This window comes from Embleya sp. NPDC056575, from assembly GCF_042793325.1.
Taxonomy (GTDB): domain Bacteria; phylum Actinomycetota; class Actinomycetes; order Streptomycetales; family Streptomycetaceae; genus Embleya.
This window is the reverse complement of record NZ_JBHTVA010000045.1, coordinates 1-57,671: the sequence shown is the minus strand read 5'-3', so window position 1 is coordinate 57,671 and position 57,671 is coordinate 1. Positions and strand designations below refer to the sequence as shown.

40 protein-coding genes and 1 tRNA gene (1 of these 41 running past the window's edge) are annotated in these 57,671 nt (G+C 68.8%); 21 read left to right on the top strand and 20 right to left on the bottom strand.

Annotation, left to right across the window (positions count from 1 at the left end; genetic code table 11):
- From rsmA to rsmI, 6 genes are all read right to left on the bottom strand, one after another.
- Positions 1-853 carry the 5' portion of a 16S rRNA (adenine(1518)-N(6)/adenine(1519)-N(6))-dimethyltransferase RsmA gene (rsmA, locus tag ACFRCG_RS30960; RefSeq protein ID WP_380014085.1) on the bottom strand. It extends 59 nt beyond the left edge of the window, so only the first 853 of its 912 coding nucleotides appear in the window; it begins with the start codon at positions 851-853; its stop codon lies off the left edge, out of view.
- Positions 850-2,010, bottom strand: a complete 1,161-nt coding sequence (locus ACFRCG_RS30955; RefSeq protein ID WP_380037517.1) for a ubiquitin-like domain-containing protein — start codon at positions 2,008-2,010, stop codon at positions 850-852. The genes rsmA and ACFRCG_RS30955 overlap by 4 nt, the downstream gene beginning before the upstream one ends.
- Before the next feature lie 178 nt (positions 2,011-2,188).
- On the bottom strand, positions 2,189-3,085 hold the full coding sequence (locus tag ACFRCG_RS30950) for a TatD family hydrolase (RefSeq protein ID WP_380037515.1): 897 nt from the start codon (positions 3,083-3,085) through the stop codon (positions 2,189-2,191).
- Entirely contained in the window at positions 3,086-4,705 is a 1,620-nt protein-coding gene (gene metG, locus ACFRCG_RS30945; protein WP_380037513.1) for a methionine--tRNA ligase, read from the bottom strand. It lies immediately after the preceding gene.
- A gap of 87 nt (positions 4,706-4,792) precedes the next feature.
- Positions 4,793-5,152, bottom strand: a complete 360-nt coding sequence (locus ACFRCG_RS30940) for a hypothetical protein (RefSeq protein ID WP_380037511.1) — start codon at positions 5,150-5,152, stop codon at positions 4,793-4,795.
- Positions 5,153-5,457: 305 nt separating this feature from the next.
- A complete protein-coding gene (gene rsmI / locus ACFRCG_RS30935) occupies positions 5,458-6,336 on the bottom strand; it encodes a 16S rRNA (cytidine(1402)-2'-O)-methyltransferase (RefSeq protein ID WP_380037509.1) in 879 nt (292 codons plus the stop codon).
- A gap of 58 nt (positions 6,337-6,394) precedes the next feature.
- Here rsmI and ACFRCG_RS30930 point away from each other — a divergent pair, with 58 nt between their 5' ends.
- Both ACFRCG_RS30930 and ACFRCG_RS30925 read left to right on the top strand, forming a co-directional pair.
- Positions 6,395-8,119: a dolichyl-phosphate-mannose--protein mannosyltransferase gene (locus ACFRCG_RS30930; RefSeq protein WP_380037507.1), complete on the top strand. Its 1,725-nt coding sequence runs from the start codon at positions 6,395-6,397 to the stop codon at positions 8,117-8,119.
- 40 nt (positions 8,120-8,159) lie between these two features.
- Positions 8,160-8,741: a TetR/AcrR family transcriptional regulator gene (locus ACFRCG_RS30925; RefSeq protein WP_380037505.1), complete on the top strand. Its 582-nt coding sequence runs from the start codon at positions 8,160-8,162 to the stop codon at positions 8,739-8,741.
- Positions 8,742-9,151: 410 nt separating this feature from the next.
- Here the strand turns inward: ACFRCG_RS30925 and ACFRCG_RS30920 are convergent, their stop codons facing one another.
- Complete coding sequence (locus tag ACFRCG_RS30920; protein ID WP_380037503.1) at positions 9,152-9,979, bottom strand: SGNH/GDSL hydrolase family protein; 828 nt, start codon at positions 9,977-9,979, stop codon at positions 9,152-9,154.
- A gap of 294 nt (positions 9,980-10,273) precedes the next feature.
- On the opposite strand from ACFRCG_RS30920, the gene pglW reads away from it, so the two are divergent.
- Together pglW and pglX are read left to right on the top strand one after the other, a co-directional pair.
- The gene (gene pglW / locus ACFRCG_RS30915) at positions 10,274-14,995 is read left to right on the top strand and encodes a BREX system serine/threonine kinase PglW (RefSeq protein WP_380037501.1); all 4,722 of its coding nucleotides are present in this window, start codon (positions 10,274-10,276) and stop codon (positions 14,993-14,995) included.
- A complete protein-coding gene (gene pglX, locus ACFRCG_RS30910) occupies positions 14,992-18,594 on the top strand; it encodes a BREX-2 system adenine-specific DNA-methyltransferase PglX (RefSeq protein ID WP_380037499.1) in 3,603 nt (1,200 codons plus the stop codon). The genes pglW and pglX overlap by 4 nt, the downstream gene beginning before the upstream one ends.
- Before the next feature lie 63 nt (positions 18,595-18,657).
- Here the strand turns inward: pglX and ACFRCG_RS30905 are convergent, their stop codons facing one another.
- Complete coding sequence (locus ACFRCG_RS30905; protein WP_380037497.1) at positions 18,658-18,849, bottom strand: hypothetical protein; 192 nt, start codon at positions 18,847-18,849, stop codon at positions 18,658-18,660.
- Between the two features lie 10 nt (positions 18,850-18,859).
- A complete protein-coding gene (locus ACFRCG_RS30900) occupies positions 18,860-19,711 on the bottom strand; it encodes a helix-turn-helix domain-containing protein (protein ID WP_380037495.1) in 852 nt (283 codons plus the stop codon).
- 287 nt (positions 19,712-19,998) lie between these two features.
- Here ACFRCG_RS30900 and ACFRCG_RS30895 point away from each other — a divergent pair, with 287 nt between their 5' ends.
- The 6 genes from ACFRCG_RS30895 to pglZ all read left to right on the top strand — a co-directional run bounded on the left by ACFRCG_RS30895 (position 19,999) and on the right by pglZ (position 32,391).
- Positions 19,999-20,445, top strand: a complete 447-nt coding sequence (locus tag ACFRCG_RS30895) for an ATP-binding protein (protein ID WP_380037493.1) — start codon at positions 19,999-20,001, stop codon at positions 20,443-20,445.
- A 487-nt stretch (positions 20,446-20,932) separates the two neighbouring features.
- Positions 20,933-22,207 carry a methyltransferase domain-containing protein gene (locus ACFRCG_RS30890; protein ID WP_380037564.1) on the top strand — a complete coding sequence of 425 codons (1,275 nt, stop codon included), beginning with the start codon at positions 20,933-20,935 and terminating at the stop codon, positions 22,205-22,207.
- A gap of 748 nt (positions 22,208-22,955) precedes the next feature.
- Positions 22,956-23,384 (top strand): hypothetical protein, encoded by a 429-nt coding sequence (locus ACFRCG_RS30885; protein WP_380037491.1) that lies wholly within the window; start codon positions 22,956-22,958, stop codon positions 23,382-23,384.
- 674 nt (positions 23,385-24,058) lie between these two features.
- Entirely contained in the window at positions 24,059-25,312 is a 1,254-nt protein-coding gene (locus ACFRCG_RS30880; RefSeq protein ID WP_380037489.1) for an ATP-binding protein, read from the top strand.
- A 207-nt stretch (positions 25,313-25,519) separates the two neighbouring features.
- Positions 25,520-29,515 carry a phage resistance protein gene (locus ACFRCG_RS30875; protein WP_380037487.1) on the top strand — a complete coding sequence of 1,332 codons (3,996 nt, stop codon included), beginning with the start codon at positions 25,520-25,522 and terminating at the stop codon, positions 29,513-29,515.
- Entirely contained in the window at positions 29,512-32,391 is a 2,880-nt protein-coding gene (gene pglZ, locus ACFRCG_RS30870; RefSeq protein ID WP_380037485.1) for a BREX-2 system phosphatase PglZ, read from the top strand. Before ACFRCG_RS30875 ends, pglZ begins: the two co-directional genes overlap by 4 nt.
- On the opposite strand, the gene ACFRCG_RS30865 is transcribed toward pglZ, so the two are convergent.
- Together ACFRCG_RS30865 and ACFRCG_RS30860 are read right to left on the bottom strand one after the other, a co-directional pair.
- Positions 32,384-33,427 carry a CBS domain-containing protein gene (locus tag ACFRCG_RS30865; protein WP_380037483.1) on the bottom strand — a complete coding sequence of 348 codons (1,044 nt, stop codon included), beginning with the start codon at positions 33,425-33,427 and terminating at the stop codon, positions 32,384-32,386. The genes pglZ and ACFRCG_RS30865 overlap by 8 nt on opposite strands.
- 7 nt (positions 33,428-33,434) lie before the next feature.
- On the bottom strand, positions 33,435-35,234 hold the full coding sequence (locus ACFRCG_RS30860) for a DUF262 domain-containing protein (RefSeq protein WP_380037481.1): 1,800 nt from the start codon (positions 35,232-35,234) through the stop codon (positions 33,435-33,437).
- A gap of 138 nt (positions 35,235-35,372) precedes the next feature.
- Between ACFRCG_RS30860 and brxD the strand changes: the two genes are divergently transcribed.
- The 4 genes from brxD to ACFRCG_RS30840 all read left to right on the top strand — a co-directional run bounded on the left by brxD (position 35,373) and on the right by ACFRCG_RS30840 (position 40,656).
- Positions 35,373-36,722 carry a BREX system ATP-binding protein BrxD gene (gene brxD / locus ACFRCG_RS30855; RefSeq protein WP_380037479.1) on the top strand — a complete coding sequence of 450 codons (1,350 nt, stop codon included), beginning with the start codon at positions 35,373-35,375 and terminating at the stop codon, positions 36,720-36,722.
- Entirely contained in the window at positions 36,719-38,854 is a 2,136-nt protein-coding gene (locus ACFRCG_RS30850; RefSeq protein ID WP_380037477.1) for a DEAD/DEAH box helicase, read from the top strand. Before brxD ends, ACFRCG_RS30850 begins: the two co-directional genes overlap by 4 nt.
- Positions 38,855-39,260: 406 nt before the next feature.
- Complete coding sequence (locus ACFRCG_RS30845; protein ID WP_380037475.1) at positions 39,261-40,181, top strand: hypothetical protein; 921 nt, start codon at positions 39,261-39,263, stop codon at positions 40,179-40,181.
- Between the two features lie 16 nt (positions 40,182-40,197).
- Complete coding sequence (locus ACFRCG_RS30840) at positions 40,198-40,656, top strand: hypothetical protein (protein WP_380037473.1); 459 nt, start codon at positions 40,198-40,200, stop codon at positions 40,654-40,656.
- Positions 40,657-40,734: 78 nt separating this feature from the next.
- On the opposite strand, the gene ACFRCG_RS30835 is transcribed toward ACFRCG_RS30840, so the two are convergent.
- The 8 genes from ACFRCG_RS30835 to ACFRCG_RS30800 form a co-directional block, all read right to left on the bottom strand.
- Positions 40,735-40,808: transfer RNA gene (locus ACFRCG_RS30835), tRNA-Ala, on the bottom strand.
- Between the two features lie 49 nt (positions 40,809-40,857).
- Positions 40,858-42,102, bottom strand: coding sequence for a hypothetical protein (locus tag ACFRCG_RS30830; protein ID WP_380037471.1), 1,245 nt, complete (start codon positions 42,100-42,102; stop codon positions 40,858-40,860).
- Between the two features lie 287 nt (positions 42,103-42,389).
- Complete coding sequence (locus ACFRCG_RS30825; RefSeq protein ID WP_380009184.1) at positions 42,390-43,019, bottom strand: GNAT family N-acetyltransferase; 630 nt, start codon at positions 43,017-43,019, stop codon at positions 42,390-42,392.
- Positions 43,004-43,678 (bottom strand): molybdenum cofactor biosynthesis protein B, encoded by a 675-nt coding sequence (locus tag ACFRCG_RS30820; RefSeq protein WP_380037469.1) that lies wholly within the window; start codon positions 43,676-43,678, stop codon positions 43,004-43,006. Before ACFRCG_RS30820 ends, ACFRCG_RS30825 begins: the two co-directional genes overlap by 16 nt.
- Positions 43,679-43,686: 8 nt before the next feature.
- Positions 43,687-44,154, bottom strand: a complete 468-nt coding sequence (gene moaC, locus ACFRCG_RS30815) for a cyclic pyranopterin monophosphate synthase MoaC (protein WP_235618915.1) — start codon at positions 44,152-44,154, stop codon at positions 43,687-43,689.
- A gap of 241 nt (positions 44,155-44,395) precedes the next feature.
- Positions 44,396-45,616, bottom strand: a complete 1,221-nt coding sequence (gene glp, locus ACFRCG_RS30810; protein WP_380037467.1) for a gephyrin-like molybdotransferase Glp — start codon at positions 45,614-45,616, stop codon at positions 44,396-44,398.
- Positions 45,613-46,539 (bottom strand): UTP--glucose-1-phosphate uridylyltransferase, encoded by a 927-nt coding sequence (locus tag ACFRCG_RS30805; protein ID WP_380037465.1) that lies wholly within the window; start codon positions 46,537-46,539, stop codon positions 45,613-45,615. Before ACFRCG_RS30805 ends, glp begins: the two co-directional genes overlap by 4 nt.
- Before the next feature lie 9 nt (positions 46,540-46,548).
- A complete protein-coding gene (locus tag ACFRCG_RS30800; protein WP_380037463.1) occupies positions 46,549-47,292 on the bottom strand; it encodes a GGDEF domain-containing protein in 744 nt (247 codons plus the stop codon).
- Positions 47,293-47,383: 91 nt separating this feature from the next.
- Between ACFRCG_RS30800 and ACFRCG_RS30795 the strand changes: the two genes are divergently transcribed.
- Positions 47,384-47,971 carry a 5-formyltetrahydrofolate cyclo-ligase gene (locus tag ACFRCG_RS30795; protein ID WP_380037461.1) on the top strand — a complete coding sequence of 196 codons (588 nt, stop codon included), beginning with the start codon at positions 47,384-47,386 and terminating at the stop codon, positions 47,969-47,971.
- Positions 47,972-47,989: 18 nt separating this feature from the next.
- On the opposite strand, the gene ACFRCG_RS30790 is transcribed toward ACFRCG_RS30795, so the two are convergent.
- On the bottom strand, positions 47,990-51,301 hold the full coding sequence (locus tag ACFRCG_RS30790; RefSeq protein WP_380037458.1) for a penicillin acylase family protein: 3,312 nt from the start codon (positions 51,299-51,301) through the stop codon (positions 47,990-47,992).
- A 239-nt stretch (positions 51,302-51,540) separates the two neighbouring features.
- Here ACFRCG_RS30790 and ACFRCG_RS30785 point away from each other — a divergent pair, with 239 nt between their 5' ends.
- From ACFRCG_RS30785 to ACFRCG_RS30760, 6 genes are all read left to right on the top strand, one after another.
- On the top strand, positions 51,541-53,100 hold the full coding sequence (locus ACFRCG_RS30785) for a potassium/proton antiporter (protein ID WP_380037456.1): 1,560 nt from the start codon (positions 51,541-51,543) through the stop codon (positions 53,098-53,100).
- A 321-nt stretch (positions 53,101-53,421) separates the two neighbouring features.
- Entirely contained in the window at positions 53,422-54,693 is a 1,272-nt protein-coding gene (locus tag ACFRCG_RS30780; RefSeq protein ID WP_380037454.1) for an MFS transporter, read from the top strand.
- 46 nt (positions 54,694-54,739) lie between these two features.
- Entirely contained in the window at positions 54,740-55,087 is a 348-nt protein-coding gene (locus tag ACFRCG_RS30775) for an FmdB family zinc ribbon protein (RefSeq protein WP_380037452.1), read from the top strand.
- A gap of 3 nt (positions 55,088-55,090) precedes the next feature.
- Complete coding sequence (locus tag ACFRCG_RS30770) at positions 55,091-55,930, top strand: S-methyl-5'-thioadenosine phosphorylase (RefSeq protein WP_380037450.1); 840 nt, start codon at positions 55,091-55,093, stop codon at positions 55,928-55,930.
- A 319-nt stretch (positions 55,931-56,249) separates the two neighbouring features.
- Positions 56,250-56,957 carry an SAF domain-containing protein gene (locus ACFRCG_RS30765; protein WP_380037448.1) on the top strand — a complete coding sequence of 236 codons (708 nt, stop codon included), beginning with the start codon at positions 56,250-56,252 and terminating at the stop codon, positions 56,955-56,957.
- Positions 56,958-57,144: 187 nt separating this feature from the next.
- Positions 57,145-57,627: an MscL family protein gene (locus tag ACFRCG_RS30760; RefSeq protein ID WP_380037446.1), complete on the top strand. Its 483-nt coding sequence runs from the start codon at positions 57,145-57,147 to the stop codon at positions 57,625-57,627.
- The last annotated feature ends 44 nt before the right edge of the window (positions 57,628-57,671 follow it).

The following is a 57,671-nucleotide window of genomic DNA, read 5'->3' as shown; positions in this document are numbered from 1 at the left end:
GGTGCTCGGCGATCCGGGCGAACTCCGCCACCCCCAGCGCCTCGCCGCGCGTGCGCGGATCGATCCCGGCCGCGCGCAGCGCCTCCTCGGCCCCGGCCGCCGAGCCGGCCCAGCCCGCCAGCGCCGCCCGCAGCGTCTTGCGCCGCTGCGCGAAGGCCGCGTCCACCACCGCGAACACCTCCGCGCGGGTCGCGGTGGTCGGCGGCGGATCGCGGCGGACGAACGACACCAGGCCGGAGTCGACGTTGGGCGCGGGCCAGAACACGTTGCGCCCGATCGCGCCCGCGCGTTTGACGTCCGCGTACCAGGCGGCCTTGACCGACGGCACCCCGTACACCTTGCCGCCGGGCGTGGCCGCGAGCCGGTCGGCCACCTCCGACTGCACCATCACCAGGAGTCGATCGAGCGAGGGGAACGTCTGGAGCATGTGCAGCAGCACCGGCACCGAGACGTTGTAGGGCAGGTTCGCCACCAGCGCGGTGGGCGCCGGGCCGGGCAGCTCGGCGACCGTCATGGCGTCGGCGTGCACCAGCGCGAAGTCGGCCGCCCGCTCCGGCATCCGGGCCGCGATCGTGGTCGGCAGGTGCCGGGCCAGGACCGGGTCGATCTCGATCGCGACCACCCGCGCGGCGCTCTCGAGCAGGGCCAGGGTCAACGAGCCGAGGCCGGGGCCGATCTCGACGACCACGTCGTCGGGCCGCACCCCGGCGGTGCGCACGATGCGGCGCACCGTGTTGGCGTCGATCACGAAGTTCTGGCCGAGCTGCTTGGTCGGGCGCACACCCAGGGCCTCGGCGAGCGCACGGATGTCCGCGGCACCGAGGAGTCCCGGTCCCGCGGGAAGATCACTCACGAGAAGAGCCTACTGCCGCACAGCGGCCACGGACTCGCCCCGCGCTGGACATACATGAGCTTTGCCCGATATGTCTGCTCGGACGCGGGTGCCTGACTGGCCACCCCGGTGCCGCCCATCGACTGCCAGGTCTGCGCGTCGAACTGGTAGAGCCCGTGATAGGTCCCCGACCCGTCCACCACGTTCGCCCGGCCGCCCGACTCGCACTGCGCGAGCGCGTTCCAGTTGAGCTGGTCGGCCCCGGCCACCGAGTTCGGCATCTCCTTGGTGCCGACCTTGACGATCTGGGTGACCGGCTCCTTGATCACCTTCTCCGAGACCTTGCGCGGCTCCTGCTTGACGCCGTTGATCGTCTCGTAGGAGTAGGTGATCTGCTTCAGCCCGACCACGCCCTTGGTGGCGACCTCCTCGGTGCCCTTGAACTGGGTCGGGTCGTCCTGCTTGACCGTCTTGAACGGAAGCTTCTCGTCCTTGGTGACCGTGCTGCCGGTGACCCGCAGGATCGAGATGGTCTGCCCCTGCTGCGGGTACGCGTCGGTCGGCACGTCCATCCGGTCCTGCGGCCCTATCGCGATGCCCGCCTGGTCCAGGGCGGCCTGCACGGTGGCCGCGTTGGTCCGCAGCGGGATGGTCCTGCCGTCGACCAGGAAGGTGATCGCGCGTTCGGTGCGCACGTCCAGGTTGAGCCCCTGCCGGCCGATCGGCAGATCGCGCGAGACGGACAGGTAGGCGCCGTCGGCCCGCACCCCGACCTGCTCCAGCGCCTCGGACACCGACTTCGCGGTCACCCAGATCTGCTGCGGCCGGCCGTCGACGGTCAGGGTCAGCAGGCGGCCGTAGCGCACCGCGATGCGGTCGCCGTCCTCGATGCCCGCCTTGCGGCCGGGCGCGACGATGTCGTGCTCGCCGACCTTGACGTCCTGGCGGTCGAGCAGCCCGGAGACGTCGGAGGCGAACGTGTGCACGGTGCGCTCCTCGCCGTCGACGACGAGCTTGACCGTCTTGTCGTAGGCGACGAAGGCGGTGGTGCCGCCGACCAGGACGGCGACCACCAGGGCCTGCGGGACGAGCGAGCGCAGGGACGGGCCGGGGCGGCTGCCGCCCCTCCCCGCCCGGGCGGAGGTACGCCTGCGGGCGGAGCCGGCGGAACGACTCAAGGGTGCTCCTGAGGGGTTTCCGGGGGTCGGGTCCGGGGGTGTGCTCCCGGGTGCGGGCCGAGGTTCCGCCCGACGAGCACCGGACTGTACACCGGCCCGGGACGCGCGCCGGCCGCCGCCCGGTCCTCCGGGTGACGGGCGGCGGCCCGCACCGGCCCGCGGCGGGCCGGCGGGGCAACTACGCGGGCGCGAACGCGCGTTCGGCGTTGGCCGCGAGCGCGGCGGCCAAGTCGTCCTCGGCCAGGCCCTTGACCTCGGCCATCGCCCGCACCGTGATCGGCACGAGGTAGGGCGCGTTGGGGCGACCCCGGTAGGGCACCGGGGTCAGGAACGGCGCGTCGGTCTCGACCAGGATCAGCTCGGTCGGCGCCACCGTCAGCGCGTCGCGCAGCGGCTGTGCGCTGGGGTAGGTCACATTGCCCGCGAAGGACATCACGTAGCCGTGCTCGGCGCAGGTCTTCGCCATCTCGGCGTCACCCGAGAAGCAGTGGAAGACGACCCGTTCCGGGGCGCCCTCCTCGGCCAGGATCCGCAACACGTCGGCGTGCGCCTCGCGGTCGTGGATCACCAGCGGCTTGCGGTGCCGCTTGGCGATCTCGATGTGCCGGCGGAACGACTCCTGCTGGGTCGCCACGCCCTCGTCGCCGGTGCGGAAGTAGTCGAGGCCGGTCTCACCGACCCCGCGCACGTGCGGCAGCGCGGCGAGCCGGTCGATCTCGGCGATCGCCGCGTCCAGAGCGGCCGCCCCGCCGGGCGCGCGCCGCTGCCCGGACCACCCGTCGGGGTCGCCGAGCACGATCCGCGGCGCCTCGTTCGGGTGCAGCGCCACGGTGGCGTGCACCCGCTCGTGCGCGGCGGCCGTGCGCGCCGCCCAGACCGAGGACGGCACGTCGATGCCGACCTGGACGAGGGTGTCCACGCCGACCGCGGCGGCGGCCGACAACGCGTCGGCCGGCGTCGTGTCCTGGAGGTCCAGATGCGTGTGCGCGTCCCAGACCGGCACCCGCAGCGGATCCGGGGCGGGCGGCGGGGTGGTGTCCCGAGGTCCGCCGTCCCGCCGCTTGCGCTTGCTCACCTACGCGTCCGCCTTCTTCTCTTCCAGCCTCGGGAACAACACCGCGCCCTTGGTGACCACGGCCCCTTCGGGCAACTGCCCCCAACGGCCCGCGTCCTGCACGTGCTGCGCGTCGAGCGCGCCCAGGTGGGCCTCGGCGCCGAGCGAGTCCCACAACTTGTGCGCGGTCTCCGGCATCACCGGGTTGAGCAGCACGGCGAGCGCGCGCAGCGACTCGGCCGAGGTGTACAGGATCGTGGCCAGCCGGGCCCGACCCTCGGGGCTGTCGTCCTTGGCCACCTTCCACGGCTCCTGCTCCGTGATGTAGCCGTTGACCAGCTTCACGTAGCCGAACACCGCGTCCAGACCGGCCTGGAAGTCGAGCGCGCGGACCCGGTCGTCGGCGAGCGAGACCGTCTCGATCAGCGCGCTGTGCAGCACACCCTCGGCGTCCCCGTCGGCGGTGGAGGCGGGCAGCGCGCCGTCGAAGTACTTGCCGACCATGGCCGCCACGCGCGAGGCCAGGTTGCCGAAGTCGTTGGCCAGCTCGGAGGTGTACCGCGCGGAGAAGTCCTCCCACGAGAACGACCCGTCCTGGCCGAACTGGATCGCGCGCAGGAAGTAGTAGCGGTAGGCGTCGACGCCGAAGTGGTCGGTGAGCTGCCGCGGCGAGATGCCGGTCAGGTTCGACTTGCTCATCTTCTCGCCGCCGACCATCAGCCAGCCGTTCGCGAACACCCGCCCGGGCACCGGCAGTCCGTTGGCCATCAGCATCGCGGGCCAGATCACCGCGTGGAAGCGCAGGATGTCCTTGCCGACCAGGTGCACGTCGGCCGGGAAGGTCTGCTCGAACTTCGCCTGGTCCGCGCCGTAGCCGACGGCGGTGGCGTAGTTGAGCAGCGCGTCGATCCACACGTAGATGACGTGCTTCGGGTCCCACGGCACCGGGATGCCCCAGTCGAACGTGGACCGCGAGATGGACAGGTCCTGCAGGCCCTGCCGGACGAACTGCAGCACCTCGTTGCGGGCCGAGGCCGGCTGGATGAAGTCGGGGTTGGCCTCGTAGAACTCCAGCAGGCGCGGACCGTACTCGGAGAGCTTGAAGAAGTAGTTCTCCTCCTTGAGCATCTCCACCGGGCGCTTGTGGATGGGGCACAACTTCTGCCCGTCCTCGCCGTCGAGCAGGTCACCCGGCGCCTTGTACTCCTCGCACGCGACGCAGTACGGGCCCTCGTAGCCGCCCTTGTAGATCTCGTCCTTGTCGAACAGGTCCTGGACGAACTCCTGGACCCGGGCGGTGTGTCGCAGCTCGGTGGTGCGGATGAAGTCGTCGTTGGCGATCTCCAGGTGCTCCCACAGCGGCTTCCACGCCTCCGTGACCAGCTTGTCGCACCACTCCTGCGGAGTGACCCCGTTCGCCTCGGCCGTGCGCATGATCTTTTGACCGTGCTCGTCCGTGCCGGTGAGGAACCACACCTTCTCGCCGCGCTGGCGGTGCCAGCGGGTGAGCACGTCGCCTGCGACGGTCGTATAGGCGTGGCCCAGGTGCGGGGCGTCATTTACGTAGTAAATGGGCGTTGTGACATAGAACGCCTTCGTGCGCTCGCCCGCAGTGTGTTCAGTGGTTCCAGTGGCCGCCATACCCGGAATCCTACGGCCGGCGGGACGCCGCCCGCCCCCGAGTATCCCCGGGGGCGGGCGGCGGGGTCCGGGCGGGCCGGACGGGGGTCAGGCGGAGCGGTGCAGCGAGGGCAGGTGCCACCGCGAGGCACCGCGCGGGGCGGGCACCTTGTCCGGCTTCGCGGCCTTGACCGGCTTGGCGGCCTTCACCGGCTTGACCGGCTTGGGGGTGCCGGCGACCGAGGCGACACGTCCGGCGGGCAGGATCCGCAGCCGGGTGCCGTCGCAGTGCTCGCACGCCGGCTTGGTGAACGGGGACGGCACAAGGGTCCCCTCCGAGTAGTAGCGGCACAGCCGCAATCCGTGCAGATCGGTCGCGTGGTGAATCTCGTAGTCGCGTTCCCAGCCTCGACCACACGACATACAGACGAAGGAGTAGGACTCGTGCACCACCGTCGGGTTCTCCATGACGACCTCCTCACACGGGTGGGCCCGCCGACTGGTTCGAGGGCTTCCCGTGACCGGTATCCATGGAATGCCCGAGAGGGCGGCGACGTATCGACCCGAACGGTTCCTTGACGGGGGGCACTACGGAATATTGATATTCCGAAAGACTCATCACCCGATCGAGTGCAGCGCCCTACCTGCCCGTTGCACGCGCTTGACCGTCGCGCCGTGCGCGGGCGCGAGCGACCCGAACACGCCGGGTGGCGAGTGATTCACAGAGCGTTTCGGAAGGGGTGGATCGGGGCGATCCGGACGCCCGGGCCGACCTACTTGCCCGCCTGGGCCGCCTTGGCCGCCACCACCGCGTCGAAGACCGTGCGCTTGGGCACGCCGACCTCCGCGGCCACCGCCGCGATCGCCTCCTTGCGCGGCTGTCCGGCGGCCTCGCGTCCGGCCACCAGCGCGACGAGGTCGGCCGGGCCGAGCTGCGACGGGTCGGCCGGCGGCGCGCCCGCGACCACCACGGTGATCTCGCCGCGCACGCCCGGCTCCGCCCACACCGCGAGTTCGGCCAGGGTGTCCCGGCGGACCTCCTCGTACGTCTTGGTCAATTCGCGACACACCGCGCCGCGCCGTTCGGCGCCCAGCGCCTCGGCCATCGCCGCCAGCGACTCGGCGAGCCGGTGCGGCGCCTCGAAGAACACCATCGTGCGCGGCTCGGCGGCCAACTCGGCAAGGCGTCGGGACCGCTCCCCGGCCTTTCGGGGCAGGAAGCCCTCGAAGCAGAACCGGTCCACCGGCAGACCGGACAGGGCCAGCGCGGTCAGCACCGCCGACGGTCCCGGTACGGCCGTCACCCGGATGTCCTCCGCCACCGCGGCCTCGACCAGGCGATAGCCGGGGTCGGACACCGAGGGCATCCCGGCATCGGTGACCAGGAGCACCCGCTTGCCCTCGCGCAACGCCCGGACCAGGTCCGGGGTGCGCGCCGCCTCGTTGCCCTCGAAGTACGACACCACGCGCCCCGGCACCTCGACGCCGAGCGCGCCGGCCAGTCTGCGCAGCCGGCGGGTGTCCTCGGCGGCCACCACGTCGGCCGTGCCCAGCTCCGCGGCGAGGCGCGCGGGCGCGTCGCCCACGTCGCCGATGGGGGTGCCGGCCAGTACGAGTACGCCGCTCTGAGAGGTGTGCTGTTCGTGTTCCACGCGGCCATCCTCTCCTTTCGCGCGCCCGGTCTCGCCCGCGCGTCAATACGATGCTCCGGTGACGAGTGACGTGGCGACCGATCAGCCGACCCGAAAGCGTGCCCCTCAGGGGGATGCGGAGTCCCCCGGCGACACGGGGACCGCACGTCCCGAGCCGCGCGGATGGGCCTGGTCATTGGCTCGGTTCGGGTTTCGGGATCGGCCGCCGACGTCGCTGCGTGAGCGGTTGGTGCCGTCGTACACCGACAACAGCGCCTACACCGGAGGCGGCTGGCTGCCGTGCATCCTGGTGACACTCCTGGCCGGATTCATCCGGTTCTGGAACCTCGGCAAGCCCAGATCGGTGATATTCGACGAGACGTACTACGCCAAGGACGCCTGGTCGCTCCTGAAACTCGGCTACGAGGGCACCTGGCCCAAGGAGGCCAACGACCAGATCCTCGCCGGCAACACCGACAGCCTCCAGACCCAGGGCTCCTACATCGTCCACCCGCCCATCGGGAAATGGACGATCGCCCTCGGCGAACAAATCTTCGGACTCACCCCGTTCGGATGGCGCTTCGCCCTCGCCGTCCTGGGCACCCTGTCCGTCCTCATGCTCTGCCGCATCGGCCGCCGCCTCTTCCGCTCCACCCTCCTGGGCTGCATCGCCGGACTCCTCATGGCCCTCGACGGCCTCCACTTCGTGATGAGCCGCACCTCCCTGCTCGACCTCGTCCTGATGTTCTGGATCCTCGCCGCCTTCGGCGCCCTGCTCATCGACCGCGACGACACCCGAGCCCTCGCCGCCCGCATGTTCAAGGACGGACCCGACGCCGCCCGCGCCGCCACCGCCCGCTTCGGCCTGCGCCCCTGGCGCATCGTCGCCGGCATCTGCCTCGGACTGGCCTGCGGCACCAAATGGAGCGGCGTCTACGTCCTCGCCGCCTTCGGCATCCTCACCGTCCTGTGGGACGCCGGCACCCGCCGCGCCTGCGGCGCACGCCGCCCCTACCGCGCCACCCTGCGCCACGACGTCCTCTTCGCGTTCCTGTCCACCGTCGCCATCGCCCTCGGCATCTACATCTGGTCCTGGACCGGCTGGTTCCTCACCGACAACGGCTACTTCCGCCACTGGGCCGACGACCGCTCCGGACTGTCCCCCGACCACGTCCTCGGCATCCCACTCCCCCAATTCGGCATGACCTGGGTCCCCGCACCCCTACGCAGCCTCTGGCACTACCACGCCGAAATGTGGTCGTTCCACACCGGCCTGGACAGCCCACACCCCTACCAGTCCAACCCGTGGAGTTGGCTGGTCCTGGGCAGGCCGGTGGCCTACTACTTCGAAACGGTCCACCAGGGCACGGCGGGCTGCACCGAACAGGACTGCTACCAGACGGTCCTGGGCATCGGCACGCCGCTCCTGTGGTGGACCGGGGTGGTCGCGGTCGGCTACCTGCTGTTCCGCTGGGCGGGCCGGCGCGACTGGCGCGCGGGCGCGATCCTGTGCGGCCTGGCCGCCGCCTACCTCCCCTGGATGGCCTACCAGCAACGCACGATCTTCCTCTTCTACGCCGTCGCGTTCGTCCCGTTCCTGTGCCTGGCCGTGACGATGATGCTCGGCGCACTCCTCGGCCCACCCGGAGCCACCGAGCGCCGACGCGCCTGGGGCACCGCGGGGGTGGTCGCGATCATCGCCCTGATCGCCTGGAACTTCCTGTACTTCTACCCGATCTTCACCGGTGAGACGATCACCCGCAGCGGATGGCTGGACCGCATGTGGTTCAGCACCTGGATCTAGCGGCGCGATGTCGCCGTCGATGCCGAGGGAGGCTGCACCGGTGCCCGTCACGCGGGAGCAGGACATACGCAGGCGAGCCATCGACGCGACCCGCGACCTGGCCGCGGAGGGCGGCTACGACAGCGTGCAGATGCGCGACGTGGTCCGCCTGTCCCGGCTCTCCTCGGCGACCATTTACCGGCACTTCTCCTCGAAGGACCACCTGCTCGCGGCCACCCACCTGGAGTGGATCGCGGCTCTGGAACGCAGCGGCGCGGCCCACCCGGACGGCGCGAACGCGGCCGAGCGGGTCTGCGCGATCCTGCGCGACACCTGCCGCACGATGGCCCGCCACCCCCGCCTGACCGCCGCCCTGATCCACGCCCTCGGCTCCTCCGACCCGGGCGTGGGCGACTGCCACCGCGAAATCAACCGCATCATGAACACGATGTTCCGCACGGCCCTGGCCGACGAGGTAACCAACGCCGACGAGTTCGTCCACCTGCTCGGCATCGCCTGGGAAGGCGCGCTCTTCAGCTGGGCCTTCGGCCGAATGACCATGACAGAGGTGGAACACACAGTCTGCCGAGCCACCCACCTACTCCTACTCGGCACCACCACAGAGGCCGGCACACCCCCCTGACGGACCGCCCAAAACCAAGCCACACACCCCAGCCCGTCCAGCGTGGGAGAACACCCACCACAGGCACCACGGTCCGCAGCCTCAGCCTCCGAACCCACCCAATCCCAGCCCGTCCGGCGCTTGAGGACGCTCACCGCAGGCACTCGGGAACCGCCACCCGAACCGGCGAACGCAACCCTACTCAGCCCATCCGGCGCTTGAGGACGCCCACCGCAGGCGCCAAGGGTCCGCAGCCTCGACCGCCGAACCCAACCAATCCCAGCCCGTCCGGCGCTTGAGGACGCCCGCCGCAGGCGCTCGGGAACCGCCGCCCGAACGGGCGAACGCAACTCAACGCAGCCCGTCCGGCGCTTGAGGACAGCCGAGTCGGGCCGACCAATCAGCCGGCCGGACGGGCCCACCCGCACCCACTACGACGCCCGGCTCGCGCGCTCCGCGACAGTCAGGTTCAAGGGCGCCAACTCCGGCCGCTTCGCCGTCACGTGATCCCCCGACGACTGCCCCCGAAGCCGCCGCCCGATCCACGGCACCAGGTGGTCCCGCGCCCAATGCACGTTCTCCAACCGCGCCGCCCCCGCCGTCACCGCGACCTCCTCCGCCGGCCACGGCGCATCCGGGTCACCGTCCACGGCCAGCCCAAGCGCCCGCCCGACCTTGAGCGCGACCCGATCGTGCCCCTCGGGCGACAGGTGCAGCCGATCCTCACTCCAGGCCCGCCGATCGTGCAGCGAGGTGAGCCCCCACATGTCGGCCACCACACAGTCGTACCGATCCGCGACCGCCCGCAACAACTCGTTGTAGGTGGCCACCTTGCCCCGGATCAACTTGAGCACCGGCACCCACCGCGTATCGAACCCGGTGAACACCACCACCCGCGCGCCCGCCGCCGTCAGCGCGGCGACCGCCTCCTCGTACTCCGCGGCAAGCTTGTCCGGATCGCTCCCGGGCCGCAGCACATCGTTGCCCCCCGCGCACAACGTCACCAGGTCGGGTCGCGCCGCGATGGCCAGCGGCACCTGCTCCTCGACGATCTGGTGCAACAACTTCCCACGCACCGCGAGATTCGCGTACCGCAACCCCGGCCGCTCCACCGCCAGTCGAGCCGCGAACCGATCGGCCCACCCGAGATAGTTGCCGTCGGGCCCGGGATCTCCGACGCCCTCCGTAAAGCTGTCACCGATGGCCACATAAGAGTTGATTCCGGACAGATTCCCGTGTGGATTCACAAGCTCGGCCATGTCACCCGATGTTGGCACCGCTCACCTCGCCTACGCGACCGTAATAACCACCCGAACACACTCCGCTACACGCGGCAGCACACCCGCGCACTGCCACCGAGAGCACTCTTTCGAGCAAGGCGCCGGGATCGTCGCGCATTCCCCCTGCGACCGAAAAAGGTCACTGTTCACGCCCCACCCATCCGCTCGTTACTCAAGGCTCCAGGGTCGGGCTCAGCCGTTACGATTCCCCTCTGGGGTTTCAGAATCACAGCGCCCCATTTGACCGAGTTGTCAAGAATCGGGGCGGGGCGTATGCGGGACGGCCGGTGGGAGACGGTCACCGACTCCGAGTTCCAGCACGAGCGGCGCGGCCTGGAGGCCATCCGCGAGAAGCTGCCCGACAGCGAGCCCTGGCGCGCCTGGTCCAACTTCACCTTCACCGCCGGCACCGGTCATGTGCGCGAAGTGGACTTGTTGGTGGTCGCTCCCGGCGGCGTCTACCTGATCGAGCTGAAGGACTGGCACGGTTCGGTCGAGTCCCGCAACGGAAGCTGGCTGCAGACCCAACCCGGCGGCCGGCAGGTCTCGCACGGCAACCCGCTGCACCTCGCCAACAAAAAGGCCAAGGAACTGGGTGACCTGCTCAGGCGCGCCACACCGGCCGGCACCTCCGCGCCGTGGGTATCCGAGGCCGTCTGTTTCACCGACTCCGGGCTTCGGGTGCGCCTGTCCCCCCACGACCAGAACGGTGTCTACACGGTCGACCAACTGGTCGCCATGCTCAAACAACCGCCGCGCGAGGAGCGTCGCCGCTTCGACGCCCCCCGCTCCCGCGCGCTCAAGGCATCGCTCAAGCGGATCGGTATCGCTCGCAGCGACGCCGAGTACAAGGTCGGCCCCTATGTACTGCGTCGCGAGGCATTCGACTCCGGCCCGACCTGGGCCGACCACCTGGGCCGACACAGCGAGTTGCCCGAGACCGCCCGCATCCGCATCTACCTCCGCGAGCGCGGCGCGGACGCAACGCTGCGGGCATCCGTGGAGCGGGCCGCCCGACGCGAGGCGGCCGTGCTCCGGCGCTTCCGGCACCCGGGTGTCGTCCAGCTCAAGCAGTACGACCCTTCCGGTCACACCGCCGGCCCGGCGTTGATCTTCGACTACAACCCGGAGACGCTCCGACTGGACGCATACCTGGCGCAGTACGGCGACAAGCTCGACATCCTCGGCCGGATGGCCCTGGTCCGCCAGATCGCCGAGACCGTCCGGAGCGCACACGGCGCCCGCCTCTTTCACCGCACCCTCTCCGCGCACGCGATCCACGTCCTGCCGCGTCCTCGCGGGCGAGCCGAGGACGCAAGCAGCGAAGAAGCCCGCTGGCTCTCCCCACACCTCCAGATCTCCGACTGGCAGGTCGCCGTCCAACGCCTCGGTGACACCGGACAACCGGGATCGGACCGCTTCGCCCCGACCGCCCTGTCCAACGCCGGTGCACACCTCGCCGACGAGGCCGACCCGTATCTGGCTCCCGATCTGACCGCGCTGCACGCGGATCCCGTAGCCCTCGACGTGTACGGGCTCGGCATGCTCACCTACCTGCTTGCCACCGGCCGGGCGCCGGGCGCAAGCCAGGCCGAGTTGTCGGCACGCCTCGAGGCCGGCGAGGGACTGCGGCCCAGTTCCGTGGTGGACGGACTCTCCGAGGACATCGACGAACTCGTGCAGGCGGCGACGGCCTACCGCCCCCAGCAGCGACTGTCATCGGCCGACGAGTTCCTGGAGATGCTGGAGATCGTCGAGGAGGGGCTGACCAGCCCGGCGGCGGAGGAAACGTCCGCGGCGAATCCCGCCGAGCCGGACAAGGACCCGCTCGAAGCCGTTCCCGGTGATGTGCTGGCAGGCCGCTGGGAGGTGCGGCGTCGACTCGGCACCGGCTCCACCAGCCGTGCGTTCCTGGTCCGGGACCTGACCGCCGACCCCGCGGCACGCAGGGCGAAGGCGTTCGCCGTGTTGAAGGTGGCGATGTCCGACCAGCGCGGCGAAGTGCTGGTCCGCGAGGCCGAGGTGATGGGCCGACTGCGGCCGGACTCGCGGATCATCCGGTTGGTCGAGCCCGAACCGCTTCGGATCGGCGGCCGTACGGTCCTGGTCATCGAGTACGTCGGCGACGAGCGCGACGACGACGCCACCGCCGAAAGCACCGGCCACGGCGGGCGTCGATCGCGCCGGCGCCAGGAAACGGTGGCCCGCCAACTGCGCGACTCCGGTCGGCTCACCCTGGACCAGTTGGAGGCGTACGGCGACTACCTGTTCGGCGCCGTGGACTTCCTGGAGGGCGAGGGCGTCTGGCACCGGGACATCAAGCCCGACAACATCGCGATCCGGGTCCGCCCCAACCGCAGCCGGGAGTTGGTGCTGATCGACTTCTCGCTGGCCGGCTACCCCGTGCAGCAGGTGCACGCCGGCACCGAGGGCTATCTCGACCCGTTCATAGGGACACTGTCCCGATCGGTGTACGACGCGCATGCCGAGCGGTACGCCATCGCCGTCACTCTGCACGAGATGGCGTCGAGCGAACTCCCGGTGTGGGGCGGCGGGAGGGTGTCCGCACGGCAGACCGACGCGGCGGAACAGCCGTACCCGACGATCGCCGCGGAGGCGTTCGACGCCTCCGCACGGGAGGGACTGGTCGCGTTCTTCGAGAAGGCACTGCACCGGGACGCGAGCAAACGCTTCCCCGAGCTCAAGCCGATGCGGGATGCCTGGAAGAAGATCTTCCTGGACCTGGCCGAGGCCCGGCCCTCCTCGCATCGCTCGAGCCGGTCCCGGCAGGAGGTGGCGCCCGCTGCAGTAGCCGCTCCGGCGGGAGAGGTAACCGCCGATGGCCCCGGCATCGACGCCGCCGAACCGGAATCCGCCGATCTGGCGCGGGATCGTCTCGCGGAGGTCGCGGTACGCGCGACCCCGATCGAGACGTCCGGGCTGGGGCCGGCTGCGATCTCGTTCGTCTACGGGCTCGGCGTTCACACGGTCGGGCAACTGCTCGATCTGAGTCAGCGTCAACTCGTCAACGCGCCAGGGCTGGGCTCCAAGACACGTCGTGAGGTGCTGGGGCGAATCCGGCAGTGGCGGGAGAAGCTCGCCGAGGAGCCCGCGGCGGCCTTGCTCACCCCGGAGAGTCGCAAGGAGGGCAAGGCAGAGCTGTCCGCCGCCGAGGCCGTGCTCAGGGACGCGGTCGGTGTGGTCGATGGCCCCGCTGCTGCGACGCTCGGCGAACGGGCCTTGCGCACGGTGAGCTTGGATGCCTTGGCCACACTCTTCGTCCCGGAGTTGCGCAAGAAGGGCGGCAAGGACAGCAACGCCAACGAGGTGGAGATGGTGCGGCTGCTGCTGCGGCTGCCCGACGAGCAGGGGAAGCTGCCCGAAATCGGCGTCTGGCCCAAGCAGAAGGACGTCGCCGAGGCGCTGGGCCTGAGCACGGGCCGGATTCCGCAGATGCTCAAGACCCAGCGCACCCGCTGGAGGCGCCACGACGCGGTACAGGCGCTGCGCCGCGAGGTCCTCGAACTGCTGAGCGGCAATGGGCGGATCGCTGCCGCTGCCGAAATCGCCGATGCCCTCACGATCCGGCGCGGCACTCGGCTCCAGAACCGCGAACAGCGTCGTGCGCTCGCCTTGGCGGCGGTGCGGGTGGTGGTCGAGGTGGAGCAACTCGACCCGGAGAACGAACAGTTCCAGCACGCGGCCAACCGTGAGGCGGTCGACGAGGGCATGGGCGCCGGGCTGTTGGCCTTGGAGGTCGACGAGGACGACGCCCCGAACACCCCCTCCGGCCCGGGACTACTCGACTACGCCCAGCGGTTGGGACGAGTCGCCGACAGGTTGGCCAAGGCCGAGACGCTGCCCACATCGGCGACGGTCTTGGCCGAGCTGGGCGCCGTCACGCCGCCGAGCGACGGGGTGACGTGGGACGAGCGCCGCATCGTGGAGTTGGCGGCGGCGGCGTCCCGAAACGCGGCGGCGACGCCTCGACTGGAGATCTACCCGCGCAATCTGCCGCTGGTGCGGGCACTGCGTCTGACGCAGGCCGGGTTGGTTCGCCTGGTGCCGGGATTGGCCGAGGCACAGCAGCCGGGGTTGCGGGTGGAGGAGATCCACGAGCGAGTGACCACACGCTTCCCGGAGATCCTGGACGCGAAGGGCAGCCACCGTCTGCCGGAGGGCGGGCGGTTGACCAAGGCGTTGCAGGATGCCGGGTTCGACCTGGTGCTGAGCACTCGGGCAGACACCCGGACACAGCGCTATCTGCCTCGGCACACGGACAACATGTCCAGCTACCTGACGTCGGAGCCCAAGGGCAAGTCGTTCAACGCCCATGCGGCCACGCGCTATGACGACAATCCGGAACTGGCCGCGGTCGTCCGCACCGGTGAGCGGCTGTCGGCATCGGCGCGGCGGGACGGCTTCCGGGCGCTGACGGTGCGGACCGGGTTGATGCGCGATGCGATCCGGCGACTGGGCGCGGTGGAGGCCGAGCGGCCAGCCGCCGAGGTGGTGTCGGTGGCGGAGTGCCTGTTGACCGCGCTGCACGAGCAGGTGGACGCGCGCCCGAAGCCGACGTGGGAGACCATCCTCAAGGCCGACGTCGCCGAGCCCGGTTCGCGGGCGGCGATGAAGTTCGCCGAGTACGCCCGGACCGCGTGGGGCCTGATCGAGCCGCGGATTGGCGGGCGACTCGATGTCGGGGCGGGTGTGGGGCCGGTGCTGTTGGTGGACGCTGGCGTACTCGCTCGCTATGACGCGATGGGTGTGCTGGACCGACTGGCGACCCGGGCCCGGCAGGGCGGGCGGGCGCTGTGGCTGCTGTGCCCACAACCGGACTCGGCGCGGGCGCCGCGGCTGGGCACGACGGCTGTGCCGTATCAGTCGGGGTTGGGCGAATGGATCGAACTCCCGGATGCCTGGGTCAAGAACGCCGGGCGCGGGACCAGTACTGCACGGACCGATGTCACCGCTACGAACGGGAGCACGACGTGATCGACCGCAAAGCACTGCTGGATGACCTGAAGCAGCAGGTGAAGGCGGTCGAGATCGATCTCGGTAAGCAGGTGAAGGCGCTGCCGGACGTGAAGGCACGCCTGGACAAGGAGTATCGGCGGGCCCGGGAGGTCGGCCGCACGGGCGCGACGTGGAACTCGTGGCTGGACGAGCGCATCACTCAGGTCGCGGCGGCGTGGGTGCTGGGCACGGTCTTCGTGCGGTTCTGCGAGGACAACCTACTGATCCCGGAGCCGTATCTGACGGGGCCGAGCGATGAGCGGCGGGACCTGGCCGGGGAGCTGTATCTGGCTTACTCCAGCAGCGATCCGGATCCGACGTATCGCGGGTGGATGGAGCGGGCGTTCGCGGAGATTGGTGAGGGGCAGGCAGGGCAACTGCTGTTCAACCCGGAGCGGAATCCGCTGTATCAAGTGCCGTTGTCGCACGAGGGCGCGCGGGAGTTGATGGACTTCTGGCAGAAGCGCGATGCGGAAGGCGTGCTGGTCCACGACTTCACCGACCCGCTGAACGAGGACGGGACGGAAGGGTGGGGTACTCGGTTCTTGGGTGACCTCTACCAGGACTTGTCTGAAGCAGCTCGGAAGACGTATGCGCTGCTCCAGACACCCGAGTTCGTGGAGGAGTTCATTCTCGATAGGACAATGAACCCAGTCGTAAGGGAACTGGGCGGAGCCTTCGGTGAGTTGAAGATGATCGACCCGACGTGTGGCTCGGGCCACTTCGTGCTGGGCGCGTTCCGCAGGATGACGCAGTTGTGGGCAGAGAAGCAACCATTTTTGGACCGGCATGAGCGGGTGCGAGCGGCACTCAACGCAGTGCACGGAGTAGACATCAATCCGTTCGCGGTAGCCATCGCTCGGTTCCGGCTTTTGATTGCGGCTATGGCGGCAGTGGGAATCCGGACATTGGGGGAAGCGAACAAATACGAGTGGCCGATTCACTTGGCGGTTGGCGACTCCCTTATTAAAGCCCGACAACTCGAACTACCCTTGGCGGGCAATGAGTCAGGTGACGCATTGGCAGACTTCGCATACGCGACGGAAGATATTCACGACGGGGCGTACATGAGAATCCTAGAACAACGGCGATATCACGTCGTAGTGGGGAATCCTCCGTACATCACCGTGAAGGACAAGAGTCTCAACGAGCTATATCGCGAACTGTATTCCTCTTGCACTGGCAAATACGCACTCTCAGTACCCTTCGCCGAGCGGTTCTTCCAGTTGGCAAAAACTGGAGACGCAGATGGTCGTGGATTCGGTATTGTCGGTCAGATTACCGCGAACTCCTTCATGAAGCGAGAGTTCGGAAAGAAATTGATTGAGGAATTTTTCCGATACAAGGTCGAACTTACAGAAGTCATCGACACCTCGGGCGCCTATATTCCGGGACACGGCACCCCCACGGTGATCCTTATTGGACGTCAGGGTCAGAGTGGGAGGGCTGACACAGTCCGAACCGTGCGCAGCATCCAAGGCGAACCCATCGCTCCAGCAAATGCCCGCGAGGGAAGGGTTTGGCGGGCAATTGTTAAGCAGATCGACCAACCTGGATCGGCAAGCCCATGGGTTTCCGTCGAAGATCTAAACCGAAAACAGCATTTCGATAACCAGCCGTGGTCCCTTACCGATGGAGGCCTCGAGATCGTGCATATGATCAGTGAAGGTGCCGTCGGAAAACTGTCCACGAGAACTGAATCAATCGGCTCTTCCGCCATCACGGGAGACGACGATATTTTTACCTTCCCACGCCCGACTTCCGCCAGGTTCGCAGCCCAGATTAAGTCCCTACGGCCACTCGTTGAGGGAGATCAGGTACGTGACTGGGACAGTCTTCCTGGTGCGGATGTAATCTACCCACTTGACGCCGATCCGTCAGAACGCAACTGGCTTGAATCCTACCCGCTTTGGCAGGGGCGAAGCATCTTGCGCAAAACACTCTATTTCGCCAAGACGAAAGAGCAACGCGGTATCCCTTGGTCAAACTATGCCTACTATAACGAAAGTCGACTTAACGCGGAACTCCTGATTACCTTTGCATTTGTAGCCACGCATAATCACTTCGCACTGGGTAGAAGCGGGAAGGTCTTTAAGCAATCAGCGCCGGTGATCAAGCTCCCGGATGGATCGAGCGAAGAGGAGTATTTGCAGCTTCTGGGGCTTCTCAACAGCTCCACCACATGTTTCTGGCTGAAACAAAGAAGTCACAATATGGGGAGTACAGTCGACTCGAAAGGCGCCCGTCAGGGCACGTATCCATTCGAGAATTTTTATCAGTTTAATAGCACTCAGTTGGGCGAGTTTCCTCTACCCCCTGCCTACCCGACCGCGCTCGCAAGTGCCCTGGATGGTCTGGCTCAAGAGCTTTCTGCCACTAGCCCCATCGCACTCGATAGCACCGATTCCCCACCCACGGGAACTACCCTGCGCTCAGCGCGCAACACATGGGAGAAGACGAGGGCGCGGATGATTTCGCTTCAAGAAGAGCTTGACTGGCAGGTCTATAATCTTTACAAATTGCACCCTGAAGATTTGCGCGCCTCCGAATCCGATGTACCAGAACTCGCACTTGGAGAGCGTGCCTTTGAAATTCTGATGGCTCGGCAGATTGAGAGAGGACAAGCGTCGGGCGAATGGTTCAAACGCCATGGCTCCATGCCTAAATCTGCCCTCCCCAGCCACTGGTCAGATGCTTACAAAGTCACAGTCCAGAGGCGCATTGAGGCCATAGAGAACTTCAAAACCATCAGAATGATAGAACGACCGGAATACAAACGCCGTTGGGTAACAGAAGGCTGGGACTCTCTCCAGGAGAGAGCCCTTCGCGAATGGCTTCTTAATCGCATGGAGAGCCGATATATCTGGTACCAGAACGATGAGTATCCCAACCTCCTCACCAGCGTCCAGCTCGCAGACGAACTCTCTCACAACGAAGATTTTGTCTCCGTCGCAGGCCTCTACGCACCTCACCAAGACTTGCCATCTGTCGTCGCGAGCCTTCTGGCCGATGAACATGTGCCCTTCTTGGCTGTCCTGCGATACAAACCCGCCGGCCTAAAGAAACGAGCCGATTGGGAACAAGTCTGGGAACTTCAGCGGCAGGAGGATTCTGCTTCGAATGAGGCGGCAAGACGTCAGATCCGGGACGCAATTCCCGTGCCGCCGAATTTTGCATCGACTGACTTTCTCAAGCCCTCCTACTGGCGTGTCCGAGGCAAGCTGGACGTGCCAAAGGAGCGATTCATTTCCTACTCTTCGACCAGCGCTGGCGTCCCAGGTCTCTTCGGCTGGGCGGGCTGGAATCACTTGGAGCAAGCGCAGGCGCTGACCACGTACTTCACTAATCACACCCTGACCGTAGGGGAAGTTACCCCATTGCTCGCCGGTTTGCTGGAAATGCAGCCGTGGCTCGACCAGAGACACAGCGAGTTCGACCCGGTATACGGCGGGTCGCCAGCAGCCTTCTTCGCCGAGTATCGCTCACAAATTCAGGGTGAGAACGGATTGACCGACGACGACCTGCGGGCCTGGCGACCACCAGTTGCCGCGCGCGGGCGGAGTACCGCCAAGAAGTAAGCGCCGTACGGGGAAAGGACCGGGGCTGGCAGGACGACTGCCCCGGTCGCTGCCGTGTGACAGCTACAGGAGATGGTCGGCCTTGCCCGCCTTGACGTCCCGGATCAGCGTGCGAAGGGCCTCTATGGAGTCAGTGACGTAGCGCTCCTCCTCACCGCTCACAGCGATGTAGGCGTTGCCATCATCATCGGTCCCGAGGCGGAAGCAGTTGTTCCCTTCGCCGCAAAACGGGGCTTCCCAAGAAATTTCTGACATCTGGTCTCCTTCAAAGTTGGCGCGCGATGGCATGGATGAACTCCCGTGACTGCCCGCACGTCAAGGCAACCTGTCCCATCCATTCAAGATGGGCCCGGTACTTCGCGAGTTGGGCCTCGGCATGAGTGAACTCCGGTCCGTGTGCGGAGTCCAGTTGCACGGTGTCGAGTTGAGGAACGACCCCGTCCGCGTACAGAAGGGCATGTCCCGCCCCCGGGAAGGCGCCACACGTGACTGGGAGGACACGCAGCGAGATGTTCTCGCGTTCCGACATTGCGCAAATGTACTCAAGTTGGTCCCGGGTGACCTTCGCTCCGCCGAACTGCATACGCAAGGCGGCTTCGTGGATGTACCCGACATATGGGCGGGAGTGACCCGTCACCAGAATCTGCTGCCGCTCCAGGCGATGACTCACACGGAGTTCGATCTCCAACCGCGACAACGGCGGGAGTACGGCACCGAACACGGCCCGAGCGTAGTCGTCAGTGTGCAGAAGCCCCGGCACGTGCACGGTTTGTGCCGTCTGTAGACACGCCGCGTACCATTCAAGTTCGGCGATGTTCAGCAGTCCCGGCGGGAGGGTGCCCCGGTACTCCTCCCACCAGCCGCGCTCCTGCTTCTCGGCCATCACCACGAGGGCATCGACGTAAGCAGCGTCTGCACATGAATAGTTGCTTGCTAGCGTTCGCACTCGCTCGGGGCTGATCGGACGGACGCCCGACTCCATGTTGGCGATCTTCGAACGATCCAGACCCAATAGGGCAGCCGCGTAGTCGGTAGTTGCTCCTGCTGCAACACGGAGCTTGCGCAGTTCAGCGCCCAAGCGCTTCTGGCGTTCTGTGGGCGGGCGTTGTGTCGGCATGCCGTCCTCTCAAGCTCGGCTGGCGCTCAGTCTGTGTGGTGCGCCGGGCCCAGGACAACTCGAAAGAGGCAATTGCCTTCCAATGGGTGGCAGCATGCCTGCCGGGACGCTAGCTTCAAGTGACGCACAAGGTACGCACGGCCACGCCGGAAGTGCACCGCGCGAGCATGCCCGCCTCTCCCAGAGCGGGTGTGCACGTGCCTGGGAGGTAAGCCACCGGCGCTGCCATCGGACGCGCGCAGACACAGACGCGTCACCAACTCAGCGCCGCAGCAAGGAGTAAGTCCATGCCCGGATGCCCCTTCCCAAACAGCCGCCGGCCGACATCCAGCATCCCCGCTGTCCCGGCTCACTGGACCTTCCCGTCCCACCCCACCTCGGTCCGTGAGGCACGGCATGCCGTAGCGGAAGCCCTGCCGCCGACCTGCTTTCCCGAACTCGCCCTTGACCTCGGCCTGTTGGTCTCGGAACTGGTCACCAACGCCATCCGCTACGGGACGTGGCCCACCGACGAAGACGCGATCGAAATGGTGCTCTGGGCCGCCGACGGCCACTACTGGCTCGCCGTCTCCGACCCCGGCCTCACCCTGCCCACCCTCACCTCCCCCAGCCCCGACGCATGCAACGGTCGCGGCCTCCTCCTCGTGGATGCCGTCTCGACCACCTGGGCCGTAGTCCCCCGTCGCACCTGCGGAAAGTCCGTCGTCGCGGGCATCCGCGTCCCCGGCGCCTAAAGACACGACCTCCAACGCGCCGACAACTACCGCAGGTGGAGCACATCCAGCGGTGTGCTCCACCTGCCGGGCCGGGAAGCGCCTCAATACGCCCACGCCACGCGACCACCGACAACATCAGCACCAGGCCACCCGCCGCGCGCCCCGGTGCCCATCCGGCGTGCCCGTTCCCCGGAGGCGCAAGGCGCAACCCGCCTCCCAGCAGGCGCGCCCAACCGCCCAGCCGCCAACTCCGCGCCCCGTCTGCCCACATGCTGCACGCCGCACCACCCACAGGCGCGGCGCCCTCACCACCAACCACCGCCCCACCAACCACGAGGAGACCAACCCATGGGCACCCACAAGAGCCCCATCCCCAACGACAGCCACCAGCCCGGCCGGCCCGTCCCCCCACCGATCCTGCCCGACAAGCCCCCGAACCCGGGCACCCCGAAGAAGGACAAGTGAGCCCGTGTCGACCAACGCCACCGACCACAATGTCGACAGCCTGCTCCGCCACGTCGAGCACGTCACCGGACCGCTGCCGGCGCCATGGCGGGAAGCATTCAAAAGCGTCCCCCGCGCCGCCTTTCTCCCGCCCGTCATCTGGCTGCGACGAGCCGACGGCCTCCCCGACCACGAACCCTGCGATCGAGCCGCCGACCCCAACCGATGGCAGAAAGTCGCCTGGTCCGACACCCCAGCGGTGATCCAGGTCAGAGACGGCCTCGACCCCGAACCAGGCGAGCCCGCCTGGCCCTCCTCGTCCGTCTCCCAACCCTCGGTCGTCGCGAGCACCCTCCTGGCCCTCGACGTTCTGGACGGCCACCGAGTCCTGGAAATCGGCACCGGAGGCGGCTGGAACGCCGGCCTCCTCGCCCATCGCCTCGGCCACGCCAACGTGGTCACCGTGGAAGTCGACCCATCCCTCGCCGCAGCCGCCCGCGATCGACTCGACGCACTCGGCCTCCTGCCACAGGTCGTGGCAGGCGACGGCGCCCACGGCTGGGCGGCCGGCGCCCCTTACGACCGACTCGTCAGCACGTGCTCGGTGGCCCACATCCCGTCCGCCTGGCTCGAACAGGTACGCCCCGGCGGCCTGATCGTCACGCCGTGGACCACATCGTGGTCGGCGTACGGGACTCTCCTCCTGACCCCACACCAAGACGGCACCGCAAGCGGAAGGTTCACGCCCGGCGGCTCGTTCATGGCGATGCGCAGCCACCGCTCCCGCATCCGCGACATCGGCGCCGTGGTCCGCCCGGACGACGCCCCCGACACGAGCACAACCACCCTCTCCCCCTGGGACGTCGCAGGCGGCGACCGGCACGTCGAGGCGATCATGGGCCTGATGCTGCCCGCCTTGTGGACCCATTGGGACGACGAGCCGAAGGTCACCGACGTCAGATCCCGCCTATGGATCGGCGACGACGCCCAAACCTCATGGGCCACGGTCGACTACGACGGCCGGCAACTCGACAGCTTCCGCATCCGACAACACGGCCCCCGTCGCCTGTGGGACGAAGTCACCGCGGCCTGGCTCTGGTGGACGTCCGCAAACCGGCCGCCCATCGACGCGTTCGGCTTGGACATCACCCCGGACGGCGCCCAAACCATCTGGTGCGCCAAGCCGGACGGCTCGATGTGGCTGGTCCCCCTCGTCCCGAACAACGACTTGGAGACTCCAGAGCAGACTTCTTCGACACGGTTGACGAAGTCGGGCCCATCGGAGGGGAGATCCGATTCGGGAAGCTGCCCGTCGGCCGTGAGCGAGAGCGGGTGAGCCGATAGGTCATGACGACTCCGTCGAACCCGCAGCGCAGCGACGCCGACACCCATCCCCTCGGCGACGCTGCCCCGGTGCGGTCACCGCTTCGGCGATGCCTGGGGACTTCATCCGCCTCGCACCGACAGCAGAGAGCCGGATCCACGTCATCGAACTCGCCCACCACCCCAGCGGGTGCTGTCCGTCGATCAGTTCGGTCCTCGTGAGCGTGCGCGGCGTGGGCAGCGGGCGTTGACCCAGCGCTCCGTCATTCAGGTAGGCCGGGCCTGACTGACCGATACCCGCAGCGGCCGACAGGTCCGCCCAACCCAGCCAGTCTTCGGAGCAGCCAATACGTCGTCACGACGCGATGTTCGGCGCAGTCACGTGTGTTCGCCTTCCCTCTGACGTGAGCGGTCAGCCGAACCGGTCCGGCACGACCTCGACTCGGCAGGTCGTGGACGCCGAGTCGGATACGGGTGCCGGCGATGATCCCATCGCCGGCACCCGTTCCGGGCAAACCGGCAACAGGCTGGAAAGGCCGCACGCCTCTGCGACAACCCCGTCACTCACTCCGGACTCGGACTCCTCCCGAGACCAGCCTCAAAAACCGAGCACAACCTGCCGCGGCAACGCTCAAGCGCCTGGATGATCCCCGGCCGAGTCCGGTTTCTCCAGCTCTCCTGGGCAGTTCGGTGATCCCCCTTGACCTCCGTCTCCTAATCTGCCAATCTTAGAGAGACAAAGTCCAGCGTGGAGGTGCCATATGCGCAAGCCGATGCGGACCATCGAGATCGACGACGAGGTGTTCGCCTACCTTCAGCGGCACAGCGAGCCCTTGGTCGACACCCCGAACGACGTCCTGCGCCGCCAACTCCTGAACAACCGGAAGCCCCCCGCCGACAAGACGGAGAGCCGTCGCACCGGCGGCCTGATGGCCATCATCGAAGCCGGCCTGGCCACCGCCGGAGACAGGGTCCGGCACCACCAGCCTCGGCTCAGGCGGACCCACGAGGGCACCATCACCGCCGACGGCTGGATCGAAATCCCGGACGGCCGGGCGTTCCCGCAGCCCTCCCCCGCCCTGAAGGAACAGACCGGGGTCGACATCAACGGGTGGCGCCAGTACACGCATGTCCCCAGCGGGCGCCGCTTGGAGGACCTGCGCGAAGAGGCCGCGAAGCGCCAGACGTGACGTTCACCGAAGACCCGGGCCGGGGTCCTCTCGGACGAACCCGTCAGGGGCAGCCGCGAGGACCCCGGCCCGTCGGCCTGTCCATCCGACGCCAACCACTCGAATTCGCGCTTCAGGTTGAAACACCCGACTCGGATCGGATGCGACATCGTCCGGGCCGGCCGCTCAAACCGCCACCCGCCCGCCGCAGCACAAGCGGCAGTGATCGACCGGGCAATCGATCCGACTACGTGCAGGCACCGCAGGTGTACCGCACCGACTCGCCGATCTCGACATCCGGCGGCTCCGCGACAAGATCGGCGACGCGCGGTTCGATGCGCATCCACCGTTTCCGCGTGCGTACGGTCGCCGACATCCTCCGGCCGGTCGAGAGCCCCGCCACGTGTGCCCTCACCCCCCTGTGAGCGTTGCCGACGGCAACGGAAGCTCCGAGGCACTCAAGGGGCCAATGGGGATCACTCCTTCAGGTGATGAGCGAGGACGCCCACACCCATCACCAGACATCACGCTGGGTTATGTATGCAGGTCAGCAGCCCGATTCCTTTAGAGGGCGACCGTGGACACGACTGATGAGGGCCGCTGATCACAGCAAAATCATGCCTCGAAGTACAGTATAAATAGCCCTCGAAAAGTGGCAAAAGTGTCGGTCGAACGCGAACGTTGATCGGAGCAGGATGCTGGATGACGTTGTCGTAAGACGCCAGGAGGAGACCCTTCGTGCCCTGCTCGGGGAAGAGCCGGTCATCGTGCTCAATGGCGCGCGAACGGTCGGCAAATCAACCCTGCTCTCCGCGATCGGCGCCCGCGCACATCGCAAGGTGCTGGACTTCGACGACCTGGCGACCCGCGATGCGGTAGCCGCCGATCCCGCCCTGTTCGCCGCCGAACCCTCGCCCGTACTTGTGGACGAGTTCCAGAAGGTTCCCGAGCTGCTCGACGCGATCAAGGCAGAACTCAACAAGGACCTGCGGCCCGGCAGGTTCGTGCTCACCGGTTCGACGCGGTACACCGCGCTCCCGAGCGTGGCCCAATCACTCACCGGTCGTGTGCACGTCGTCGACGTATGGCCACTGTCCCAAGGCGAACTGGCCGGAACGCGCGAGACGTTCTGCGAACAGATGCTGGATGACCCTGTATCCCTCATCAGCCGACGTCAAGAGGGCGAGACGCGTGACGGCTATGAACAACGCGTACTCGCCGGAGGCTTCCCACTGGCACTGCGCCGCTCTGCGGCCGCCCGCTCCCGCTGGTTCCGTGACTACGTTTCGCTGGTCATCAGCCGCGACGTACTGGAGATCCGGCAGGTTCGGCAGCGCGACTCACTGCCGCGACTCCTCCGGGTACTCGCCGCACAGACGGGCCAGGTGCTCAACATCAGGAAGGCTGCCGAGCAGTCACAACTGGAGCCATCCGTGGCCGGTGACTATCTGACGCTCCTGGAAGCCGTCTTCCTTCTGCACCGACTGCCCGCCTGGGGAAGGACCCTCGGCAGCCGGGTCGCCGGCCTGCCCAAGATCCACCTCGTGGACGCGGGGCTGGCAAGCCATCTCCTCGGTCTCACCACACGTCGGCTGGCCAACCGTGAGCCCGTAGTCCTCACCGAATTCGGTCACGTGCTGGAAACCTTCGTCGTCGGTGAGGTACTGCGCCAAGCCGGATGGCTGGACGAGCCCGTGTTGACCGGCCACTTCCGCACCCATGACCAAGTGGAAGTCGACCTCGTCATGGAGGCGTACGACGGCCGGACAGCAGGCATCGAGGTGAAGTCTTCCTCTCGGGTGACCCAGCAGGATCTGCGTGGGCTGCGGATGCTGCGCGACAAGCTTGGCAAAGCCTTCACCGGCGGGGTGCTGCTGAATCTGGGGGATCGCGCCTACACCATCGACGAGCGCATCCATGTCCTCCCCGTGAGCCGGTTGTGGGCATGAGTCCACAGGAAGCGGGCGACCTCCAGAACCCCCGTCCCCCGTGACGGCGGCAGCCGCACCACGTGGTGGCGCGCCATCGACTGCCGCACCGCACCGCCGCGAAACAGGCTTGCGGAAGAATGGAAAATGACAGGATGACAGCGGCTTGACCGGACGATGTCCGAGCCGGCCGGGACCCCAGCGCACGCCACGAAGAAGCCGGAGAACATGTCTTCCAGCGTCCAGCCGCCTCTGCTTCGCGATGTCATCGACATCCAGCCCTCGATCTCCACCTCCGACTTCGTCCTGAAGCTCGCCGAGGCAGTGACCGAAGAGGGCAGCGCTCGCGCGCTCCGGGACTATGTCGTCACCGAGCGGCTGCTGGAGAACTTCGACGAGGCGTTGAGCCTGATCCGCTCCGCCCTCGACGGACAGACGTCCAAGGCGGCGTACCTGCACGGCTCGTTCGGTTCCGGTAAGTCACACTTCATGGCGGTACTGCACGCCCTGCTCCGCGGCGACCAGGCTGCTCGAGCGCGGACGGAGTTCGACCCGGTATTGGCCCGGCACGAGTGGCTGGCCGGCACCGGCAGCGCCGGTGAGCGCAAGAGGTTCCTGCTCGTGCCGTACCACATGCTCGGCGCCAAGTCCCTGGAGCAGCGCATCCTCGGCGGCTATGTCGCCCACGTCAAGGCCCTGCATCCCGATGCGCAGACACCGCAGGTGTACCGCACCGATTCGCTGTTCTCGGACATCCGACGGCTGCGGGACAAGATCGGCGACGAGAAGTTCATCGACGGACTCGACGGCACCGCACACGCAGGCACCGAGAGCGATGCCGCGGACGAGGACGACGAGTGGGGTGAGGGCTTCGCCTGGACACCGGACCTGCTGGACACCGCCCTCGCCGCCGAGCAACTCGACGACTCGGCCGAGCGGCCGGACGGCTCGAAGATCACGCTGAACCTCGTCACCCCCACCACGCCCTCCGAACTTCGAGCCAAGCTGGTCAACGAGGCCATCACCGGCTGGTTCCCGGGCTTCACGGTCAATGCCGCCGAAGACGAGGACGGTTTCATCTCGCTGGACGCGGGCCTCGGGGTCATCGCCGCGCATGCGAAGTCACTCGGCTACGACGGTCTCATCCTCTTCATGGACGAGCTGATCCTGTGGCTCGCCAATCGCATCACCGATCAGAAGTTCGTCTCCCGCGAGGCGGACAAGATCACGAACTTCGTGGAGGGCGCCGACTCTCGTCGGGCCGTGCCCATCGTGTCGTTCATCGCCCGCCAGCGTGACCTGCGCGAGTTGGTCGGCCAGGAGCTGTCCGGTGTCGCGGAGACCTCGATCCAGGACAGTCTGAACCTGGCCTCGGGTCGGTTCGACAAGATCACCCTGGAGGACCGCAACCTCCCGCAGATCGCCCACGCCCGCCTGCTCCGGCCCAAGAACGACGACGCGAAGGCCAAGCTCGATGCCGCCTTCGCCAAGGCCAAGCGGTCGGGCGGGCCGGCCGTGTGGGACGTGCTGCTCGGGTCGGAGGGGGGCACCACCGGTGCGGACGAGGACTCGTTCCGGCTGACCTACCCGTTCTCCCCCGCCTTCATGGACACCCTCGTCCACATCTCCTCCGCCCTCCAGCGCTCGCGTACCGGCCTGAAGTTGATGGGCCAGTTGCTCGCGAACCACCGCGACGACGCGCGCCTCGAGCAACTGATCCCGCTGGGCGACCTGTACGAGGTGATCGCGGACGGCGGCGACGAACCGTTCGTGGACAAGCTGAAGGCGGAGTTCAAGGCCGCCGACAAGCTGTACCGCAACAAACTGCGTCCGTATCTCCTGAACGTGTACGAGGTCACCGAGGAAGACGTCGAGCGTTACCTGCACCGTCCCGAGAGCATCGACAGCCCGCAGCTTCTGCAACGCTGCAAGAGCTACGTGGGCGACAACCGGCTGATCTCCACACTGCTGCTCTCCGCCCTGGCCCCCACCGTGCCCGCGCTGCGCGATCTCACCATCCGACGTCTGGGCGCGCTCAATCACGGCTCGGTGATCACGCCCATCCCCGGAGCCGAGGTGGGCGTGATCAAGTCGAAGGTCGCCGAGTGGGCTTCGCGCTTCCCGGAGATCAAGGAGATCGGCACCACGACCAACCCCGGTGTCCGGCTCGAACTCGCCGGCGTGGACGTGGACTCCGTACTGGCCAACGCCAATGTCAACGACAACCCGGGCAACCGACGAGCCCTGCTCAAGCGGTTGTTGGCAGAGGAAATCGGCTTCGAGCTGCACGACGGACGCTTCGGCGCCGACGAACTCGCGCTCGTGTGGCGCGGCTCGAACCGTACGGTCGAGGTGGTGATCGGCAAGATCGCCGACCCCGACGACCTGGCCGACCACGAGTTCTCGCCCGGCACCGAATCGGCGTGGCGGCTGGTGGTCAGCATGCCCTACCACGAGGGCGAGTTCGGGCCGGTCGAGGACGCCAACCGCATGCGGTCGCTACGCGACCTGCCCGGCGACCGCCCGCGCACCGTCGCCTGGATCCCGGCCCACCTGTCCGCGACTCGCTTCCTGGACTTTCGCCGCCTGGTCACCATCGACTACGCCCTCGCCGACGTCGCGCGCTTCAACACCCAGTACGCCTCTCACCTCAACGCGGACAGCCGGGCCCGGGCCCGCATGTTGCTGGAGAGCCAGCGCACTTCGTTGACGAACACGGTGAAAAAGGCGCTCAAGCAGGCGTACGGACTGGCCGAGAAGCAGCCGAACGAGGTGGAGCTCGGCCACGAGGACCACCTCGAAGCGCTGCCGAAGGTCGCCGAACTCAAGCTGGCCTTCGGGCAGTCGATGCGCGATGCGACCCGGGCCATCGCGAGCCGCATGCTCGCCCATCAGTTCCCGGCCCACCCCGACCTGGATCCGGAGGGCGCCGGTGTCGCGGTGAAGCCCACCGATGTGCGCACCGTCTTCGGCATCATGCGAGCAGCCGCCGAAGCGAGCGACCGGCGTGTGGAAGTTCCCGCCAAGGAACGGTCGTTGATGCGCAACATCGCCGGCCCGCTGGGACTGGGCTCGCAAAAGGAGGCGTACTTCGAACTGTCCACTCGTTGGCGTGAGCACTTCCTGCGTCAGGCGGGCATGCTCGGCATCACGGGCGACCTGTCCGTGGTCGCGCTCACCGAGTGGATCGACACACCCGAGACGATGGGCCTGGCCCCGCACGTCGCCAACCTGGTCATCGCCTCGTATGCCGAGATGGACGACCGGGTGTGGGTGCGCGCAGGGTCCCTGCTCGACCCGGCCCCCGAGCCCGCCCAGATCAAGGCGAACGACGCACTGCGCGCCCAGCCTCTCCCCGACGAGTCGGTCTGGGACCGGGCACGGCAACGGTACGAGGAGATCTTCGGCCAGAAGCCGCCTACTCTGCGACGCGGGCGGATCGTCAGCCAATTCGCCCGGCAGATCCTGACCCAGGCACGCACCCACCAACCGCACGCGGCCGATCTGGTGCGGGAGTTGGAGAAGCACGCCGAGCTGCTCGACCTCAACGACACCGACGAGTCGGGCAGATTGGCCCTGGCCCGCCGCTCGCTCGCGCTGCTGGATGCCCTGCTGGCCACCGATCAGGGCGTGGCGAGCAGCAGCGGCGCGGCGCGACAGACGGTGAACACACTCGCGGCCTTCGACCTGGCCGACGCCCCGGGCTCCCGCTACGGCGTGTCGATCAAGCAGGCTCAGCCGGTCGCCGCCGCCCTCGCCAACGCGGCTTGGGACATGCTGCGGCTGGCCCCCGGCTACGGCCCCGAGGGTGAAGCCGTGTTGGCGGCCCTGCGCGGTGCGGCGCAGGTCGACCAGCGCACGGCGAGCCTGCCGGACGCCCTGCTCGAGGCTCGTCGAAGCATCGTGGCGGTGATGGGGCGCAGCCGTGCCGGGACGGAGCCCAAGCCTCCCGAGCCGGTGCGCCCGCAGCCGCCGCGGCCCACCGATCCCGGCGACGTTCCCTTGGACACGGACTCCAGCCACCCGCCCGTACCTGAGCAGTACACCCCGCCCGGCCCGAGTTCCACCCCGACCTCTGCCGGCAAGGCCGCGCGTCGCTCCGGCGGCGGGCGAACCACCGCTGCGCGTGCGGTGGCCGAACTGCACGCCGAACTCGCCGCGTTGGCCGAGCGCGAGCCCGATGTCACCATCGAACTCAGTTGGCGGGTCGTGGAGGACCAGTGAGCACGACGATCGGCACCAGCGCGGTGCGGTTGACCGCCGGCACCGTCACGCAATACCTCGCCTCCCGGGCCGGGCTCGACAAGGACAAGCGCAAGGCGGTGCTCCTTCGCGCCGCCCCCGTCTGGGACGGCCCCTCGCTGCTGAGCTGGGGGGAGCAGCAGGCCCGGGTCACGACGGCCGGGTCTCCGCTGGCTGCCTACGAACTGGTCCTGGGCCACCTGGCGCCCGATGCGAGCGGTCCGAGGTTGTTGGTCGTGCTCACCGACCGCGAGGAATCCGAGCTGGGGGCCGACCTGCTGGCGCGGGTGCACAAGCACCGGGTCAACAACGTGGACACCTGGGACGTGGTGCGTGAGGCGTTCGGCGCGCAGTACACCGATCCTCGATTGTCCGCCGAGAACTGGGCGGTGGAGGCCCTCCTCGACGCCCAGCCCCCCGGCCGCTGGCCCCAACTCGGCAAGGGCGTCCTGACCCGTCGGCACGCGCTGGCGGCGCTGGCCCTGCGCCGGCTCGGGGCAGGGCGGTACAACCCGGATCACGAAGCCGGTTCCCCGGTGGGCGTCGGGGAGGGCCTCGAACTCGACGCGTATACGTTGCTGCGCTGGTCGCTCTCTCCCGGGGGTCCCGACCGCTTTCTGGCGCTGCGCGCTCCGGAGCGCGCCGGGCTCACTCGGTTCCTGGGCGAAGAGGAGCAGGCGGGACTCACGGGGCAGGCCGTGCTGGCCCTGACCACAGCCGAACACGGCGCGGACGCGGTGGCGTTCGGACTGGTGTGCGCTGCACTGTGGGTGCACGCGGAAGGATCTGCGGATGCGGGCGACTACCAGGCACGCGGACGGGCCGAACGCTGGTTCGGCGAGGACCCGCCGGTGCACGGTGAAGCCATGGACGCGCTGGCGCGGGCCTTCGGCCGGGCGACGGAGGAGTTCGTCGTAGCCCTGCTGCGTATCGGGCGCTCCGGCACGGACGAGGAAGCGGATCGGGCCCGCCGGCTCTCGGCGACCGTGCTGGCACGGGCAACCGCCCTGACCCGGCAGTTCGGTGCCGAACGTGCGGCCGGTACAAGTCCCGTGCTGACCGCCGGACTCGATGCGACGTTCAAGGTGCTCGGCCTGGCCCTGGCGGACAAGGCTCCGAGGCGGACGGAACGCGCCCTGCAACGGCTGACGCAACACCACTTGGCAGAGAACCCCGATGTGCACACCCGCATCGAGCGCGCCGGGATGGCACAGCGGCTCGCGCGCTGGTTGGCGACCGACCCGGCAGAAGAGTGCCCCACCGTCGCCGGGGGTATCGACCGCCACCTCGCCGAGACCGGCTGGGTCGATCTGGCCCTGGAGCACATCGAAGCCGGCGGCGATCCGGTGGTCGAGCTGAAGACCGCATACGACGCGTTGTGCACCGCGGTACGCACGCACCGCAAGGAGATCGATCGCCACTTCGCGCGTATTCTCGCCGGCTGGACGGCGGCCGGAGGCAACGCCGGGTCCATGCTTACCGTCGAGTCCTTCCTGTCCCGGGTGATCGTGCCCGCGACCGAAGGGGGCGAGCACCGCGTTCTGCTCGTCGTACTGGACGGGATGAGCGCCGCCATCGCCGCCGAACTGGGCGAGGAGATGCGCCGGGACTGGGCCGAATACGACCCGATGCCGGACGCCAAGGACGCCCCGCATCGGCGCGGGATGGTGGCGGCGCTGCCGACCGTCACTGCGGTGTCCCGTACCTCGTTGTTCGCCGGAAAGCTGATGGCGGGCTCACAACGGGAGGAGCGGGCACTCGTCGGTGAGCATGCGTTCGGGGGCGGCCGGAAGATGGCGGTCTTCCACAAGGACGACCTGCGCGCCGACAGCGGAGGCGACGTCTTCGGACCGAAGCTGGACGAGGCCCTGGCAGGCGGTCGCACACATGTGGCGGTCGTCCTCAATACCGTGGACGACCGATTGGCGAAGGAGCAAAAGCTCGGTGATGCCGCCTGGCGCCTGCGGGACATAGGCGGACTGAGGGAATTGCTGCAGACCGCTGCTCGATACGGGTGGGCGGTCGTGCTCACCAGCGACCATGGGCATGTCGTCGACCGCCACGGTGAGCGAGTGGACGCCGAGACTCCGCTGTCGGCCCGGCATCGGGCCCCCCGGGGGCCCGTCCGAGAGACCGAGATCCTGCTCTCCGGCCCGCGAGTGGTGTCGTCGGACACCAAGGGGACGATCGTCGCGCTGTGGGATGCCGACTCGCGCTACACCGCGCACAAGGCCGGCTATCACGGTGGGGCATCGCTCGCCGAGGTTGCCATCCCGATCATGGCCTTTCTGGCGTTCGGGGCGAAACCGCCCAAGGGATGGCGGGAATTGGGTCGCCGACAGCCCGCATGGTGGTCCTCCTCCAGCGAGCGGGAACCCGAGGTGAGCACGCCGACATCGCAATACGTGCCGGCGAAGCAGACCGCCAAGTCCACCAAACAGCGCCGTCAGGAAGCCGCTCGTGTGGCCGCCGGCGAACAGTCGCTGTTCGAGATGGCAATCGTCGCGGATGGCGAACAGGCGCTCCTCAAGCCTCAACCTGTCGCCCCCGGAGGCGCTTTGGTGTCGGCGCTGTTGTCTTCGGACCTCTTCTTGGCACAGAGGGACGCTCTGGCCCGCAAGCCCGACCTCGTAAAGATCGAAAAGGCGCTGCTCGAACTCCTCGACGCCGGTGGCACGCTGCCGGTGACCGCGCTGGCGCAGCGCATCGGCGTCACCCCCCTCCGGGCGGACGGGTTTTCCGCGGTGCTGCGCCAGTTGTTGAACTTCGACGGCATTCAAGTGCTGGAGACGCTGCCCGACGGGCGCACGCTGCGGCTGAACCCGGCGCTCCTCCGGGAGCAGTTCGAGATCAGGTGAGTTGCTTGAGCAGCCCGCAAAACTCGCGTAGGTCGAGGATTTGTTGCTCTGTGAGCGGGTTGCTGTCGAAGTGTGCGATCTGGTTGCGGACCACTCGCACCCGGTCGAGGTGCTGTACGAACTGGGTGCGGTCGACACCGCCCCAACCGAGTGCCGCCCAGTTGGCATCGGCCCTTGCACACAGTGTGGGGCTCTTCGGGTCCGCATACAGGAGCTTGACGTAGGCTCCGAACATCAGATCCGCGATCTTCCCGGTCTGCTTGCTCGGAGTGTTGGGCTGCACCGCACAGATGGCTTGGGGACTCAGCTTCGCTCCCAGACACTGGCGCAGCCGGAACTCGATCTCGCCTACGAGGAAGAACGGCAAGGCGGTGGCCTCGAAGCGGGCCGCGATATCAACCGCGGTGATAATGCCGGTGAAGCGTCCGCTGTTGTCCCGAACGAGCAGGTATCCATACTCGCTCAGCGAAGCCAGATGAGCGAACACCTCTTGGTGCACCTCGGCGATCGGCAGGGAATCCTTGACCATCGCATTGGCCAGGCTCGGGGCCGAACCCTGCTCGTACAGCGCGGCCACCGAGCGCCACGTCACGACTCCCCGAATCATGGAGATGCCGTCGATGACGGGCAGTTGGCAGTAGTTCTTCGTCTTCATCTGGTGCGTGGCCTGAGCCAGGGAGGCGCCGGAGCCGACGGAGGTGACCCCGTTTCGTGCAGAAGGAATGTCGCCGATCTTGAAGGATCGCTGCGGCAACATGCCCGGCAGCGGTTCCTCGTATTGCTCCTCGACGTCGTCGCGGTCGGGTGCGCCAACGACGGACTCCTCCGCAACCACAACCAGTGCCGCTTTGACGCCGCAGGTGGAGAAGGACGGGACCGTGGTCAGCCCGACCTCCTTCAACGCTGTGGTAATGGGCGAAATGGTCAGGTAGTTGCGCGTGCGCACGCCGAAGAGCGCCAGAAAGTCGGGCAACATCACCGTGGTGCCCTTGAGCGCGAGGAGCTGTTCGGGGGTCGGAAGCTGCGGGGTGGTCATCGACGCATCACCGGTCCGATACATCTCGGAAGACGGTGCGCTTGCCCATCGCGGCATGCACCAGGCCCAGCAGTTGCTTGGACCGGTCCGTGTAGAAGGCATCGAAGTCGCCCTCGTGCAGCGCGATCGGATCGACCAGGTGGGTGGCCACAACGTCATCGAACCATTCCGGCCGGATCCCGGACTCGGCCGCGAGCGCCTTGAGGTATCCCGACGGCGAACCGCTCATGCTGCGGCCGGCACGGTAGGACATCGGTGTCTTGTTCACAATCGAATTGGCGCGGGCATCACCCGAGTGGTTCTTGGTGAACCAGTTCCGGGGGAAGATCTGGCGAACGTCGACCTGGTGCTGGACGAGCAGGCCGGGCGTGAGCGGCCCTTCGTTGTAGTACCAGTCCACCGCACCCTGCTTGATCAAGAGCGCGTAGATCCCCTTGTACGCCGCGCTGTTGCGGGTGGTCAGCGTATCGAGGCGCTCGGCTAGGAAGGCCGCCTCCGTAACGGTGTCCGGCACTTCGCCCGCGCCTTCGGCCCAGCCGATGAGCTGCTCGACGTCACGGGGAAACCGACTCTCCGTCGAGCCGCCGTACATCTCACCGAGCACACCGCACCAGTACCAGCGGGAGATCCGGTCGTCGTACCCGATCTCCTCGGTGCGATCGCCGAGGATTGCCCGCACTGCCGCAAGGGGGACCAGTTGCGTACGGTAGGGCAGATCGGCCGAACGAACGATGCACTGGCGTTCCAGGAATGCACCGACCCATGCGAACGCTTCGGCGACCTTGGGCGACAACCGCTGGAAGTCGGCCAGCGGCAGATCCAGGAGATCGCGGCGCTTGCACGATACCGCCGTACGACCACCTTCCTGCTTGCGCTCCCAGGTCAACACCAACGCGATTGCCTGAAGGAAGTCGCTGCTGCTGAAACCGTCCTCGACGCCTGCGTCCGGGTTCCCGAAGACCGGGTACGAGGTGGTCAACTGCTTCTTGATGTCCCGCCACACACTGGGCAGGCGATAGTAGTCGTCGTGCTTCTGCTCGTACGGGAGATCACCGGCGTAGGTGGCGGTCAGCAGTTCGAACACGGTCAGCGGCACACCACCGGTGTTCACCCGCTCGAAAACCGAGCAGACCGCGTCCTTGGTCGTGGCCGCAGCGAGTCGAATCATCGGAATCTGAAACGACTGGATCTTGCTCAGCACACTCTGCTCGAACTGCGCCCACAGGTCCCAGTTGGCTTGCTCCAGGCGCACGAAAGTCTGCTGCCACTTGCTGCGCTCGGCATATTCGAACACCAGTCGCAAAGGGAAATAGCCTGCTTGGCACTCGAGTTCCCGGGTGCTCAGATCCAGCACATGGCGGGCGAAATCCGAGCGCAGGACCTTGTTTTCGGGCACGGATACGATCGCCTCGTCCCGGTCCGCGGACGGTCCGACCGCCTTGGCGATGTCGACGTAGTACCAGAGCTTGACGTTCTTCTTGCGGGCATCGACGGTGCGGACCGGCTCCTGCGAATGCAGGGCTTGGAACAGGGAGGTGAGACGCTGCTGACCGTCGAGCAGCAGCAGGTCCGGGCTTCGCCCCTCCGCCGATTCGGAACCGACCAGGGGAACAGCACGAAAAGGTGACTTTCCGCCCGTCTCGAGGGTCATGACGACCCCCAGGGGATAGTCGAGCGTGACCGTCGCGATCAGTTCGCGGATCCGCTGGTCGTCCCACTTCCATTCGCGTTGAAAGTCGGGGAGTTGCAGAACCCCCGAAGCAACATCGTCCAACACCTGACTCAGATTCGGGCTGTCGATGGCCACAGCCTGCTCCCCCACCCTGACGTTCAGTACGTGTGTCCGTCGATTTGACCCATATCCGGTTCGGGCGTCAAGCCGATGGGCGGATTGCACCACGATCCGTGACCTACCCGCTCGCGGGGCGAATGGGAGACTGCTCGAGTGACAGCACGCCTTCCTGCCAAGCCGGGTTCCGCCGTCAGCGTGGCCCGCCGACGCGATGTCATCGACGCTCTGCGGCGCGGCGCCGTACCGGAACGGGGCCTGGATCTGCTGGCCACGGGACTCGGGCGCTTCGAGACGGCGCTCGACGCCGAGCTCGATGCGGTCGTCGCCGGGTCTTCGGTGTTCAAGGCCGTGCGGGGTGAATACGGCTCGGGCAAGACGTTCTTCGGCCGCTGGCTGGGCGAACGCGCCCGGCGGCGCAATTTCGCCGTGGCCGAGATCCAGATCTCCGAGACCGAGACGCCGCTGCACAGACTCGAGACCGTCTATCGGCGCCTCACCGAACGGTTGACCACGTCGAGTTTCCCGGCAAGCGCCCTGCGGCCCGTCGTCGATGCCTGGTTCTACGCGCTGGAGGAAGATGCCCTGGCCGCAGGGGCGGGCGAAGATGAACTCCCGGACGCGGTAGAGACGTTGCTCACCCGGCGGCTGAGTGAGGTCTCCCTCCACGCCCCATCCTTCGCCACCGCGCTACGCGGATATCGCACCGCACTGGAGGCCGGTGACGAGGCAACGGCCGCCGCCGTGTTGGCCTGGCTCGGTGGGCAGCCCCACGTGGCGGCGGCTGCGCGTCGCGCCGCAGGTGTGCGCGGCGATCTGGACCACTTCGGTGCACTCGGCTTCCTTCAAGGGCTCCTGACCGTCCTGCGGGACTCCGGACACGCCGGGCTGTTCGTCGTGCTCGACGAAGTCGAGACACTGCAACGCGTACGCTCCGACGCGCGCGACAAGGCGCTCAACGCGCTCCGGCAGTTGATCGACGAGGTCCACTCGGGACGGTTCCCCGGGCTCTATCTGGTCATCACGGGGACACCCGCCTTCTACGACGGCACCCAGGGCGTACAACGGCTGGCGCCGCTCGCACAACGACTCGCCACCGATTTCACCACCGACCCGCGCTTCGACAATCCGCGGGCCGTGCAGGTGCGGTTGCCGGGCTTCACTCTCGACTCGTTGATCGGCCTCGGAGGCACCATCCGCGATCTTTTCGAAGCCGGTGCGGACCACCCGGAACGGATCCGAAGGGTCGCCGACGACGCCTACGTCGCCGATCTGGCCCGGGCGGTCAGCGGTGCGTTGGGCGGGAAAGTGGGCGTCGCGCCGAGGCTGTTTCTGAAGAAACTCGTCGGTGATGTCCTGGATCGCATCGACCAGTTCGAGGAGTTCGATCCGCGCCGGCACTACCGACTCACCGTGTCGGACAACGAGCTCACCCGAACCGAGCGAAACCTGGCAACCGACCTCGGCACCGGATCCGCCGACGACATCGACCTGGACCTGGAGTGACCTCACGACAGGCCGAGCCGGGTGATCCACTGGATCGACTCGATCCGGTCGTCCTCCACCACATCGTGAACACTCTGGGCTGGCCCGATCTTCGCCCGTTCCAGAAGTCCGCCATCGATCCACTGATGGACGGTGCGGACGCCGTCCTCCTCGCACCGACTGCGGGCGGCAAGACCGAGGCAGCCTGTTTCCCGATCCTGTCCGCCATGGCACGGCGACTTTGGCGGGGTACCTCGGTGCTCTACCTGTGTCCCCTCAAGGCTCTATTGAACAACCTCGTCACCCGCGTGGATGGCTACGCCCAGTGGCTAGGCCGACGCGCGGCACTGTGGCATGGGGACACTGCGGAATCACGCCGCAGGCGCATCCGCACCGATCCGCCGGAGATCCTGCTCACCACTCCCGAATCGCTGGAGGCAATGCTGATCGGGGTGAAGACCGACCACGCCAACCTGCTCGGCAACGTGCGAACAGTGATCGTCGACGAGGTGCACTCGTTCGCGGGCGACGACCGCGGCTGGCACCTGCTCGCCGTGCTCGAACGCCTCGAACGAATCACCGGGCACCCGATTCAGCGCGTGGGGTTGTCGGCGACCGTGGGCAATCCCGAGGGCCTCCTGACCTGGCTCCAAGGCGCCGGTGCCGGCAAGCGAGTCGGACGGGTGGTCGCACCGCCGCCGGACGCAACCTCGGCTTTCGGCAGCCCTCCGCCGGGAGTAGTCGAACTCGACTACGTCGCGTCTTTGGACAATGCCGCCAAGCTGATCGCATCGTTGCATCTCGGCGAGAAGCGGCTGGTCTTTTGCGACTCCCGTCGGCAGGTGGAGGAACTGGGCGCTTCGCTACGTGCCCGCGGAGTAACGACCTACCTCTCGCACGCCTCACTCGCCGCCGACGAACGAGCCCGCTCGGAACAGGCATTCGCCGAGGCGCGGGACTGCGTCATCGTCTCGACATCGACCCTCGAATTGGGTATCGACGTAGGTGACCTGGACCGAGTGATCCAGATCGACGCCCCGAGTACCGTCGCATCGTTTCTCCAGCGCATCGGCCGCACCGGAAGACGTGTGGGTACTGCCCGCAATTGCTTGTTCCTGGCCACCCACGAGGACACTCTGCTCCAGGCAGCCGCACTACTGGTGTTGTGGAGCCGCGGGTGGGTGGAGAAGGTGACGGCACCGCCTGAGCCCCGCCATCTGGTGGCGCAGCAACTCCTCGCCCTGGCGCTGCAACAGCACACGCTGGGCGATCATCTGTGGTCGGCGGAGTGGAACGGCTTGGTGCCCTTCGACCGGTCGGCGGACCCGATCCTGCGTCATCTGATCGACGAAGGGTTTCTGAACATCGACGGAGGGCTCCTGTTCGTCGGCCCCGAGGCCGAGAGGCGCTTCGGGCACCGGCATTTCATGGACCTGACCGCGTCCTTCACCGCACCGCCACAGTTCACGGTCCTGTCCGGCCGCACCGAAATCGGTCGAACCGATCCCTCTGTCCTCATCGAGGAACGACCGGGGCCTCGCCGCCTCTTGTTGGCCGGGCGCAGTTGGCAGGTCACGTTCATCGACTGGGGACGCAAGCGGGTCTTCGTCGAACCCGCCGACAGCGGTGGCATCGCCAAATGGGCGAGTGGCGGCATCGCCGGACTGTCCTTCGAACTGACTCGGGCCATGCGGGAGGTACTCCTCGGGGTCGACCCGCCGGTTTCCCTCACGCGGCGCGCAGAGGCGTGCCTGCGGGGGTGGCGGGAGAACCAGGCCCCGGACGTCGTGCATCCAGCCGGCACGCTGCTGTCGCGCACGGGCAAAGACGTGCGCTGGTGGACCTGGGCCGGCTACCGCGCGAACGCAACCTTGGCGAGCACCCTTGCCTCGATCGCGGACCCGGTGCAACGCCCGACCGACTGCTGGGTGCGACTGCGCGAGGACTTGACGCCCCAGATGTGGCGGGCAGCCTCCGCCGGCGCCCGCAAGTCCCTGGTACTGCCGGATGTGGACCGACGTGCGGTCAAGGGGCTGAAGTTCTCGGCCGCTCTTCCCGAACGCCTCGCGGTCGCCACGGTCGCCGCACGTTTGGCCGACTTCGAGGGAGCGCTCGCAATGCTCTCCGAGCCTGTCCGCCTTCAGGTGAACTGAGATCTTCCCGCGCCCGTTGCAACGAGGTGTGGAGCCCGGGCTTCACATAGAGTTCTCGCCCACCAAGACGTCTGCGCAGCCCACCCACGCGGGCATGCGGGTAGGCCGACTCCGATAGGAGTGCACGAAGTTGGATCTTCCACCCAGTGATGTCGCGGCGACGTTCGAGCACTTTGCGCATCTCCAACTCTTGGAGAGAAGGTTGATCGAGCGGCACCCGGAAGTGACGCATCGCGTGTACCGGTCGGAAGACAGACCTCTCCGTCTCTGCATCAGGCTCGACGGGCGTCACTCTGCTGTGCTGACTCGCTTGACCCTGGGTTCTTCCAGAGCATGGGTTGTTTCGGATCCCCGTTGCGGTGCGAGCGCCGGAGTCTGGCCGCTCGGAACACCCGACGAAGTCTTGGTGGACGCACTCCATGCCTGCGCCCACAGCGTCCTGGAGGACACCCCGGTTCGTAGCCCCTGGCGATGGAATCAGGCAGAACCGTCCGACATCGTGCGGCTTGCCGACCTACTGACGGAACACGGGCTCGAGGTCCGACGGGTCGTCGCAGCAAATCGATGGCACATCGCCGGGCCGGATGGCAACGAACGCTTCGACAGTGCCCACCGTCTTCCAGGCGTGCATCTGGAGCTTGCCCACCCCCGGGGCACCGTGCGCATCTCGCACAAGCCGCACCTCGGCTGGATGATCGATGTTGTGCTCGATACACCGAAGCAGGCGTGGAACCGCGTCGATCTCGGCTGTCACCTCATGGGCAAATCCTGGCCGTTCCCCGGATCGATCGACCATGAGGTCTCTGTGGAGGATGTGGTCGAGATCATGAGCGACGTCGACGGCAACGGCTGGAAAACCTACGATTTCCTCAGCGGCTCGTCGATATCGCTTGCCCGCCAGGAATCCCTGTTTCAAGCACATCTCGACGACGCGGATCTCGCGCCTGTGGATCCCGACCCCGAGCACGCCTTGTTGCCGGCCGCCGCCCTGGGGCAGCTGCGTTCCATGGGCTTTGCCGGCCGCTGGGAGCCATGGGACCGAGCATCCCAGAACCTGACCGGTGTACACATCGAGTGGTGGAACCGGTCGAGGGACCTGCGCCTCGGAGATGTCCAGCGCCTCAACGGAATCGCCGCAGCCGAAAACAAGAAGCTCTTGGTACTCACCCGCAACGGAATGACCCTCCCTGCCGCCGCCTTCGCCGACAAGGCACAGACGTTCGGGTTTCGGATCGATCCTCGACACCTGACCCTCGAGCCTCTCACCCAATGGGCGACAGAAGCGATGTTGCCGTCCTTGCAGAAGCCGGAGGTTGCGGCGACCTGACAGGATTCGACCCTCAATGAAGCCCCTGCGTTCGAACGGGAAGATGACCATCGACCCGGAAATATTCGATAGGAGCGACAGGCAAACGATGCAGACCGACGCAGAGCGCCACTTCCATCGTGACGTGACCGAAGGTTTCACCGCCCTCGGCCGCAAAGGTGACTACCGAGCAAAAAGATTCATGACAATGGTGAGCAGGTTGGGTGCGGTCGAAACGGCCCGACAGTTACTCGGTGCGGCTGGGGGCACTTCGGAGGGCTTCACCGCGCTGTGGGAACTCCAGCGACTGGACATAAGCGTGGAGGCGTGGAGTTTGCTCCCCTGGTATCGAAGCCTCTTCGACGAGGAGCACCTGGATGCGGCCAGGCAGCGCCTTGCCGACCACGAGTTCGACGTGGACAGGTTCCTTCGCACTGCCGAGCAGAGTCCACCTGCATGGACACTGGGGGGTCCTGAGCCGTCGAACAGACCGTAGAGGACCGGGCCAGCCACCGACACAGAGCGCACGTGCACCGAAAGCCCCGCCGGAGTTCGGCGGGGCTTTCGTGATGTGTGGACCTGTGGGGATTTGAACCCCAGACCCCCTCGATGCGAACGAGGTGCGCTACCAGACTGCGCCACAGGCCCAACGAGGAGAAACATTACCACCTCCCCGAGCCTGCTCGTGCACGGGTATTCACTCGTTGCCGGCTCGGCGCCACTCGTGTTCGTAGAGCGGAAGGGAGTCGACGGAGGCGCCGTAGCCGGTGCGGGTGTCCTCGGCGTATTGGTCGAACAACGGGGTGGGCGGGCGCAGTGCCTCGGCCGGTTGCGGGTCCGGGACGGCGTGGATCTGCGGGCGCTCCGGTTCCTGTTCGGTGTCGCCGCGCGGGACGACCGGGGCCGTCACGTAGGTGGGCAGCGGGACGGGGACCGGGTCCCACGCGTCCCGGTCGGGGCCGTCACCGGTGGCGAGTTCGGCGATCCACTCGGCCAGCGCGGGCTCCTCCGCCGCACGTTCGCGTCGACCCCGGGCCGAGCCGGCCGGGCCGGCGGCGCCGCCCGCTCCCGCGGGGCCGGACGCACCCGGCGCACCGGAGCCCGAACGCGGGGTACGGACCTGCCGGCCCTCGCCACCCGTCGGCGGCGCCGCGGGCCGGGGATCCGCCGTCGCGCCGTCGGCGGCCTCACGCGTCCGGGCTGCCCGGACCCGCGCCTCGTTCGCCGCGCCGGCGTCGGCCGGCGCGCCCGGCTTGCCCGCCGGTCGGCCCAGTCGGCGCAGCCCCGCCTCGTAGCGGCGGCGCTCCTGGACCCGCAGATGCACGATGTACGCCGACAACAACACGCCGGGCACGGCGGGCAGCCACACCCAGGCGAGGCCGGCCACGCCGGCCAGGATCGCGCCGGCGGTGAAGCCGGCGAACAGGCTCGCGATCACCCGGCGGCGACGGGTGAGCAGCGCGGCGCGCCCCTCGTCCCGACGCACCGGCACGGCGGGGCGCTTGCCCGTACCGCCGGCCTTGCCGTTGGCCGCGGCGGCGGACCCGACACCCGGCCCGGCCGCCTGCTGCGGCACCGACGACTGGCCACCCGAGGGCCGGCCACCCGAGGACTGCCCGCCGGAAGCCTGCACCGAAGCCTGCGCACTCGAAGCCTGCGCCCCGGCACCCGGTCCCGCGCCCGCCGTCCCCGACGGCCGCCGCCCGCGCCCGGACTCGCCGGCGGCGCGACGCTCGGCGCCCTCCGTACCGCTCTTTTCGGCCAGCGCCCGCGCCGAACGCCGCTCGAAGGCGCCGCGCCGGGACAGGATCCGGATCGCGGTGGTGAAACGCTCGGTCGGCCGGGCCTCGTTCAGCTCGTCCTGTCGGCGAAGCCACATGGGCACCAGATAGGCAGCCCAGGCCCCCACGATCGCTGCGTAGATCAGGCCGCTGCCGTTCACGCTTCACACGCTAAGCCGGATGGGCACCGCATCGTCGGATTAGGCACGGTGTGTCGTGCGATCCGTTCTGATGCCCATGTGACGGATGTGACTACCGGGGCCATCGAGGCGACCGGATCGTTCGGGGTCGCCGAGACCCCCGAGGCCGACCGGGCAGCCGTGCCCCCGGAGGCTCCGGGGTCTGCCGAGGTGACACCGCTCATATCTCCGGGAGAGTAGCGAAATCGCGAGATCGATGTGTCGATATGGCGGGATCGACATCGAAGAGATTCCGAAGGCGGCGGCGACTACCAGGTGAACCCCCGGCTCTCCCGATAGGCGCGCCACCGCATCAACAGCCCCTCCGGGACCTCCTCGGCGTTCAGCGCGTAGGCCAGGTGGTCCCGCCAGTCGCCGTCGATGTGCAGGTAGCGCGGGCGCAGGCCCTCCTCGCGGAATCCCAGCTTGTCCACCACCCGCCGACTGGCCCGGTTCTCCGGCCGGATGCACACCTCCAGGCGATGCACCCCGAGCCGGAAGAAGCAGTGGTCGGAGACCAGCGCGACGGCGGTCGGCATCACGCCGAGCCCGGCGACGCGCTCGTCGACCCAGTAGCCGACGTGCGCCGAGCACATCGATCCCCACGTGATCCCGGCGACGGTGACCTGGCCGACCAACTGCCCGTCGTACAGCACCACGAACGGCAACATCCGCCCCGCGCCGGCCTCGGCCCGCAGGAAGCGGACCATCTGCCGAAAGGTCGGCCGCCGCCCGGCCGCCGACCCCGGCGGCACGGTCGCCTCCCAGCGGCGCAGCCACTCGCGATTGCGGGTGTGCACCTCCTGCCAGGCGGCCGCGTCCCGGGCCCGGATCGGCCGCAGCGTCACCCGGCCCTCGGCGAGTTCCACGGGCCAGCCGCGGGTCAGCGCGTGCCCCATGGCGGCTGCTGCGCCCCTCCGTAGCCCCCGCCGCCCTGGTAGCCGCCCCCGCCGCCGCCACCCTGGTAGCCGCCGCCCGCGCCGTAGCCGCCCTGGTATCCGCCGCCGGGCGGAGCCTGCTGCGGCCCGCCGCCGAACCCGCCACCACCGCCTCCGCCGCCGAAACCGCCGCCGCGCGCGTGGTCGCCGCCCTGGAGTTGGGACACCACGTGCGGCAACACCTTCGCCAGCACCGTGATCCCGTCCTGCGCGCCGCCCGGCGAGCCGGGCAGGTTGACGATCAGGCTGCGGTAGGTCCAGTGCGAGTCCTGGGTGATCGCGACGCCGGCGATGCCGCGCGACAGGATCGAGGTCGGCACCTTGTCGAAGTTCTCCATCCGGATCGCCTCGGCGATGCCCGGCACCTCGAAGCTGATCACCCGACTGGTCATCTGCGGGGTCTGGTCGAACGGGTTGAGCCCGGTCCCCCCGGTGGTGATGATCACGTCGTAGTGACCCGCGCACGCGTCGCGCAGCGCCTGGGCGACCGGCTCGCCGTCCGGCACGATCTGCGGCCCGCGCGTCTCGAAGCCCATCTGTTGCAGCCCGCGCACGATCACCGGGCCGCTCTCGTCCTGGTAGGTCCCGGCCGCCGCGCGCGTGGACACGGTGATCACCATGGCTCGCATCAGACTTGCCCTCCGTCCCGTTGTGTGGCCCCTGCCCCCGGGTCCCGCTGCCAGTCCCCGGAGACTCCGCCCGTCTTCGCCTCGACCCGTACGTCGGTGATCACCGCGCCCGGGTCCACCGCCTTGACCATGTCCACCACCGTCAGCGCCGCCACGGAGACCGCCGTCAGCGCCTCCATCTCGACACCGGTGCGGTCGGCGGTGCGCACGGTCGCGGTGATCGCCACCGCGTCGTCGTGCACCGACAGATCCACCGCGACGCCGTGCAGCGCGATCGGGTGGCACAGCGGTACCAGGTCGGGGGTGCGCTTGGCCGCCATGATGCCCGCGATCCGGGCGGTGGCCAGCGCGTCACCCTTGGGTACGCCCTCGCCGCGCAGGAGTTCGACCACCCGCGGCGACACGAGCACCCGGCCCGACGCGGTGCCCGTGCGGACCGAGACGTCCTTGGCCGTGACGTCCACCATGCGGGCCGCGCCGGCCTCGTCGAGGTGCGTGAGCTTCCTGGCGCCGCGCGTCAACTGTCCACCCCATACGGTGAGCCCCCCGTTGCGGTGGGCGTCGAAGTGCCGTCCGTGTCCGACTTCCGTGTGCGTCGAACCGGCGTTTCATGTCGGGGCAACGTTAGAGGCACAACCGGGCGCCCCGCATGCACGGGCCCGCCCGGATCAAGATCGCGGCGCCCGGGCCCGGGCGCCGCCGCCCCGCTCAGCCGAGCAGCATCACGGACACCTCGGCGCCCTCGGCCACCGCGGTGACCTCTGCGGGAAGGCTGATCAGCGCGTTCGCCCGGGCGAGGCTGCCGAGCAGGTGGGAGCCGGTGCCGCCGACCGGATCGACGGTGCCCTCACCCACGCCGTCGACCGGCGGGGTGTACCGGGCGCGCAGGAACCGGCGCTTGCCGCCGGGTGAGGTCAGCGCCGTCGAACAGGTCGCCCGCACGGTCGGGCGCTCGGTGACCGCGGCCCCCTGCATCCGCAGCAGCGCCGGCCGAACGAACACCTCGAAGGACACGAAGGCGCTGACCGGATTGCCCGGGAGGGTGAAGATCGGCGTCTCGTCGGGGCCGATCACCCCGAAGCCCTGCGGCATCCCCGGCTGCATCGCGACCTTGCCGAACTCGACCGTGCCCAGCTCGGACAACACTTCCTTGACCACGTCGTAGGCGCCCGCGCTGACCCCGCCGGTGGTGACCACCAGGTCCGCGCGGATCAGCTGGTCCTCGATCGTGTCGATCAGCACCTTGGGGTCGTCGGGCACGTTGCCGACGCGGTACGCGATCGCGCCGGCCTCGCGCGCGGCGGCGGTGAGCATGTAGCTGTTCGAGTCGCGGATCTGCCCGGGGCCGATCGGCCGGCCGGGCTGGATCAGCTCGCTGCCGGTGGACAGGATCACCACGCGCGGCCTGGGCCGGACCCGGATCCGCTCCCGGCCGATCGCGGCGAGCAGGCCGACCTGGGCGGAGCCGATCGTGGTCCCGGCGTCCAGCACGGTCTGCCCCGCCGACACGTCGTCGCCCCGCCGCCGGATGAACTGCCCGCTCGACGGCGCCTTCGTGATCCGCACGGTCGGCAACCCCGCGTCGGTCCACTCCACCGGCACGATCGCCTCGGTGCCCTCCGGCACCGGCGCACCGGTCATGATCCGCGCGCACGTGCCCGATCCGAGCGCGACCTTCGGGGTGTCGCCGGCGGCGATGTCGTCCACCACCTCGAGCACCACCGGGTACTGCTCGCCCGCGTCCGCGACATCGGCCAGCCGCACCGCGTAGCCGTCCATCGACGAGTTGTCGAACGGCGGCAGGTCGCCGGTGGCGGCCACCTCGTCGACCAGGAGACTGCCGTGCGCGTCGAGCAGTTGCAGTTCGAGGGGGGCGAGCGGGGCGATCCGTTCGAGGATCCCGCTCAGATGGTCCTCGACGCTTTTCATCCGTGCATCTCCTCGTTCACGTACTGCCTCAACCAGGCCCGGAATTCGGGCCCCAGGTCTTCACGCTCGCATGCCAGCTTCACGATGGCACGCAGATAGTCGGCCCGGTCCCCCGTGTCGTAGCGGCGCCCTTCGAACAGCACGCCGTGCACGGTGCCGCCCTCGTTCGGCCCGCGCTTCGCGAGCACCCGCAGGGCGTCGGTCAACTGGATCTCGCCGCCCCGACCGGGCGGGGTGTGCTCCAGCACGTCGAACACCGCCGGGTCCAGCAGATAGCGGCCGATCACCGCGTAGTTGCTCGGCGCGGTCCCGGTCTCCGGCTTCTCCACCAGGTCGGTCACCCGCACCACGCCGGGCTCGGAGACGCCCTCGGGCAGGGGTTCCACCGCCGCACAGCCGTACAGATGCACCTGCGCCGGGTCGACCTCGATCAACGCCACGACGCTGCCGCCGAGTTCGCCGCGCACCCGAAGCATCGTGGCGAGCAGCGGATCGCGCGGGTCGATCAGGTCGTCGCCCAGCAGCACCGCGAACGGCTCGTCGCCCACGTGCGGCCGGGCGCAGGACACCGCGTGCCCGAGACCGCGCGGGTCGCCCTGGCGCACGTAGTGGATCGCGGCCAACTCGCTCGACTCGCGGACCAGCTTGAGCCGGTCCACGTCCCCCTTGGCGGCCAGCGCGTGTTCGAGTTCGTAGGCCCGGTCGAAGTGGTCCTCCAGGGCGCGCTTGTTGCGCCCGGTGATCATCAGTACGTCGGTGAGCCCGGCCGCGACGGCCTCCTCGACCACGTACTGGATGGCCGGCGTGTCCACGACCGGCAACATCTCCTTGGGCGTGGCCTTGGTCGCCGGCAGGAACCGGGTACCGAGGCCGGCGGCGGGCACGACCGCCTTGGTGAGCCGGAACGCATGACGCGCAGACATGCCCGCACACTAACGGGTGAGGTCGCCGGGGGTGCCATGAAGCCCGGCGATTGGCCGGTTGTCGGCCGCCGGCCCGGTCTCGGCCGGGTCCGGGCCGCAGAACCGGTCGCCGCCCGCCCGCTTGGCCCGGGCCAGCGCGCGGTCGGCGGCGCGCAGCAGGGTCGTGGCGTGGGTGCCGTCCTCGGGCAGCACGGCGGTGCCGATCGCCATGGTCAGCGGGACCGGGTCGGTCGCCGCGCCGAACGTGCCCCGGCGTACGGCGTAGCACAGTCGCTCCGCCACCTTGGCCGCCCCGGCCGCGTCGGTCTCGGGCAGCAGGATCACGAACTCCTCGCCTCCGTACCGGGCGATGGTGTCCACCTGGCGGATCTCCAGGGCCAGCCGCTGGGCCACCTCGCGCAACACCGCGCCCGCGCCCTGGTGGCCGTGCCGCTCGTTGACCGCGCGGAAGTGGTCGAGGTCGAGCATGAGCAGCCCCAGCGGCCGACCGAACCGGGTCGCCCGCATCACCTCGCGGTCCAGCACGAGTTGCAGATAGCGGTAGTTCCACACGCCGGTCAGCGGATCGGTGACCGACAGCCGCTCCAATTCGGCCCGGTTCAGCTCCAATCGGGTGACCTCGTGCCGCAGTTCGGGCAGTTCGTTGCCGGCGATCGCGCGCAACCGGCGTACGGCGACCGCCAGCGAGCCGACCGCGACCGCGAGCGCGCCGACGAGCAGGATGATCAGGAGGCGTTCGAAAGTCAGGCTCATGCGGGATCCGGGTCCGGTGCGATGGCGCGAACTGTGTCGATTGCGCGGACTCCTTCGGTAACCCGTCCAAACACGTCATTCAGGGAACAGCATGAAGGACATCCTCAACGACAAGGCCACACTGAGGTCACAGTTGATGAACTCACGGTCACACGCCGGGTCGGACCGGCGTGTCGCGGCGAGTCGCGCGCTCCGGGGCGCGCTCCTCGCGCTCCCCGAGATCGCCGCCGCGGGCACCGTCGCGGCGTATGTGCCGGTGGGCTCCGAGCCGGGCGGGCGGGATCTGGCCGAGGACCTGGCCGCCGGGGCGACCCGGCGTGTGCTGCTGCCGGTGCTGCTGGCCGACAACGACCTGGACTGGGCGCTGTACGAGGGGCCGGCGTCGCTGGTGCCGGCCGGTCGCGGGCTGCGCGAGCCGATCGGGCCGCGGCTCGGCCCGGAGGCGGTGCGCACCGCCGACGTGCTGGTGGTGCCCGGGCTCGCGGTGGATCGCCGGGGGATGCGGCTGGGGCGCGGCGGCGGCTCCTACGACCGGGCGCTGGCCCGGGTGCCGGAGGCGGCGGTCACCGTGGTGCTGCTCTACGACGACGAGGTGCTCGACCGGGTGCCGGCCGAGCCGCACGACGTGCCCGTGGACATCGCGGTGACGCCCGCGGCGGTGTACCGGTTCACCCGGTAGCACCGCCGCGGGCGCCCCTCACGGCTTGCCCGGCGCCGCCGGACCGGCCGGGAGCAGGGTCAGCCGGTGCTTGGCCGCCTTGTCCACCGCCGCCGGCGTGAACGCCCACGGCAGCGTCTTGCCCTTGCGCCACAGGTCGGTCTGATCGGTGTAGTTGTCGTGCCACACATGCCCGGAGGCGCCGGTCAGGTTGATCCACCGGGACGCGTCCAGGTCGGACATGTCCACCACCATCCGCATCGACGGCACGGTGGTCACCTCGTAGCCCTGCGCGGCGTTCCAGCCGGTGGCGTTGACCAGCCCCTCGCCGCCGGACATCGGGTACGGCCCCCGGTTGAGCATCCACTTGACCACGCCCGGGCCCTCGGTACCCAGGGTCTGGTTGCGCAGGGTCAGCGTGTGCAGCCGGCCCCACGACCAGGTGTCCATGTTCTTGCCGAGCCGGGCGGTGAGGTCCTTCTTCGCCTCGGTCATCGCCTTGTGCAGCAGCCCGTCACGGGTGGTGATCGCGCCCGGGTTCTTGGAGATGTTCCACCACGGGCTCTCCGGGGTGGCCAGCAGTGTGCGTACGACCTCGTTCCACCGGTCGCCGCCGTCGGGCTGCGCGGTCGAGTCGTCCCGGTCACCGCACTGCACGTGCGTGTTGTCCGCGTTGCTGGCGCAGTCGTTGTCGGCCCGGACCGAGAACGGCATCTTGTCGCCGAACGCGAGCATCAGCACCTGACGCCACACCGCGTTGAAGTACGCCGCGGCCGTGGAGTCGGCGTCGTTGCGCTTGTTCCAGTCCTTGAGCAGGTCCTGCGCCTCGCGCACCCACGGGTCGTCGATCCGCACCGCGAGCAGGGCCGGGACCAGGAACTGCGCGACCGGGTTGACGTCGTCGACCTGCATCTTCTGCATCATCGCCGGATCGATCTTGTCCGGCGCCTTGGTGATCATCTCCTCGATCCGCGCGCTGCGGGCGCCGTACCCCCAGTCGGAGGTCAGCAGGTACGGGTACGCCGGCGAGGTCACCGCGTTGTTCGCGGTGACGATGTAACCCTCTTGCGGGTCGTACACGTTCGGCAACGACTCGAACGGGATGGTGCCCAGCCAGTCGTACTTCGAGTCCCACCCGTACACCGGCCACCGGCCGTCGCCGCTGCGGCGCAGCGGGATCTTGCCGGGCGCCTGGTAGCCGATGTGGCCCTCGACGTCGGCGTAGATGGCGTTCTGCGACGGCGCGTCGAAGTTCTTCAGCGCGGCGCGGAAGTCGTTCCAGTTCTGCGCCCGGTCCAGTTGGAAGAGCGCGTCCATCGAGCTGCCCGGGTCGAGCGCGGTCCAGCGCAGGGCGACCGCGTAGCCGTCCTCGCGCTGGGGGCTCAGGTCGGGGATCGGCGCGTCCTTGCCGACGTCCTTCAGGTCGTCGGACTCGTCGGAGGCGTCGGTCAGGATCGGTCCGTGCCGGGTGGTGCGCACGGTGATCCGGCGATCGGCGCCGCCGGCGACCTTGATGGTCTCCTGGCGCACCTCCTTGAACGGCTCCCACTTGGAGTCGTAGAGCACGCCGTCGCCCTGGACCTTCTCCAGGTACAGGTCGGTCACGTCGGCGCCGAGGTTGGTGAAGCCCCAGGAGATCTTCTGGTTGTGGCCGATGATCACGCCGGGCATGCCGGAGAACGTGTAGCCGGAGACGTCGTACTGGCACTGCGGTCCGACCGCGCGGCAGTGCAGCCCCATCTGGTACCAGACCGACGGCAGCGACGGCGACAGGTGCGGGTCGTTGGCGAGCAGCGGCTTGCCGGTGGTGGTGCGACTGCCGGCCACCACCCACGAGTTGGAGCCGACGCCCGACGATTTCTCGCTGAACAGCGAGGGCAGCTTGGACAACGACTCGGAGAGGTTGGCCAGCGCGGACTGCGCGTTCTTGGACGGCGCCGGCGGCGGCGCGTCCTGGGCGAAGCGCTCGGTCCTGCCGTCCTTGACGATGTCGCCGTTGCGCACGATCGGCTTGTTCGTGTCGTACGGGTACGGCGGGTACAGCTCGTCGATCTGGTTGACCGTCAGCTTGTCGGACAGCAGCGCGCGGTCGATCTCGTCCTGCATGTTGGTCCGCAGGTCCCACGCCATCGCCTTGAGCCAGGCGACCGAGTCGACGGGGGTCCACGGCTCGGCCTTGTAGCCGTCGTGCACGAGGCCGAGCAGCGCGTATTCGAACGACGCGTCGGCGCCCTTGTGATCCTTCAGATAGGCGTTGACCCCGTCGGCGTAGGCCTGGAGGAACTTCTGCGACTCCGGGGCCAGTGCCGCGTATTCCTGCTCGGCCACCTTGCGCCAGCCGAGCGTGCGCAGGAACTTGTCGTTGTCCACCTGCCCGGAACCGAACATCTCGGACAACCGGCCCGCGGTCATGTGCCGGCGTACGTCCATCTCCCAGAACCGGTCCTGGGCGTGTACGTAGCCCTGCCCCCGGAACAGGTCCTCGGAGGTGTCGGCGTACACCTGCGGGATGCCCTGGGCGTCGCGGACCACGTCCACCTTGCCGGTCAGCCCCGCGATCCGCACGGTGCCACTGGTCTGCGGGTACGAGTCGCGGGACAACTGCCAGCCCCACCAGCCGAGTCCGCCGGCCGCGATGGCGAGCACCACGACGAAGACGATGGCGGTCAGCCGGAACCGGCGCCACGCCTTGGACGGCCCCTTGGGGGTGTTCGATCGTTCCTTGACCTTGCCGGTGTCGCCGGCGGCGGGCCCGGCGGCCTCGGCCGGGGCACCGGGCGCGGCGGCCTCGGGCGCGGGCTCGGCGGTGGGGCCGGTCACGGCGGAGGGTGCGGGTGAGGGTGCCGGGATCGGTGCCGGTACCGGCGCGGGGGCGGGCCCGGGCGGCGGTGGCTCGGCGGCGCGCGGCGCGGGCGGTACGGGCGCCGCGGCGGGCGGCGGGACCGACCCCGCGGCCGGCTCCGCGTACGGCTCCCCGTATGGCTCCTGGGGCGGGTGGGGCTGCCCGAGGGCGGGCGACTCCGGTGGGGCGTACGGCTCTTGCCCGGCGTGGGGCTCCCGCGCCGGGTACGGGTCCTGCCGCGGCGCGTACGGCTCCTGCGGGACGGGCTGGACGTAGGGCTCTTGCTCTGGCTCTTGCGGGGCGTACGGTTCGGGTTCGTCGTACGGCTCGGGCGCGGCCCGGCGCTCACGCTCCGCGCGTTCTTCCGCGCGCCGCTGGGCCGCGACCGGATCCGCCGCGGCCCACTGCGATGTGGGCCACTCGCCCGTGGGCCAGTCGTCCCACCCGGAGGATGAGGCGTCCTGGCCACCGGGGGGCTGCTCCGGGTCGGGCGTCTTCGAGGGAGGCATCAAGGTCCTTATGCGGTCGGTGCGGCAAGGGACACCTTAAAAGCCGAGTGTCGTCGACAGCACAGCCACCGGTACGAGACGGGACCCCTGTGGGGTATGGATCCTTCGCTTTGGTAAAATATTTGCCAGGCGTAGGTAATTGATCGCCGGTTCGCCGGCGCGGCAGGCCCCCCCGTCCCAAGGCCCGCTGATTCTCTGCGCATTCGCGACGCCGGCTTCGCCCGTCGTCGTCTGCCTTCATGTTCAAGCACTCCGTGCGGCCGCCTGGGGGGTGGCCGGACCGACGACCGCCGGAGGTGACGCACGTGTCCGTGCCCGAGCTCAACCAGGTCCTGCTCCTGGGTGCCCTCGTCATGCTGTCCGCCGTGATAGCGGTCCGGCTGGCGACCCGCACCGGGCTGCCGAGCCTGCTGCTCTACCTCGGACTCGGGATGGTGATCGGGGCCGACGGCCTCGGCATAGGTTTCGACAACGCCGAACTGACCCAGACGCTCGGCTACGCCGCGCTGATAGTGATCCTCGCGGAGGGCGGGATCGCCACCAGTTGGAAGGAGATCAGGCCGTCGGTGCCGGCCGCGGCGGTGTTGTCCACCGTCGGGGTCGGGGTGAGCGTCGCGATCACCGCGTTGGCCACCAGGATCGTGCTCGACGTGGACTGGTCGACCGCGATCCTGATGGGCGCGATCGTGTCCTCCACGGACGCCGCCGCGGTCTTCTCGGTGTTGCGCAAGTTGCCGCTGCCGCACCGGTTGACCGGGTTGCTGGAGGCCGAATCCGGGTTCAACGACGCGCCGGTGGTGATCCTGGTGGTCACGTTCGCCCACACGGGCCACATCGAACCCTGGTACAGGATCCTCGGCGAGATCGGCCTGGAGCTGACGATAGGCGCGGCGGTCGGCCTCGCGGTCGGCCGGCTCGGCGCGTTCGGCCTGCGCCACGTCGCGCTGCCGGCCTCGGGCCTGTATCCGATCGCGGTGATGGCGCTGTGCGTGCTGGCCTACTCCGGCGGCGCGTTGGCGCACGGCAGCGGGTTCCTCGCGGTCTACCTGACCGCGCTGGTCCTGGGCAACTCGCAACTCCCGCACGGCCCGGCCACGCGCGGCTTCGCCGAGGGGCTCGGCTGGATCGCCCAGATCGGGCTGTTCGTCCTGCTCGGACTGCTGGTCACCCCGCACGAGTTGGGCAGCGCGGTGGTCCCGGCGCTGGTGATCGGCACCATCCTGCTGCTGGTCGCCCGACCGCTGTCGGTGATCGTGACCACGTCGCCGTTCCGCATACCGTGGCGCGAGCAGCTGATCCTGTCCTGGGCGGGACTGCGCGGGGCGGTGCCCATCGTGCTGGCGACCATCCCGATCGTGAAGGACATCCCCGACGCCCAGCGGCTGTTCAACATCACCTTCGTGCTGGTCGTCGTGTTCACCCTGGTCCAGGGGCCGACGCTGCCGTGGATAGCGCGCAAGGCCGGTTTCGCGGGCGCCGACGAGCCGACCGACCTCGGCGTGGAGTCCGCGCCGCTGGAGAAGCTGCACGGCCACCTGCTGTCGGTGAACGTGCCGACGGGTTCGCGGATGCACGGCGTGGAGGTCGGCGAGTTGCGCCTGCCGCGCGGGGCCGCGGTCACCCTGATCGTGCGCGAGGACGGGAGCTTCGTGCCCGAGCCGACCACCGTGCTGCGGCGCGGCGACGACCTGCTCGTGGTGACCACCGACACGGTGCGCGACCAGACGGAGGACCGACTGCGCGCGGTCAGCCGGGGCGGCAAGCTCGCCGGCTGGTTCGGGGTCAAGGGCGACACCTGAGGCGCACCGCCTCGCCGTCGGTCCGGACCGGGTGCGCCTGGGATACAATCGTATGGTTGATCGTCGGCGGGGCGCCCCAGGGTGCCCCGGACACCGATCCCACTGCACACACCGACTCTGCCTGACGCAGGGCTGGCGTCGTGACCGCACGGCGGCCGAGGCACAACGCTTCGGTATCTACCCCGGTGGACGCTTTCGAGGACAGCTCTCGGCGCACCGGGGTTTCCCCTGTGCGTCACCAGGTGGCAGGAAGCGACAACCCGCGATGCCCACGATGCCCACGCATCGGACCGCCGCACGCGCCCGCCGGGGGCGGTGCGCATGATCTCCACGTACTCCACGCTGCTGCGGACCCCCTCCGCCTGGCGATTCCTGGCTCCCGCGCTGATCGCGCGGCTGCCCTACGCGATGCTCGGACTGGGCATCGTGCTGCTGGTCAAACACACCACGGGCTCGTACGGCACGGCGGGCGCTGTCTCCGCCGCGGCCGCCGTGGCGCTGGCCTTCGTCGGCCCGCAGACGGGCCGGCTCGCCGACCGCTTCGGCCAGGCCGCGGTGGTCGTGCCCGGCGCGCTGCTGCACGGCGCGGCGGTGTCCGCGCTGATCGTGGCCGCGCTCGCCGAGGCGCCGCTGTGGCTGCTGTTCACGACCGCGGTGCTCTCCGGCGCGACGGTGCCGCAGATCGGCTCGATGGTGCGGGCCCGCTGGGCGGCGCACCTGGAGCGGTCGCCGCTGCTGCCGACCGCGTTCGCGTTCGAGTCGGTGACCGACGAGTTCACCTTCGTGGTCGGCCCGGTGGTGGCCACCTTCCTGGCCACCGGCGTACACCCGGCGGCGGGCCTGGTGGTCGAGGCCGCGCTGACCGTGCTCGGGTCGTTGTTGTTCGCGGCACAACGCGGCACCGCGCCCCGGCGGGTGGTCCGCACGGCCGGTGACACGCCGCACACCTCCGCGCTGCGGATCGGCGGGGTACGCCTGCTCGTGGTCGCGTTCGTCTGCATCGGCGGGGTCTTCGGCACCGTGCAGGTCTCGGTCACCGCGTTCGCCGAGGAGGCGGGCCGGCCCGGCCTGGCGGGCGCGCTGTACGCGGTCTTCGCGGGCGGCAGCCTGGTCGCCGGAGCCGTCTACGGCGCGATCGCCTGGCGACGGGCCGCGCACCGCCGGATGGTGGTGATGTTCGCGCTGCTCGCGCTCGGCACCGCGCCGCTGTGGGCCATCCCGTCGGTGGGAATCATGGTGCCCGTCGCGTTGCTGTGTGGACTGGCGATCGCACCGACGCTGATCACCGGCTTCACCCTCGTCGACACGCTGGTCCCGGCCGCGGCCAAGACCGAGGCGTTCACCTGGTTGACCGGGGCGATCGGGCTCGGCCTCGCGCTCGGCTCGACGTTCTCCGGGATGCTCACCGACGCGCGCGGCTCGGGCGCCGGCTTCGCGCTCACCCTGGCCTCGGCCGGCATCGGCTTCCTGGTGGTGCTGGCCGGGCAACGGCTGCTGAAGCCGAAGGCCGATGTGACACCCATTACACCGACGACCACCACCGTGGTGGACGGAACTCCGGTGGATGCTGCACCATTGGCACTCGACAGGTGAGAGTGCCAGTACCCAGCTGACCTGTCTGTCGAAGGAGGACCAGACCGTGCCGACGTACCAGTACCAGTGCACCGCCTGTGGCGAGGGCCTCGAGGCCGTCCAGAAGTTCACGGACGACGCGCTGACCGTGTGCCCCGCCTGCCAGGGCAGGCTGCGCAAGGTCTTCTCGGCGGTGGGCGTCGTGTTCAAGGGCTCCGGCTTCTACCGGACCGACAGCCGCGGCTCGAGCACGTCGTCGACGCCGGCGACCGCCGCGTCGTCCGGCTCGTCCTCGACGGGTTCGTCCTCCTCGTCCTCCTCGGAGGGCTCCTCGTCTTCGTCGTCCTCGACGTCGACGTCCTCGACGTCGTCGTCCTCGTCCGGCTCGTCCGGTACGACGTCGACGGCGGCCTGAGCGATGGCGACCGGCGTGTTGCCGGCGGGGGTGGCCCCGGCCGAGATCGGTGTGATCGGCGGTTCCGGGTTCTACGCGTTCCTGGACGACGTGGTCGAGGTGCGGGTGGACACGCCGTACGGCGCGCCCAGCGACGCGCTCTTTTTGGGCGAGGTGGCCGGCCGTCGGGTCGCGTTCCTGCCCCGGCACGGCCGCGACCACTCGATCCCGCCGCACCGGATCAACTACCGCGCCAACCTGTGGGCGCTGCGGGCCGTCGGGGTCACGCAGGTGCTCGCGCCGTGCGCGACGGGCGGTCTGCGGGCCGAACTGGGTCCGGGCACGCTGGTGATCCCCGATCAGCTGATCGACCGCACCTCCGGCCGCACCCAGACGTTCTTCGACGGGCTGCCGCTCGCCGACGGCAGCGTGCCGCCGGTCGTGCACACCACGTTCGCCGACCCGTACTGCGCCGACGGGCGCGCGGTGGCCATCGCGGGCGCCCGCGCCTCGGGATGGGAGCCGCTGGACGGCGGCACGCTCGTGGTGATCGAGGGGCCGCGCTTCTCCACTCGGGCCGAATCCAAGTGGTACGCGGCCCAGGGCTGGTCGATCGTCGGCATGACCGGGCACCCCGAGGCGGTGCTCGCGCGCGAACTGGGACTCTGCTGCACGGCCATCGCGCTGGTCACCGACCTCGACGCGGGTGTCGAGGCGGGCGAGGGGGTCACCCACGCCGAGGTGATGAAGGTCTTCGCGGCCAACGTCGACCGGCTGCGCACGCTGCTGTTCGACGTGGTGGCGGCGTTGCCGAAGACTCGTACGTGCGGCTGTGGCACCGCGGAGGTCGAGCGGCCGGCGTAGCCGGTTCGCCGGTCGGTGAGTGTCGTGCGGTCGGCCTGTCCGGCCGTGTGTGATGTGTTCGAAGGCCGTCTCCCGATCGGGGGGCGGCCTTCGTGCTGTTCGGGGGCGGTCGCCCGGTGGGGGGAGTCGTGTCGCTCACGTGGGTGAATTCGTTGTCCACAGGGGGGCGGTGATCCACAGGCGTCCGGGCGGGTCGGTGCGGGCGGGTCGGCGGGCGGCACGGTGGGGGTGCGGCCCGGCCCTCGTTTTCCCGCCCCGGTTCCGACGGGGGTCGGGCCGCATCGTCCCTACCGTGTGCGCCGCGCGCGTTGGAGGTGTGATGTCCGCTTCGGGATCGTTCGGATCGCCGTCCGGTCCGTCGTTGGGCCGGGCCGGTGGACCGGCCCTTCGCGGGTCGCCGGGGGTGCCCGCCCGGCCGCCGTGGCGCCGCGTGTTGGCCCGGCATCGGCGCGGGTTGGCCGCGTTGTCGGCGTCGGTCGCCGCGCTCGCGGTGATCGTGGCGGTCCGGCCGGCGCCCGCGCCCACCACGCCGATCCTGGTGGCCGCGCGGGACCTGCCCGCGGGCAGCACACCCGGGCCCGCCGACCTGGCCCTGGTGCGGATGCCGACGGCGTTGCGCCCCGAGGGGGTCCTGCGCGCGGTCCGGCAGGCGGAGGGGGGCGCGTTGACCGGTCCGCTGCGGCGCGGCGAGCCGGTGACCGACGTGCGGTTGGCCCGGCCCGGCGGCCCGGCCGACGCGGGTCCGGTCGCGCTGCCCGCGCGCTTCGCCGACGCCGACGCGGTGGCCGTACTGCGTCCCGGCGACCGGATCGACGTGCTGGCCGCGCCACCGCCCGAACACCCCGGCCCCGCACGGCCGATCGCCGCCGGCGCCGTGGTGGTGGCCAAGCCGCCCCCGACCGATTCCGGGTTCGGGGCGCCCGGGTCCGGAGCGCTCGTTATCCTCGAGGTTCCCCGCGCCGTGGCGAGCGAACTCGCGGGCGCGGCGACCGGCCCGGGACTCACGTACACCATCCGCAGGTTCTGAGCGGCGTTGTTGCGACGGATCGTGAATGACACCAGACTCGTGCGGGTTGTCCGGCTTCATCAGCTATTCCGCAATTACTACGATTATTACCGCTGTTGGTGGTGATCGTCGCTCGGAACGCCTGGTCGAGCCTCGACCGATCAAGATCGATGGGAATCAAGCAGTGGGCGGCTTCAAGAAGTTCCTCATGCGCGGAAACGTCGTCGACCTGGCCGTGGCCGTGGTCATCGGCGCCGCGTTCACGGCGGTCGTGAACGCGTTCGTGAAGGGGATGATCAACCCGGTCGTGGGTGCGCTGGGCACCAAGAACCTGGACAGCTACACGACCTGCATCAAGGGCCCGTGCGGCGTCGACGCGAAGGGCGAGACGACCGGCGTGCAGTTGTTGTGGGGGTCGGTGCTCGGCGCGGCACTGACGTTCGTGATCACCGCGGCGGTGGTCTACTTCCTGCTCGTGCTGCCGATGAACCACATGCTGGAGCGGCGCAAGCGGGCCCTCGGGCACGCGGGCGAGAAGGAATTGAGCGACGTCGAGATCCTGCGCGACATCCGCGACCTGCTCGCCGAACGGCTGGAGCCGCAGCAGGACTCCGGCCGCGCCGGCGGCACCGGCTCGTCGGGGACCTCGGGAGGCTCGGGGGCCTCGGGGGCCTCGCGTTCGGACGTCTGATCGGTCGAACGGCGGGCCCGCACCTTCGTGGGAAGGTGCGGGCC

What these genes read in the sequence shown, in the direction of transcription:
- metG (WP_380037513.1), bottom strand. Translation starts at nt 4,705, where the DNA reads ATGGCGGCCACTGGAACCACTGAACACACTGCGGGCGAGCGCACGAAG.
- ACFRCG_RS30940 (WP_380037511.1), bottom strand. Translation starts at nt 5,152, where the DNA reads ATGGAGAACCCGACGGTGGTGCACGAGTCCTACTCCTTCGTCTGTATG.
- ACFRCG_RS30920 (WP_380037503.1), bottom strand. Translation starts at nt 9,979, where the DNA reads ATGGCCGAGCTTGTGAATCCACACGGGAATCTGTCCGGAATCAACTCT.
- pglW (WP_380037501.1), top strand. Translation starts at nt 10,274, where the DNA reads ATGCGGGACGGCCGGTGGGAGACGGTCACCGACTCCGAGTTCCAGCAC.
- ACFRCG_RS30905 (WP_380037497.1), bottom strand. Translation starts at nt 18,849, where the DNA reads ATGTCAGAAATTTCTTGGGAAGCCCCGTTTTGCGGCGAAGGGAACAAC.
- ACFRCG_RS30900 (WP_380037495.1), bottom strand. Translation starts at nt 19,711, where the DNA reads ATGCCGACACAACGCCCGCCCACAGAACGCCAGAAGCGCTTGGGCGCT.
- ACFRCG_RS30895 (WP_380037493.1), top strand. Translation starts at nt 19,999, where the DNA reads ATGCCCGGATGCCCCTTCCCAAACAGCCGCCGGCCGACATCCAGCATC.
- ACFRCG_RS30885 (WP_380037491.1), top strand. Translation starts at nt 22,956, where the DNA reads ATGCGCAAGCCGATGCGGACCATCGAGATCGACGACGAGGTGTTCGCC.
- ACFRCG_RS30880 (WP_380037489.1), top strand. Translation starts at nt 24,059, where the DNA reads ATGCTGGATGACGTTGTCGTAAGACGCCAGGAGGAGACCCTTCGTGCC.
- ACFRCG_RS30875 (WP_380037487.1), top strand. Translation starts at nt 25,520, where the DNA reads ATGTCTTCCAGCGTCCAGCCGCCTCTGCTTCGCGATGTCATCGACATC.
- ACFRCG_RS30865 (WP_380037483.1), bottom strand. Translation starts at nt 33,427, where the DNA reads ATGACCACCCCGCAGCTTCCGACCCCCGAACAGCTCCTCGCGCTCAAG.
- ACFRCG_RS30840 (WP_380037473.1), top strand. Translation starts at nt 40,198, where the DNA reads ATGAAGCCCCTGCGTTCGAACGGGAAGATGACCATCGACCCGGAAATA.
- ACFRCG_RS30825 (WP_380009184.1), bottom strand. Translation starts at nt 43,019, where the DNA reads ATGGGGCACGCGCTGACCCGCGGCTGGCCCGTGGAACTCGCCGAGGGC.
- ACFRCG_RS30820 (WP_380037469.1), bottom strand. Translation starts at nt 43,678, where the DNA reads ATGGTGATCACCGTGTCCACGCGCGCGGCGGCCGGGACCTACCAGGAC.
- moaC (WP_235618915.1), bottom strand. Translation starts at nt 44,154, where the DNA reads ATGGTGGACGTCACGGCCAAGGACGTCTCGGTCCGCACGGGCACCGCG.
- glp (WP_380037467.1), bottom strand. Translation starts at nt 45,616, where the DNA reads ATGAAAAGCGTCGAGGACCATCTGAGCGGGATCCTCGAACGGATCGCC.
- ACFRCG_RS30805 (WP_380037465.1), bottom strand. Translation starts at nt 46,539, where the DNA reads ATGTCTGCGCGTCATGCGTTCCGGCTCACCAAGGCGGTCGTGCCCGCC.
- ACFRCG_RS30800 (WP_380037463.1), bottom strand. Translation starts at nt 47,292, where the DNA reads ATGAGCCTGACTTTCGAACGCCTCCTGATCATCCTGCTCGTCGGCGCG.
- ACFRCG_RS30795 (WP_380037461.1), top strand. Translation starts at nt 47,384, where the DNA reads ATGAAGGACATCCTCAACGACAAGGCCACACTGAGGTCACAGTTGATG.
- ACFRCG_RS30790 (WP_380037458.1), bottom strand. Translation starts at nt 51,301, where the DNA reads ATGCCTCCCTCGAAGACGCCCGACCCGGAGCAGCCCCCCGGTGGCCAG.
- ACFRCG_RS30785 (WP_380037456.1), top strand. Translation starts at nt 51,541, where the DNA reads ATGTTCAAGCACTCCGTGCGGCCGCCTGGGGGGTGGCCGGACCGACGA.
- ACFRCG_RS30780 (WP_380037454.1), top strand. Translation starts at nt 53,422, where the DNA reads ATGATCTCCACGTACTCCACGCTGCTGCGGACCCCCTCCGCCTGGCGA.
- ACFRCG_RS30770 (WP_380037450.1), top strand. Translation starts at nt 55,091, where the DNA reads ATGGCGACCGGCGTGTTGCCGGCGGGGGTGGCCCCGGCCGAGATCGGT.
- ACFRCG_RS30765 (WP_380037448.1), top strand. Translation starts at nt 56,250, where the DNA reads ATGTCCGCTTCGGGATCGTTCGGATCGCCGTCCGGTCCGTCGTTGGGC.
- ACFRCG_RS30760 (WP_380037446.1), top strand. Translation starts at nt 57,145, where the DNA reads ATGCGCGGAAACGTCGTCGACCTGGCCGTGGCCGTGGTCATCGGCGCC.